Raw genomic sequence first — 57,671 nt, 5'->3', positions numbered from 1 at the left:
GTCATCACCCATAGCGGCTATCCGCCACAAAAGGATTGCTTTGGCGCTCATCGCCGAACGTCGATGTCGGGCCGTGTCCCGGAATAAATGTGACATCATCGCCCAGCGGCCACAGTTTTTCCCGAATGGAGTTCACCAGAGTGTCGTAATCCCCGCGGGGAAAATCGGTGCGGCCAATGGAGCCTTGGAACAGCACATCGCCCACAATGGCCAACTTGCTCGGCGCGTGAAAGAACACGACATGACCCGGCGTATGACCCGGACAGTGGCTGACTGACAGCTGCTGCGCCCCAAACTCGACCATCTCGCCGTCGTTCAGCCAGCGGTCTGGCTGAAAGGCATCGGCGTGGGGAAAACCCGACATTTGACACCACTCCGGCAATTTGTCGATCCAAAAAGCGTCTTCCTTATGCGGACCGATGATTTGCACACCGTATTTCTGCCGCAAGGTGTCGGCCGCCGCGCAGTGATCCATATGACCATGGGTTAAAAAAATCACCTCCAACTTGCCGCCCAGCTGCTCGATCGCTGCTTCTATGCGGTCGATATCGCCACCGGGATCCACCACCGCGGCCTTGCCCGTCTCTTCACACACCAATACCGAACAATTTTGTTGGTAGGCCGTTACCGGCACCATCGCACATTTCATCGCCTTTAAAACCCTTGCGTCACATTGCCCTAATGATAAGCAGTCAGCGGGCAATATCATAGCGCGCCACAGGAATTTACTGGGATGGCACAGGACTTGCTGCATGAGTTTCAAGCAGCGCGGCCTCGCGCCCGCTGACACAGGGAGGTGTGTCGATACGCAAGGTGGACGCAACTTCTATTTGAGGACAACTTATTATGCAGCGTGCTTTCGCATACTCCCTAGCTCCGATCGTGCTCTCCATCGCCGCCTGTGGTGGCTCATCAAACCCAGGCAATACCAACAGCGGTAACACAGAGACTGGCCCACGCGAGACATTCGTTTTAGAGGAAGCGACAACCGCCGCGGTTCACGCCGCCTTTCGGGGTGAACTCGACACCGAAAATGGCGAAAGACTTACCTGCGAAACACTGGCCAATATGTATATCCAGCGAATTTTTGCCTACAACGACAATCCGCAGCTAAATGGCGGGCTGCCGATCCGTGGCGTGCTGGCCATCAACCCCCAGGCCCTCGCCCAAGCCAGAGAGCTCGACGCCGCCTACGCGCGCGACGGCGGCATTGGCGATCGCCCTCTGCACTGTATGCCGGTATTGCTAAAAGACAATTACGACACCTTCGATTACCCCAGCAGCCAGGGCTCCTACAGCATGCTGGGCCACCAAGCGGGTGTCGACGCCCACTCGGTGAATGGGCTACGTCGCGCTGGCGCGCTTATTCTCGGCAAGGCCAATCAAGACGAGTTTGCGTTTTTTACTACCGGCTTTTCCAACCGCGCAATACAGGTGAGCAACCCTTACAACACGTCGGAAAGCCCCGCGGGCTCGTCCTCAGGAACCGGTGCCTCAATTGCCGCCAATTTCGCGCTTGGCGGCACCGGCAGCGACACCTGCCAGTCAATACGCCACCCCTCTTCCGTGAACGGCCTGGTGGGCATACGGCCGAGCCTGGGGGTAATTTCCCAACACGGTATTTTCCCGCTCAGTCACGAGCGCGACACCGGCGGCCCGATGACGCGCACCGTGATGGACGCGACATTAATGCTCGACGCCATGTCTGGCGTAGATCCCCGCGACCCGAAAACACTGAACTATCCCACAGAGTTACGCCCGAGCAGCTATACGCAATTTCTAGATAGGGAAACCCATGGTATTGCCGGACGAAACATTGGCGTGGTGCGGCAATTGGGTACTAATGGCAATGCCGCAGGCAGCGGTGCTCAGGGCGATTTAATTGCCGCCGCGGTGGAAAAAATGCGCGAAATGGGCGCCAATATTTATGACGTTTACCTGCCCGATTTTGAAAACCGTGGCGCCGGCTCGCGCCATTACGATATGAATCAGTATTTCCAGAGTTTTGAGGAAGAAGGCGGTAACAGCCCCCGCGGCTGCGTCAGCAGCCTGGCTATTGACGCCACAGGGCGGGACGAAATCGCGCACCAACGCAGCACTTGCACCGACATCGAGGGCATTCTGGAAACTGGCCGGGTCGGCCCGCGCACTGCGGCGCTCTTTGGTCTCGTCGCCGCCGCAAGTCCCAACCTCGCACCGAGCCAGGCAGAACTTGATGGCATTGTCGAAATGCGCAATTACACAACGGCGGTTATGGACGCGCTGATCGACCAGGACGGCGAGCCAGTCTTTGATGACATCGGCGAGCCCGTGCGCATTGATGCACTAATATTGAGCCCCGGCCCAACCGGAGGGCGCACCTGTGATTTCGGCTCGACTACTCAAATGGGTTCTATTGTCGTACCCGTTGGCTTCGACGACAGTGTTGGTGTGCCGCGCGGTATGGAGATCCTTGTCAGGCAGTTCGATGAGGGGCTAGGTCTGGGTATCGCCTACGACTACGAGCAGGCAACCAAACACCGCAAACCACCCGAAATCACCCCCTCACCCGCGGCGAGCAACGAGACTATTGCCAGTTTCAACAGCCGCCTTCAACAGGCCTTGAGTGAAGCGACTCGAGCGGCCCCAGAAGACCTGCCACTCGAGCACTATATTAAAGTGCTGCAAGATATTGGTGGCTAGGCCCACCCGCTGGGTATGACGAAGCCGGCGAAAACCCGGCTAGTCTACTTGTAAAACACCCGACCGCGATAAACTCTCGGAGTAACCGCCGCCGTGGATGACGCATCGACTACCCCGCCATCCACGGTCATTTTTTGCCCCCGGTAAGTGATTTCCTTAATACTAATTAGACTGCCCGCGCTGGGTGCCCGATCCAGCTTTCGCCCCGCCATGATCAGCACTTCCTCAATTGCGTGGCGCAGCGCCTCGTCGCCACAACGCTCCCCAAGGGCCGACAACATATCGAGCAGTCCCGGGTCGGCAAGCCGAATGCGAATCCCAAACTCAGTGTAGATAGTTGCGCGCAATTGCTGCAGCCGATTAACCATTTCCGGGGTATATAACATGATGCGTCCTTAGATGCAGACTGCTGCGTCAGCAGTGAATGACTAGCGGCAATGCAAAAACTGCTCCATAAGCCCACGCAAATACCACTGCGGCGCAAACGCCATTTGCCAAGGCGACAAAAATCCCTTAGAGTAGCCGCCCTCAAAACATGCCGCTAATAGCTTGGCGAGCAAGAGTTTTGGTGAGGTGTCCGAGTGGCTGAAGGAGCACGCCTGGAAAGTGTGTAATGGGTCAAACTATTCGAGGGTTCGAATCCCTCCCTCACCGCCATTAATAAAAAAACCCGGCCTTGCGCCGGGTTTTTTTATGCCTTTGCTTTGAGCCGCGATGATTACGCCCTACTCGTGCGCGTGGCTAATCGCCTGCTGTCGCGCACAACCGACCAGCCCCGGGTATTCGGCGAGCACGATTGCCAGTGGTATTTGCGAACAAATGGCACTAAAGCGTCCTTTTTCTTGGAAGTTGCGGCGTATTTGCTCGGTATCAATCACATCGAGCATCTGCGGAAGTATTCCACCAGAGAGATAGACCCCCGCATATGCACCCACCGCCAGGGCTGTATCGCCGGCTACCGCACCGAGAATGGCACAGAAGTCGTCTACCGCACGCCGACAATAGACATCGCCAGCACGCGCGCCGGCGGTGACATCCGGCGCGGCCAATTCCTTTTCCAGGCCATCGAGTCGGCAATTAGCCCAGTAGAGATTCGCCAAGCCTGCACCTGACAACACCCGCTCGACGGAAACGCGTTCGTACCGCCGCCACAACTGGGCAAGCACATTGGCCTGGTGTTGATTGGTTGGCGCAAAACCGATATGACCTCCTTCCGAGGGAATAATATCGCCAGACGGCAACATCGCCGACACGCCCAGGCCGGTGCCCGGCCCAAGCACGGCGACAACACCGTTTGGCTCAGCCTCGGGTCGCGGCCCACCAATCCAGTGCAGCTCGTCATCCAGCAACGCACTCACGCTTAATACCTGCGCGCTGAAGTCATTGATAACAATAACCGGGACACCGAGTTCACGCTCTAATTCACAACGACTAAACGCCCAGTGATTGTTGGGCAAGTCGATCCAATCCTGCTCTACCGGGCCGGCAACAGCAAAACAAAGGCTCTCAATATTTGCCACATGACCAAGCGCCGTATAGGCGCGCACCGCGTCAATAAACTGGGGGAATTGACTACAGGGGAAAACCTCTATGCCTTGCAGCGTAGTTTGCCCCGGCTGAATATAGGCAAAGCGAGCATTGGTGCCACCAATATCAGCGACGACTTGCAGCACTTGTTGATTATTCTGACTCACCGATACTCCCCTTTCCCCTACCGTCATAAATGGTCAATTTCTGCGTCATCTATTGTTTGATGAATGCACGGCGACTGCGTGTTATCGCACACTGCCAGCGACAACAGCAGTACCCGCCAAGCGCCGCTATCGCGTAAAGAAATAAGCAGAGGTCACCTTCGCAGAGTTATATCACTGGCATCACATCCATCAATACAATTCCAGCTACCCACGCTGCTGGCCAGCCGGTGCGACACGTATTAGAACTTATCTAGCGACATACAACAATGTGTCCACGCGGCTAGCTACACCGCCAGCAGGCCAGTCGAGCGATGGCAAAAAACACCCCCGATGCTCATCCATTCAGAGCAGAGATTTCGACACTGGGCCACTGCTAGAATTTTTACAGTTTACTTATTGAACAGTGGCGACTATCGCTATCGCGTCAGAACAGATGGACGCCACTGATGCCAACAAGGCGGCTTGCGTCCGCTGGGAGCAAGCTGCTGGCTAGCGCCACCCATACACCCATTAGGTAAATCGCCTATGGCAGCGCTGAGCATTGGCAAAAAAACCACAAGCTCCGCCAAAACAAAAACACCTTCCGGAAATGATTGCAGCTAACAACTCACTCTTGAATGGCAACCGCACCCTCCGCAAGCCACTCTAGGTAAGTATTGCCGGCGATACTCCCGGGCGGTCAGTTAGCACAAATATAACAAAGGCCTCGCATGACACAGACAGCAACAAAACTCGTAACGCAGATTACGCTGGCGGCCAGCTTCGGCGGCCTGCTATTTGGCTACGATACCGCCGTAATCTCCGGCGCCATATCATCCATCGATCAGTATTTCATCGCGCCTCAGGCCCTCGGTGAAACCGCGGGCAACAGCCTGCTTGGCTTTACGGTATCCAGCGCCTTATTTGGCTGCATCATCGGCGCGGTGGTGGCCGGCTGGCTGTCCAACAAACTGGGGCGCAGAAAAACCCTGATTATTGCCGCACTGCTATTCATCATGTCGGCTATCGGCTCGGCGCTGCCGGAGATCGGATTTGGCGCCATTGGGCAGATGGGCCCCGATGCCTTGAAGATATTCACCTTTTACCGGGTCATCGGTGGTATCGGGATTGGTATTGCCTCGATGGTATCACCGCTGTATATCGCTGAAGTCGCCCCCGGGCATTTGCGCGGACGCCTGGTGTCATACAATCAGATGGCGATTGTCACCGGTATTGTGCTTGTCTACTTCGTGAACTGGTTTATCGCCAAGCAAGGAGACTCTTCCTGGCTGAACGACATTGGCTGGCGTCTCATGTTTGCCTCTGAAATGATTCCTGCCACGCTGTTCTTGATCCTGCTGCTACCGCTGCCCGACAGCCCTCGTTGGCTGGTACTGAAAGACCGCAAAGACGAAGCGCTAAGCTTGCTTCACAAGCTTGAAGGTGAGCAACAGGCCCCGCATACCCTGGCTGACATCCAATCCAGCCTGATTGAACACACCCGCCCGCTGTTTAGCTTTGGCATAGCGCTGATCGTTATCGGTGTCGTGCTATCCATTCTTCAACAGGCGGTTGGCATCAATGCGGTGCTCTACTACGCCCCGTCGATTTTCGAGAATATGGGCTTCTCGGAGCAATCCGCGCTGCTGCAAACAGTGCTCGTCGGCGTGGTGAATATGGTGGCAACGGTTATCGCCATTAACACGGTCGACCGCGTCGGCAGGAAGCCGCTACTGATCATCGGCGGTATCACGATGGCCCTAGCCATGGCGGCACTGGCTACCTGCTTCCAAATCAACGCCCTGGGTTTTGCTGCCCTGCTGGCAATGCTGTTGTATATCGCCGGCTTCGCCATGTCCTGGGGCCCGGTCACCTGGGTACTGCTGTCGGAAATTTTCCCGACCTCAATCCGAGGCAAGGCACTTTCCATCGCGGTTGCCGGCCAATGGCTGGCGAATATTGCCGTTTCTTGGTCCTTTAAGGTATTGGACGGCAACAGCTTCCTGATTGCCGAGTTTAACCACGGCTTTGCCTACTGGCTCTACAGCGGCATTGCCATCTTGGCGGCATTCTTTGTCTATCGCTTTATCCCCGAAACAAAAGGCCGCACGCTGGAAGAGATTGAGCAAATCTGGTCAAAAGAGCGGACCGTCGACAATGATGGCCTCGATGTTCGCGAAGCGACCTAGTTAGCACCAGCCCCGGTGGAGGACTCCCGCCGGGGCTTTCAACACCGCCACCTCCCCGCTTTTACACGACCGCCCACCCGCGCTCACGGCTCGAATGCCGAGTCTGCTTATAGCGACAGTCGTCCCGGCATTGTGAAATTTTGCTCTGCCCGATATGATCGCCACCGCCCGCTTGGGCCGCCCAATTGAATAACCATCACACGCTGTAGAGAGCCCCATGGAAAAGCTGATAGAAAAACTGATGTATTCATCGCGCTGGATTATGGCGCCCATTTATCTGGGACTGAGCCTGGTGCTCTTTGCACTGGGCATTAAGTTTTTCCAGGAAATACTCCATGTATTCCCCAGCATTTTGTCGATGAAAGAGGCGGATCTGATCCTTGTCACCCTGTCACTGATCGACATTGCCCTGGTGGGAGGCTTAATCGTGATGGTGATGTTTTCGGGCTATGAGAACTTCGTTTCGCAATTGGATGTCGACGAGGGCAGCGACAAGCTGGGCTGGCTCGGCAAGCTGGATGCCGGCTCACTCAAGAACAAGGTCGCGGCGTCTATCGTGGCAATTTCGTCGATTCACCTGCTCAAGGTGTTCATGAATACCCTGCATACGCCCAACGACAAGATCATGTGGTATTTGCTGATCCACATCACCTTTGTCGTGTCGGCATTTGCCATGGGCTATCTGGACAAACTCACCCGGAACAATGGCTAAACGCAGCTGCGCGCGCCTAACGGCCCGCCTCAGCACAAACCTCAGGCGCTTAACAGCGCCTCAGGCTCAGCCTGGTCTTCGCCGCCAAAGGCTTCGAGTACGGCCGGGATAAATTTGGCGAACTCTCCGGTCATAATACTGAAGTCCGCATCGAACTGCTCGGCCACAGTATCGGCATGGATATCGTCGGCGCGCTCGCGGATCAAATCGCCAAAGGCCAAGCGCTTTAGAACGAGCTGGTCATCGACCAAGAAATCAATACCGCCCGCCCAACTCATCGCCAGCTTGCTAACAAACATTCCCGACTTCAGGTGGCCCTGGATTTGCTCTGAAGACAAGTCCTGGTTCTTCGCGCGAATCACAGCGGTTTCGTCAGCGCTATCGCGCAGTTCGCACTCCCCGCCCACCTCGAAACCCGCTGGGGCGGCACCACTCACCCACTGCGTTAAGGAATGCTGGGCGGTATTTTTGGCCTTGAGCGGAATGACCGGCAAACTGCCCAAGGTCTCGCGCAACAGGGCCAGCAAGTCTTCGGCCTTTTTGTGGGAGGCGCTATCAACACACAGCAGTCCTGCCTCAATGTCAATGTAGGCGAACAGCTTGCGCGAGCGTGAAAACGCCCTCGGCAACAAGTCAAAGGTAATTTCGTCCTTCAAATCACTGCGCTCTTTGCGCCCTGGCTTTCGACCATCGCGGTCCTGAATCTCGCGAACTTTCTCGTCCAGTACTTCGTTAACCACCGCCGCAGGCAACACTTTTTCTTGCTGCCGGGCACAGAGCATGACATAGCCATTGGCCGCATGCAGGTACTCACTGCCTGCGTCCCCAAGCGGTTTGCTCCAACCGTAGCTCGACTGCTCTTGACTGCCGCAGGGCCGAAACGCGGCCGCACTCAATTTCTCATTAAGCTCTTCCAAACTCGTGCTAAATGGACGGGTAAAACGATAGACAAGCAGATTTTTAAACCACATATAAACAGGACTTCCGATAAAAAATGAGCGGCAAAAGCCGCCCATTGTAGAGTGTTTTCAGCGCCACAGCAGCCGCTTATTGCCCCTCGCTGTCACTCAGTCGCGCCTGCATCTGCTCACAGCGGCTAAGCCCGTAAGCGCGCTGACAGATTTCATGCATTGGCCCGTCGGCGCGCAGCTTGCACTGCCAGCGCACGGCGTCAAAACTCTGCCCCTGGCTGGCGCAATAACGCTGCGCCTGCTCGCCAAGCAACTGTTGCTGCTGCTCCGCATAGTGTTGCTGCTTAGCTTTTAGGGCCCGGCGCAATGTATCGATATCTTTGGCGTTGCGACGTTTCTGCCAGGGCCACCGTTGCAACAGGGCAAGCGACTCGTGCTGCCATTGTTGGTACAAGCTCAACAAGCCCGGGTATTCGCCAGTCAGCAGCGGCGGCTGAGCGGCGAACAACTCGCTGAGCGCTTCACGCAAGGCGCGGGCCCGGCGTTCGCTGAGGCTCCCCGACGAGGCCTTGCGCTTGAAAACATCATCCAAGGCCGTCGCCGCAGCGCTGGCTGCGAGCTTCAGTTGAGAGAATTTGCCCTCATCTGGCACCGCTCCCAAAGCCTCATCCAACACGTGCGACACATAGCGCGGCTCGCCCGCAACTTTCTGCTCTATCCCTATGCCTACTGGCCGGCCGTGGTCGGCATGATAAGCCTCACGCAACTGACCATAATGCCAGTCCATATACAGGCCGTGACTGCGCAACTCGCCCTGCAATAGCGCCGCAGTATCCACGTCGAACTCTGCGCTGCTGCCGTGATGGTGGATGCGGATCTTGTGGAAGCGGCCACTGTTATCGAGATGATCGCTGGCAATACTGAGAACCGACGCCGGCATTGCCTCACTCAAGGCGAGAAAGTTACCGCCAGCACAGTCAAAGGCATAAACACTGAGCAATTGCTGGGGCACCGTGAGATTCGGCGCCTCACAACCGCCGACGACCGTGACCCGCTCAAAGCTGCCGGGCTCAAAATAATAGTAGTGGCTGCGACGCTCGGGCAGTTGGTAGTTGAAATACTGACGCTCAACGATATAGCGCTCACCACTGCTTAACTCGCGTTTCACCTGCGCCATCCCCCGCGGCAAGCCATCTTCATAGCGCAGCTTAACAACGAAGGGGCCTGACATCGGCCGGTATACCCGCAAAAAGCGTCGTGGCTCGCTGGCCGGGCTAATATCGTGCCGATACTGGTGATATTCCTGCTCACCGGCCATGACGAACAGTGGCGGAGGCACCCGAAACACCGTCGCCGGATAGGGGCTCAACCAACGACTGTTTTGCGCCCCGGCCAATAGCCGGCCCTGGCTATCACGCAATTCAAACTGACCGCGAAAGCGCAACTGCTTGTGAGCTGACTGCTGGCGGAATTTTCCGCGCAGGCTGAGTTGTAAGCGCTCTCCATTGCTGTCCAGATAGCTCTGCTGCAACACCCCCTCTTTGGGAAAGCCCTGGGGATCAAAACTGCCAACAAACGCCGTTCCGTTACTGTCAAAACGCAGCTCGCCATCACTGGGAACCTCACCCTGCATTCGCCCACTAAATAGCACGGCAGCGGCGCCATCGTCATACAGCACCCGCTCTGTCGGCTGCCCCGCGCAAGCCACCAGTAGCAGCAGGGTGAATATCGCCGCCAGATAGCTGCGTTGTTGCCGTAATAATGTCATCGCATACTCTCTATAAACTCTGCACCATCATAGAGCAAAACCTCGCCCTGGTAGTTGACCTCAGTCTCAGCTTTACTTGCCGGTACGCTTCGTGACAATGTGCGACCTAACAAACATGATTGGATGATTTATGACCCACTCCTTGGTCAGCATTTTAGTGCTCGGTATTTTCTGCCAGTGGCTCGCCTGGCGCTTTCGCCTGCCAGCCATTGTCCTACTGGCCGCTGGGGGCTTGATCTTGGGGCCGCTCAGCGGCTGGATCTCACCGCAACAAGACTTCGGCGACGGCCTACAGGCGGTCACCTCGCTGTTTGTCGCAATAATACTCTTTGAGGGTGGACTCAACCTTCAGTTCCACGAATTGCGCGAAACCGCCAAAGTCACCCGGCGCCTCACCTCACTGGGCGTGGTATTTGCCTGGCTGATAGGCACCGCCGTCGCCCACTGGATAGGGCAACTTAGCTGGGGCGTGTCGGCATTGCTCGGCGCCATTTTAGTCGTCACCGGCCCGACAGTCATTATGCCCCTGCTCAAACACGCCAAACTCAACCGGCGCACCGCCTCTTACTTGAAATGGGAGGGCATCATCAACGACCCCATTGGGGTTTTGCTGGCAGTGCTGGTGTACCAGTACCTGCTGTACTCCGGCGAAGGGCCGGCGCTGGGGCATGTCCTGGCCAGTCTCAGCCTGGCCATCATGGTGTCGTTCGCTCTCGGCGGTGGCGTTGCCTACAGTTTGGGCATTAGCTTCCGCCAGGGCTGGATCCCCGAGTATCTAAAGGCCCCCGTCATTATCGCCTCGGTACTTGCGGTCTACGCACTGGCCGACTTGGTACAGCACGAATCGGGGCTACTGGCGACCACCCTCATGGGCGTCGTCATGGGCAATATGCGCCTGCGCAGCCTGGATGAAATGCGCCGCTTTAAGGAATACCTGACACTGATACTGGTGTCGTTTTTATTTGTGGTGTTAACCGCCTCGCTCACCATGGAGTCTATTCGCACCATTCACCTACCACTGATTTTAATGGTGTTGGCCTTCTTGTTTATCGTGCGGCCACTGGCCGTATACCTCGCCACCATCGGCGCCGATGGTGACTGGCGGGACCGCGCATTGATCAGCTGGATCGCCCCGCGTGGCGTGGTAGCTGCGGCATCAGCTGGCGCCTTTTCGCCGGCGCTGATCGACGCCGGATTTGAGGATGCCAAGTATTTGGTACCCGCGGTATTTATGCTTATTTTTGTCACGATCATTGCCCACGGCTTTTCCCTTGGGCCGCTAACCCGGCTATTAAAACTCGGTTCACCTGGCAAAGGCCGAGTACTCATTGTCGGCGCTTCGCCCTGGGCGATAGAACTGGCCCTAGTGCTTAAAAATCTCAAACAGGATGTGGTTATCGCCGACAGTGAGTGGGGCCGCCTGCAAGGCGCCCGCCAACAGGGCCTGGATACCTGGTTTGGGGAAGTCCTGTCAGACATGGCGGAAGAGGCAATGGCGCTGGACAATATCTACACCGTGCTAGCCGCCACCGGTAACAATCACTACAACTCTATGGTGTGCAACCACTACGCGCCGCATATCGGCCGCCACCGGGTATTTCAGCCCCACGACAGCGGCAGCGACCGGGAAAAGCACCAGGTGCCGGAAACCCGGCGTGGCATTACGGCATTTTCGGATAATGTGTCCTATGCCGAAATGTGGACGCGGCTGATCCGCGGTTGGGGCTTTCGCAAAACCAGCATCACCGACAGCTTCAACGAAGCACAATTTCTGCGGAGCCTGCCAGAAGGCGCGGTTCAGCTGGCATTGATTCCTGAAAACGGCAAGCTGGAGTGGCTGAGCAAGAACAGCCGGCGACTGCAAAGCGGCGACACGATCATCAGCTTTGTGGCGGCTGAAGCCGCGAAAAAAGCCGCTACCAAGACCGAGAATGCCGCCAACCGGGCAGCGGCGGCAAATAACGGTAGTACACCCAATCTACCGGCTTAACGCCGGCCGTCTTACAGCCCCATAAAGTCCGGCACGTTGAACACCCAGCTGCGCTCCTCGCGGCGGCTGGAGATGCGCCAGCCCTGTGCCGTGCGGCGGTATTCGTCGACATACCACAGCCCCAGCATAAACACCTGCTTGTCATCACCGATGGGCATTTCCATCGGGTTGAAGCACATCACCCTGCCCTGCGCGCGATCGCCGTCGACGCGAATTTGAATATTGGCATTGAGGTGCTGGGTATTGCTAAAGGCCGGCAGCGCCTCTTGGAGAAAGGCAATCGTCGTATCCAGGTCACCCACCGCACCGCCGAAGGCGCTGTAGTCAATCGCCGCATCACTGGTAAAGACCTCGCGCAACTCCTCAGCCGCCTGGCGATCGATGATATCGGCATAGTGGAACAGCAAATCTTGTATTTCCAGCCGGTCGGAGATTTCTTGCAAACCTAAAGCCATAAGCTCTCTCGCTATTATTGTTATGTACAAACGAAAAACGGCAGTCTAGTGACTGCCGTTTTATCGTGCATGACCCAAGCGGGTGACATCAGTCTAGCTTGAACACCCGGCGAGCGTTTTCGCTGAGGAACTTTGGCCACACTTCGTCTTTGAACGGCACATTGGGCATATCGCGGAAAATGCGATCCAAGGACAGGCCCATGGGGAAGTAACCCGCATACATCACTTTGTCACTGCCGCGGCTGTTGGCAAAGTTAACGATTTCTTCAGGGTAGTGCTTGGGCGCAAAGGCGCTGGTCATGTAGTACAGATTGGGGTACTTGAGCATGAGCTTCCACGCCAGTTTTTCCCAGGGCTCAGCGCCGTGGCGCATCACCACCTTCAACTCGGGGAAGAACCAGCAAACTTCATCCAACAGCTCAACTTTCTGCGGCGCCATCGGCAAGCGCGGACCGGGCACACCCACACAGGGGCAGAAAGGGATATCCAGCTCTACCAGCTTGGCGTAGATCGGATACCACTTCTTGTCGTTGTAGGGCACTTGCGGGCACAGGCCAGAGGCAAAGCCGGTAACTGCCTTAATGCCGTATTCCTCATGAAAGCGCACGATCTTACGCACTTCATCCATGCCGTTATTGGGATTGACTTCCAGCGAGGTGAAGAAGCGGTCCGGGTGACGCTTGTAGGCTTCTTTGGCCACTTCGTTGTGATCGTCAATACCCAGCATCGCGCGGTCGATATTGTGCTTGTCCATCTGCTCGATGGTGTAGGCGATATAGTCTTCTTTTTTGCCAGTATCAGGGATGTCTTTAAACATATACTGGGCCGGCATTTTAAACATGGTCCGGCTTTCTTCGTCCATCAGCAGCGGCTTCATAAACTCGTACCACTGGCTGTTGTCTTCCCCGGGCACACTCAGCATCAGGTCGACTACCTTGATATCACTGGGTATTGGCATGGGTTGGCTCCTTGATGATTCGGTAAGTCGTTACATTCTCGGCGCACAGCCGCCCGGCCTCAATAGCATTAGACGCCAGCGCATGGACAAAATCGGTCAAATATCCGGAGCCTACGCAGCCTCGCCAGCAAGCACTGCACGCAGCGCTGCTGCGGTTTGCGCCAGTGCCTCGGCATCGCCGGGTTCGCGTCCGTGTAGCCGGCGTGACTGCCCCGGATACGCGGGAATCAGATGCATGTGATAGTGAAATACCGTCTGCCCAGCGGCAGCGCCGTTGAGTTGATGTACGCCAATACCCTCGGCAGCGCAATGCTGTTTAAGCAGTGGCGCCAAGCGCCCAGCAAAACGACTCACCGCCGTCAGCAGCGGATCTGGCAAACTGAAAATATCCGCGTGATGGTCCCGCGGCACGATCAAGCAGTGGCCGTGACTGGCGGGCGCAATATCCAAAAAGCACAGTAGCTGCTCGTCTCGATAAATCTCATAACAGGGCAGCTCACCGGCAATAATGCTACAAAAAATACAGTCGCTCACCTGCACTCAAACCTCCATCGGGCCATCGTCGGGCTGATGTGGACAGCGGGAATACGGGCTGCCATCGGGGTCTAAACTGCTATAGCGATACACGCCCTGCTCATCCAGCTCACGCTGCAGGCGCCCTTGGTAATACAGGTAATGCAGGTGGGCAATCGACTCGCCCAGCGCCAATGTCATCTGGCTCATTTCGATCTTGCGGGCGAACAATACATCGAACAACTCGATGGCGGCCTTGGGCTGCTCACAGGCTTTTTCCACTGCAGCGAGGTGACCCTTATGGTGGTCGATCAAATATTCCAGGCGGTAGTGAACGCCGTAGAACGGCGCATTGTGAGCCGGCATCACCAAGGTGTCGGCAGGTAGCGCCTCGCGAAAACGGGTGAGCGCAGCAAACCAATCTGCCAGCGGATTGGCCTCGGGCTCGCTCGGCATGACACTCACATTAGAAGTGATCCGTGGAATAATTTGGTCGCCCGACAACATCAGCTTGTCGTCAGCGCAAAACAAACTGACATGCTCTGGTGAGTGGCCGCTGCCAGTCATCACCCGCCACTGACGGCCGCCGATTTTAAGAATTTGGCCGTCGCTCAGGCGCTGATAGGCCTTGGGCATGGGCTCAATAATATTGCCAAAGCCGCGAAATTTAGTGCGCATTTTTTCAATCACTTCAGCGGGAATACCGGCGCGCAGAAAATAGCGCTCGGTGGTCCACTCCAAATCGCCCTGGCCCATGGTGCTGAACACCCGCGAACTGATGTATTCGCCAAAACTCATATACAGTGGCACGCGGTATTCGCGGCACAGCCAACCCGCCTGACCGATGTGGTCGGGGTGCATGTGGGTACAAATAACGCCAAGCAGGGGCTTGTCGGCCATCGGGCCGTCAAACAACAACTGCCAGCGCTCTTGGGTGTCGCCCCACTTCATGCCGGTATCGACGATATACCAGCCGGCATCGTCTTCAAGCACATAGAGGTTAATGTGGTCCAGCGCCATCGGCAGGGCCATTTGCAGCCAGTAAACGCCGCGCGCCACCTCTATCCACTGGCCTTTCTGTGGCGGCTCAGCAAAGGGATAGCGAATAGCGTCTTTAGAGGTCGTTGAAGATCTGCTCATAGTCACGGCCCACCGCTGCCGTTTGGGAGTTATTCAAGCTAGAATTTTAAGCAAGCATACAACATAGGCGCTGCTAACACCGAGTTAGCAACGCCCAGCCTCAGGCTAAACGCAAAGGCAATTCGCGCAAACGCCGGCCGGTCGCCGCGAAAATGGCATTGGCCAGCGCCGGTGCCACCGGCGGCGTACCGGGCTCGCCAACCCCGCTGGGAGGGTTACTGCTCGGCAGCAAATGCACAAGGATTTCCGGCGCCTCGTTGATGCGCAACATTTGGTAGTCGTGAAAATTACTCTGCTGCACCGCGCCATCTTCCAGGGTGATCTCACCTTTAAGCGCAGCGGTTAGGCCAAAGTTAATACCACTTTGCATTTGCATCACTACAATATCCGGGTTGATCACCTGGCCACAGTCCACCACGCAGACCACCTTGTGCACTCTCACCTCACCAGCGCTCACCGACGCATTCACCACCTGCGCCACGACGCTGCCAAATGACTCGTGCACCGCTATCCCCTGGTGCTGACCAGCCGGGGCATTACCCCAGTCGGCAAGCTCGGCGACCTTGGTGAGTACCTGGTAATGGCGCGACGCCTTATCCATATTCGCCAAACGAAAATCCAAGGGATTTTGGCCGGTACGCTGTGCTAACTCATCAATAAAACTTTCAATAAAGAAGGCGTTTTGCGAATGCCCAACCGACCGCCAGTATCCCAGTGGCGCCGTCACTTCCTGCATCACATAATTACTGCGCTTATAGGGAAATTGATAGGGCGTGTGGATCAGCCCTTCCACCGCCGATGGGTCACTGTCGGCCATCATATTGCCGATACCATCATGCACGATAGAAGGCAGCCATTTAGGCAATAGGGTGCGAGTCATTACCGGCATGAACTGACCGAAAATACTTGGTGCCACCGCTTTAATTTGCAGGCTGCTTACTCGGTCACCGTCGACAGTCGCCGCCATTAAGGCCGTGGCATTGGGTCGATAGAAATCATGACGGGTATCGTCTTCGCGACTCCATACCAAACGCACCGGCTTACCCGACAACTGCGCTATGCGTGCGGCTTCCACTACGTAATCCGTTTGAATACGACGGCCAAAGCCACCACCCAAAAATTGATTGTGTAGCGTAATCTGCGACTGGCTAAAGCCCGTGGCCCTAGCCACCGCATCTAACACCAATTGCAGCCCCTGCATGCCCGACCAGATCTGCACGCCACGGTCGTCAACCACTGCCAGAGCATTCATCGGCTCCATCGTCGCATGCGCCATATAGGGCACATCGTAAAAGGCCTCGATACGCTCACCAGTCGCCGCACTGGCCTCGCCCAGCTCTTCCACAAGCTTGCCGGCTTCGCTGCGGGCCAACTCGTGCCGCTGGGCGCGTAAACCCTTGCTACTTACCCCCGCAAGCGGGCCTTTATGCCACTCGACCGTCAATTTACCGGCAGCTTGGCGGGCCTGCCAGTAATTGCCCGCCAACACCGCCACCGCGCCGTCGACCTCCAACACCTGAACTACCCCGGCGCTGGCCTCAGCCGCACTGGCATCGAAGGATTTAAGCGTGCCGCCAAAATGTGGGCAGCGCACTAATACGGCACTCAGCGCGCCGGGATACTGCACATCGAGGCCGAACATTGCCTCGCCGGTCACCTTGCCACGCGCATCCAGACGAGCGTTATGACGGCCAACAAAACGGTGGTCTACCGCCGGCTTTAGCGGCACATCCTCTGGCAGCGACAAGCCCCGGGCTGCCTCTATCACACTGCCGGGCTCGATCACCGTTTCGCCGTGATAGAGTTTGCCGTCGCGCAGCGCGACCTCAGCCAGGTCGCGCCCCAACTGCTGCGCTGCTGCACTGCGCAATAAATAGGCGAGACTGGCCGCCGCCTTGCGCAAGGGTTCGTAGCTGGTACGTATCGACGAACTACCGCCGGTCAACATCACGTAAAAATCGGGGTCGATAAACTCCGGGTGGAAATGCGCCTGCTCAATATTCAACATTTCGGGAGGCATATTGAGCTCTTCAGCAACCAGCGTCGCCATGCCGGTATAGGTGCCCTGCCCCATTTCCGCCTTGTGTAACTGCAGGGTAAAAACCCCTTCCGGGCTCAACTGTATAAATGCATTCGGCTGTAAATCGCGTCCTGAAGCATGGGGCAAGGGCACCGGCGCACAACCGGACAACTGCACCCCGACACACAGCGAGCCCGCGACAGCCGCACCACCCTTGATGAATCCTCTGCGGCTCACACTCATGACTGGGACTCCTGCACGGATTGACGTGGATCGAACTGCTGCACAACCTGGGCCGCCGCATGAATCGCCGCGCGAATCTTTGGATAGGTGCCACAGCGGCAGATATTGCCCGCCATCGCCGTGTCAATGTCCTCATCACTGGGCGTGGGATTACTCTCCAACAGCGCCACCGCCGACATAATTTGGCCGGACTGACAGTAGCCGCACTGGGGAACATTCAGGGAAAGCCACGCCTCCTGAACCGGGTGCAAGGCGCCGCTGTCGCCGATCAAACCTTCAATCGTGGTGATTTTCTGACCGGCAGCCGCCTGCACGGGAAAACTGCAGCTGCGAATGGGCGCGCCATTTAAGTGCACGGTACAGGCGCCACACAAACCCATGCCGCAACCAAACTTGGTACCCGTCATCGCCAATTCATCACGTATCACCCACAGCAGCGGTGTGCTTGGGTCGACATCGAGTTGAATCGCCTTACCATTGAGCGTAAATGCTAGGCTTGCCATACTTTCTCCGTTGTCGTGCCGACGATCTGCTACCATCGCAGTCGAGCAATCTTTTATTAATCACCCGATTATGGAGAAAGCTGAGGCACAACCCCATTACAGCTTGTTCATAATTACCCGACTTTGCGGCGAAAAAGCGCCAATCCGCTGATTACAACGGCTATTTATAATTAAAACGCCAGCAGCAAATCCACCGATAAGACATCGGCGGCCGACTCAAAGGCGCGACTGTCGTCCTCCAGCATGTAATAGTCATAAGACAGAGAAACCCCCGCCGACGGCGACAGCGCCATCATGAAGCCCACGCCCATATAGACGTCGCTGCCCTCAAGCAAAAAACGACCACTGCGACTGCTGTCTTCCACCCGCCCTTCCATATTCCAGCCATACAAACCGGCGCGGACAAAGGCCGAGGCCGGCTCAGACATGGGCGTATGCAAGCGCACGCCGAAGAAGCCTCCATCGACATCACCTTCGATATCCACCGGCCCCGCCGCGTAGCCATTATTCAGCACCCGGCTACCGTCGGAACGCGCATCTGCACCCAGCTCACCCAGACTGGCATACCCCAGCTCTATGGACACCGCCTCGTTAAGCATCAGCCCGAAGCCAAACCGTGCCGCCGTCGATTGATTGTCCACAGTAATATCGTGCAGCGAGCCATCGCCGAAGCTGTAGCGAATGTCGCCAGCATCGGTATCAAATTCCGACGCCCCCAAGCCACCAAACACATAAAAATTGGGTGAACTGCCGTAACCGCGATGAGAATGTACAAGATGCTCAGCTGATGCCGCAGCCGAGCCCATGCTGATAGCGATAACCAAACCAATCGATAGCGGCTTCATGGCGCTACTCCAGTAATGAATGATAGCGACAGTATGGTGAGGACTAACTGAATAAACGCTGAATGCGCTGGGAATCAGTGGATTGGTGCCCGAGGCCGGAATCGAACCGGCACGACCGTGAGGTCGAGAGATTTTAAGTCTCTTGTGTCTACCAATTTCACCACTCGGGCAGTGACCGGCAATTGCACTGAGGCGCGCATGCGGTGGTGTGAAGGCGGACGATTCTACTGGCTAGGCCTCACAAAAACAACGCCTTAGACAAGGTTTAGTGCTTTCTGCGGGCGCCGACTACGGCGGTAACGCAGCCCGGCGAGTAGCAGCAACAAGGTCGCCGCGCTGAGCAAGGGGTAACGAATGCCAAGCACCAATGGCAACAAACCGGCGCGCACCGCGCCACGCGCCCAAGCCCGCTCAGCAATGGCGTCGGCCAGGGGCGGTGAATAGTGGTAATACAGCTGTACAAATTGTCGCCCCAGATCAAAGCGCAGTAAAACACGGTCGCGAAAATGGCGTAGCAATTCGACATCTTCCGCCAAGAAACTACCGTAAGCCGCCGTGGCAATGAAGCAGCCGCCGTCATTGGGCGCTTTGGCGTCGGACTCACTGCCTGCGCCGCTGCCACTGTTGCCGCTGCTGCCACCGCCGTCACTCCCCTCGGTGCCGGTGCCGCCGCTGCCAAGCCGTTGCTCCAGTAACAGGCCGGCAGCGCTGGCATCGAGCAGGCCACTGCCAGACACGTCGTCGACACCGACCTCCGCTCGCAGGCCATTGACGTCGATAGCACTATCCCTAACTGCGGCTATAAGTTGCTCGGGGGTCGCCCCCGGAAAGGCCTCTAACAGCAACGCAAAGACTCCCGCCGCGTTCGGGGCCGCCGCAGAGGTGCCAAAAAAATTAGGAAAGTCATCGGGCTCGCCGTCCTCTGGCGCCGAGCTCGTTGACGGCGACCCGAGAAAGGTGGTGTTGTTACCGTCCACAGCGGCAAAGTGTGGCGGCCGCCGTTCGGCGAGTTGGTAGTTGCCATCGTCATCGAACTGCAGGTGCTGTGTGCCGCCACGGGAGGTAAAGGGCTCAGGGTCGATACCCACACTGGTATAAAAGCTGGGCACGTATTCCGGTGACTCCCACCAAGCCACCGCGGCAACGGCGGCTATGCCCTCGGCCAGCGCGTGCCCCCAGCTGCTGGGCGCGTTAAAGTCGTACTCTATATCCAGGGGAACAGCGCCGGTATAGAGCAGGCGAAATTCCAATGGCACCCCCGGCTGCTGAGGGATGTCACCCTGACTCCCCGCAACATGCTCAACCGCTAAATAGTAGGTGACGCTGCGGGCGCCGGTCTCGAGCAATACATATTCCACGGCGTCACCAAAGGGCGCCCCCGTGCTGCCCTGAACGTTGGCACCGCGGCCATAGAAGCCGGGATTATCGATATCCAGCGCCGCCACCTCGTCCGCGGTGGTAGCGTATAAATCTAAGTCGACCTGCGCCCCCCTATTGGCATTGACACTGGCATTGGGCTGATTCCAATTTAGCAAAACATACATTTGCGAGAATGCCGGCAGGGTTACCGCCATAAAACGGTCGTCGCCATTAGCGGACCAATTGTGCAAATCGTTTCCGATCGGCGCGTCGCGGCTGGCGGGATCGGCGATCTGTGCATTGCTGTCGCGATAGACAAATCGCTGCCCCTGATCGCCATCGTTACCCACCGCGCTCAGATAGGGAATGCCGGCCTGCACACAACGCCTAGCGGCAATGGCCGGCAAGTCATCCTGATAGCTGGCCTCGGTCAGAAATAACACATCGTCGACCACGACGGTGGCGCCGCCGCGACACAGCGTGTCGATAGCATCGGCGAACTCACGCCGACTGCCGCCAGCGGTGTGGAACATCAGGCCCGCACCCGGCGCCACGTCGTAGATCAACTCGGCCATCGCCGCGCCTTCGTCGCTACCGCTAAAATTGCCGTTGTTGTCACGACTGCTGTCATTGAGTATCTGCACGACTGCCGGCAGATCACCGCTATTCTGAGGGCGGCTGTCAACCAGACTTCCGGCAACGCCAATCGACGGCGTGGTGTTTTCGCTGCGCACCCCGGCGGTATGCGCGAAACTGTCCGAGATAACGCCAACGGTCTGGCCACTGCCATCGACACTTGCGCTGGCAGCCAACTGCTCGCTGCGCAGCGCCACGCCTGCACGGCTGCGCGCCGCACCACGGCGCAAAATCGGTGGCGGCGCGTAGTCGGCGGTCGCCAACCACGGCTGGGCCGCTAGCGCCGCCAATGCCGCCGCATCGCCCACGGTCGCCCGTGCCCAGCGCAAGTCACTACTTAAATAATGTAATTGCAGTGTATCGATCGCAGCCAACTCACTGCGCAAGTGCTCAGCAGAGAGGCCCGCAGCATCAAGCCTGAGCACCACCGGCATACGGCCAGCCTGCAGCTCGTTGCGCATTTTGCGCAACAGCCCCGAAGGCTCGGCACTGGGAGTCGCCTGGCGTTCACGCAGCATGTCCCGCAAATGACTCCCCAAACGCGATGCCGCTGCCGAGCGGCCATCCACATCGGCCCACAACCAAGCCGGGCCACACAGGGCCAATATTGCCGGCATCACCACGGTAAACCACCGCAGCCTGGTCTGGATTGTCGTCATAAACGTGTCTCGGTTAACGCGAACTACTTGGCTAGAGACACTATGACAATAGCCTCTATCCCTTGTAAATTTTCGAGTTGATTTTTATTGTCCAACCGCAAAATTAATTGCTGAAATGCGGTGTTCACTGTCTCTACAGCGTAGCCTTCGAGCGCCAGCCTCTCAAGCAAGGTCGCCGTGCTCCCCGCTCGATAATGCACGATAAACCGCCGCCCGCCATTAAATAATTCAGCGCCATTGTCCTGCGCCAATTGCTGGCGCAGCCCCGGAGAATAAAACGTCGCTGCGCGCCAAGACGCTTGCTGGGCGCGCAGCTGCGCCGCCGGCTCCTGAGTCGAGCAGGCGAACAGCCAGCCACCGCCAATCATTAGCGAAAAGCCTAAAGACACTAATATTTTCAATATCACAGGCATTCGAATCTACCGCTATTACACAGCGCACAAGAAAAGGATAATGCCCCTGTTGTTGCAGCGCAGTACGGGATTTACGCAGCCGTGAAGCTATACACATATGATATTCCATATATAATGGCCGCCAATGACTAGGAAGCGCCATGATCAGCACCCTGCAACTGTTTAAATGTCTGTCCGAGGAAACCCGACTCAAAAGCCTGCTGCTCATTCGGCGCGCCGGCGAACTATGCGTTTGCGATTTGACTTGCGCGCTGGCCATGAGCCAGCCCAAGGTGTCTCGCCACCTCGCCGAACTCAAGCGTTGCCAACTCGTGGTAGATGATCGCCGCGGCAAATGGGTGTACTACCGGCTACACCCCCAACTGCCCGCTTGGGCAACGCTAATTATCGATGAAGCCCTGGCTGCCGAACCCAGCTACACCCGCACCGAGCTGGCAAGGCTCGCCGATACCAGCGGCTGCTAATCCGCCGACTGCAAAGAGAGCCCGCAATGAATTTATTATATGTCTGCACCCACAACCGCTGCCGCAGCATTCTCTGCGAGGCGCTAACCAACGCCCTCGCCGACCCAGACTACCGGGCCGCCAGCGCCGGTAGCGCCCCCAGTGGTGAAGTCCACGCCAAAAGCCTGGAACACCTGCAGGCGCGAGGCATTGGCGTCAGCACCTTAAACAGCAAATCCTGGCACGACCTCGGCGACTTCACACCCGACGTGGTGATCACCGTTTGCGACAGCGCCAACGGCGAAGCCTGCCCGCTGTGGCTCAGCGATACGCTGCGCATCCACTGGGGGCTTAGCGACCCCTCCAAATGCGACGGCAGTGAGCAGCAAATCGACGCGGCATTTAACCAGTGCATCGCGATTATCCAACACCGCTTAGAGGCCATGCGCAGCGCACAACTGGCCAAGCTGCCGCGACAACAGTGGCCCGCCGCCTTTGCCGCCCTCAGCGCCGATATCAGCAACCAAGGGAGCAACTAACCGTGGGTACATTTGAACGCTATCTCAGCCTGTGGGTCGCCATCGCCATCGCCGTCGGTGTCGTTGCCGGCAACGCATACCCCACCCCCTTCACCGTCATCGCCGACCTGGAATTCGCCCACGTTAACCTGGTGATCGCCGCGCTGATCTGGCTGATGATCTACCCAATGATGCTGCACATTGATTTTGCGTCACTGCGCAACGTGGGCAAACGGCCCCGCGGCCTGGCGCTAACCCTGGTGGTAAATTGGCTAATCAAGCCCTTTAGCATGGCTGCCATCGCGACACTTTTTTTCGATTACCTATTTGCCGACCTCGTCGACCCGCAGACCGCCAGTGAATATATAGCCGGCATGATCCTACTCGGCGTCGCGCCCTGTACCGCGATGGTCTTCGTGTGGAGCCAGCTAACAGACGGCGACCCCGCTTATACGCTGGTACAGGTTTCGCTCAACGACATCGTGATGGTGCTGCTTTTCGCCCCGCTTTGCGCACTGCTGCTGGGCCTGAATGCCATCGTTATTCCCTGGCAAACCCTGCTGTTATCAAGCGCGCTATACGTGCTGCTCCCGCTATTGGCCGGCCTGGCGACGCGCAGAGCCCTCAGCGAAGCATCTCTACAGCGACTCACGCGCCAACTCAAACCCTGGTCCATGGCCGGACTGCTGGCCACCGTCGCCCTGCTCTTCGGTTTTCAGGCCGACGTCATTATCAGCCGACCACTGAATATTGCTTTGATCGCCCTGCCGCTAATCCTACAAACCTACGGCATCTTTGCGCTGGCGTATTTCGCGGCCTGGCGAATGGGCCTGCCACATAACATCGCCGCCCCCGCCAGTATGATCGCCACATCCAACTTTTTTGAACTAGCCGTGGCCGTGGCAATTTCGCTATTTGGCCTGCACTCCGCCGCCGCACTTGCCACGGTTGTCGGCGTGTTAGTCGAGGTGCCGGTGATGCTGTCACTCGTCGCCTTCGCAAATCGCAGCCGAACCGCCTTTCCGCTTTACACTAGTTAACATAAGCGAATTTCATGACATTTAGCGGCAAATTTGGCGCAACTAGCCGAAATCAAAACGAGACACAGCGCACACTTTTTTGTAACAATAGGGAAAAACACGTATCTGCGTTTGTTCTTGCGCCAGGCCAGACACATAATAAAACCGTTAGATCAAAAAGGCGGAATACCCCATGCGTTTCTCAGATATGAACTGCTTTGTCGACCTAGGCTGCTTTGAAAAATCTGGCTTTTACGATGTGCGCCTGGAAGAGATTCCGCTCAATGAGGTCCAGAGCTGTCTCAATCGCATTGAACTGATGGACGGCGCCAGTGCGCGCCACGACGCCTTTCACCGCCTGCAAATCGCCGCAGAGCAAGCTGAGCACAACGGCTGGGTGAAAAGTGGCAGCCAGCTGCTGCCCGACCCGCTGAGCAATATCTCTGAAGCCAGCTTTTTGATCTCGCGCTTTGAACGCGGGGAGCGCGCGGCCATATTGTTTGCGCTGAGTGAAGACTTGTCTCTGCTCGAGACCATCACCATGAAGCGCAGCGACCTGCGCGGCCTGAAATTGAGTACAGCTGCCGCACAAATTGCCGACCGCCTCACCCCTCACCTGCACTGCGACTGGTTGTTTTGGCGCGAGAGCAATGGCCTGGCCATTCCGCTGAGCAATCTGCCCGGGCGCTGGCGCCAGAAGATGCCGATGAGCTGGGAGCAATTTAGGCAGAGCTACCAAAGCCAAACCGCCGACGTACAGCCATTGGACACGGTAAAAGCCCGCGCGAAATAACCCGCGCTTGCGCTAACGAAAAATCAAGGGAAGGAAAATGGAGGCGCGGGTCGGAATCGAACCGGCGTACACGGAGTTGCAGTCCGCTGCATGACCACTCTGCCACCGCGCCTTTGATACCTGCGATCGAAAGACCGCTAAGTACTTGGAGCGGGAAACCGGGTTCGAACCGGCGACCTCAACCTTGGCAAGGTTGCGCTCTACCAACTGAGCTATTCCCGCAACATTCTGAGTTCCCTGCACCCCTGCTGGGGACGGCAACTCAAGAAGGCGCCTATTCTAGCTGCTGGCCGCTAACTGTCAAGGAAAGTTGCTGATTTATCGGATTTTTTTACGCATCCTCAGCCTCACTGCCACGCAGATCCGGCCACGCCGCATGAAGGTAAATCAACATCGACCACAGCGTCAGCAAGGCCGCGACATACAAGCACAGCATATTCGCCTGATACCAGAGACTTGCCGGCACCGGAGGCATCATCAACAGACCGATAATGGCAACAATCTGAGCAGTGGTTTTCACTTTACCCAAGTACGACACGGCAACACTGGTACGCTTACCCAGCTCGGCCATCCACTCGCGAAGCGCTGAAATTACAATTTCTCGGCCGATAATAATGATCGCCGGCAGCGTAAACCACACACTGTCGTAGCGCTCGATTAGCAGCGCCAGGGCTACCGCGACCATCAGTTTGTCAGCCACCGGGTCTAAAAACGCTCCCAGCGGCGTCGACTGGCCAAGCTTGCGCGCCAAATAACCATCCAGCCAATCGGTGACCCCCGCCAATGCAAACACCGCCGCTGTAACGAGGTAACTGCCGGGGAACGGCAGATAAAACAGTACAACAAACACCGGGATCAGTGCGATTCGAAACAGCGTAAGGGCATTGGGTATATTCATAAGCATCTCATTTACATCAAGTCGCGCTATTCTAGGGCTTTTCTACGCCCCGCGCAGTCCTTCATAGATTTCCCGGGCGATTTTTTCACTGATCCCCGGCACGCGACACAAATCGGCCACACTGGCCTTGCGCACGCCTTGCAAACCGCCAAAATGCCGCAGCAGTTCTCGGCGCCGCTTGGCCCCCACGCCGGGAATAGCCTCCAGGCCCGACTGACGGCGAGCCTTATCGCGGCGAGCTTTGTGCCCCCCGATAGCGAAACGGTGAGACTCATCGCGGATATGTTGTATCAAATGCAGCGCCGGGCTGTTGTCAGCCAGTGTCAATTCTCGCCCGGTGTCCCCGCGGATCAACACTTCTAGGCCAGCGCGACGGTCCGCGCCCTTGGCAACCCCGATGGTCAGCAATTCACTGATTTCCAGCTCGGCCAACACCCTTAGCGCCTGATTTAGCTGCCCCTTGCCACCATCAATGAACAAGATATCCGGGCGCGGCACCTCGCCACTGGCAACACGTCTGTAGCGCCGGCTCAGCGCCTGCCGCATCGCCGCATAGTCATCGCCGGCAGCCACGCCATCGATATTCATACGCCGATAATCGGCCTTCAGCGGCCCGTTGTCGTCAAACACCACACAGGACGCCACGGTAGCCTCGCCGCTGCTGTGACTGATGTCAAAGCACTCCAGCCGCGACGGCAAATTATCCAGCTCTAAAAGCTCCTGTAAGGCGCGATAACGCCCCGCCATACTTTCACTGGCCGCCAATCGATTCCGCAAATTTTGCTCGGCGGCAGTGATTGCCAGCTGCTGCCACTTGGCCCGCCGGCTGCGTACCCGGTGGACAATCGCAACCTGCCTGCCCGCTTGTTCACTCAAGCTGCCCGCCAGCAGCGCTGCGTCTGCTAGCTCGACATTAAGCACCAGCTCTTTTGGTAAATCGACCGCACCGCTGCCAGTCAAATAGTGCTGGGCGATAAATGCCTCAACGTGGCTGTCTACAGTCTCTTCCAACAAGCTCTTGGGAAAGTAGCTGCGACTGCCCAACACCCGCCCCGCGCGCACCGACAGCAGCTGTATACAACACAGCCCGGCTTGCAATACGCCGGCGATAATGTCCAGATCGCCGTCCTCGCCCTCGATACACTGACTGGCTTGCACCTGCTGCAAATAGCCAATGCGGTCGCGCAGTTCGGCGGCCTTTTCAAACTCCAGCGCCTCAGCGCAGCGCTCCATGTCATCGGCCAACGCCTGCTGCAAAGCCGCACTCTTGCCACTTAAAAACAATTCTGTGTGCTGCACATCCCGGGCGTATTCCTGATCGCTGATGTTGCCCACGCAGGGCGCACTGCAGCGGCCGATTTGGTATTGCAAACAGGGACGGCTGCGATTGCGGTAGTAGCTGTCTTCACACTGACGCACCTTAAACACCTTCTGCAGCCAGCTTAAACTCTCGCGCACTGCACCGGCGCTGGGATAGGGGCCAAAGTACTGACCTTTTCCCCGCTTTGCGCCCCGCTGCATGCTCAGCCTGGGGTGCTGCTGGTCACTACTTAGGTAAATATAAGGGTAGGATTTGTCGTCGCGCAGCAAAATATTATAGGGCGGCCGATACTGCTTGATGAGATTTTGCTCAAGCAGCAGCGCTTCGCTCTCGGTCGCCGTCACGGTGACCTCGATCTGAAAAATCCTCGACACCAAGGCCATCGTCTTATTGCTCAGGCCCGAGGCGCGAAAATAACTGCCGAGGCGATTGCGCAAATTCTTTGCCTTGCCCACGTACAGTACTTCGCCAGCCTCGTTCAGCATGACGTACACACCGGCTTTCTGAGTGACAGTCTTTAAGAAGCGCTGGTGGTCAAACTTTTGCGAAGACGACATATAGGGGGGTCAGCTAGCGCTGGGCGCCTCGATCAAGCCGTGGCGAATCGCCAGCAGCGTCAATGCCACATCACCATTGACGTCTAGCTTTTCAAAAATGCGGTAGCGGTAGCTGTTAACCGTTTTGGCTTGTATATGTAAGGTGTCGGCAATATCTTGCACACGCAAGCCATTGCCAATCATGATGCTAATCTGTATTTCCCTCTCTGACAGGCTATCAAAGGGCGAAGCCGATTGATCGTCATAACCGCGCAAAGCTAGGGCCTGGGCGATGGCTGGGCTCAAATAGCGCTTGCCGCTGGCAACCTGGCGAACGGCGGTCAACACTTCCTGCCCGCTATCGTCGCCGCCCTTGCTCAAATAGGCCCAAGCCCCCGCTTTGAGCAAACGGCTAGGCATAGGCTCCTGCTCGCACGCACTAACGGCAATAATGCGGGTCTCGGGGACTAACTGCTGTAATTTGCGCGTCGCCTCAAGCCCTCCCATACCCGGCATACGGATATCCATCAACACGATGTCCGGCTTTAGCTCTCGACACCTCTGAATAGCCTCTTCGCCACTGGCGGCCTCGGCAACAACCTGAATATCGTCCGCCTCATCCAGCATCCCTGCTATGCCAGTACGTACCATGGCGTGGTCATCGGCAACCAACACTGTGATCATAGTGCAACTCCCTGTATTAGGAGACAAACGATACCATTTAGCCCCATCTCGAAGCTACCAGGGACTTAGCCAATCAACTGCCGGAAAGTGATATTAATCCGTCCACCACAGCCAACCCGGCGCGGCACACAATGCTGCCAATTCGCCTGGGTCGGCGGCAACATCAGCAGTAAGGAGCCATGTTCCAGAGCAATCGTCTGCGCCGGCTGCCCCGCTGCAGCCCCCCTCGGTTTTGGCCGAAACCGAAAATCACGCCTCTCGCCCAGGCTAATGGAGGCAATAGCCGGCGACGTCCCCAGCTCGGTTTCGTCATCGCTGTGCCAGGCCATACTGTCGCCGCCGTCGCGGTAGTAGTTGAGTAGCGCGCAATTAAACCTCAGCTGGAATTCATTGGCCAAGCGCTCGCGCAGCGCCGCGACGCCGGCGGGCCAGTCAGCCGAGTGGTGGCACTGACCACTGTAGCGATAGCTGAGGCCGGGGTCGCCAACAAAGCTCACTAAACGCGGCGTTGGCCGCTGGCGGCCGTAAATACGCAATACCGGCTGCTGCCAAGCGACACTATCGCGCAGCACGCGATAAAGCGTATCGGCGGCACTGACAAATTCGGGCTGATAGTGCAGTTGCCCGCCAAGCAGATTAATATCGACAGCGCCATGTTGCGCTATACCGGCCATCAGTACACTCGCGGCTCAATTTCCAAACACACACCAAAGCGCTCGTTCACCGAGTCGATAATAGCATCTGCCAGGGCCAACAGCTGTTCACCGCTGCCCCGCTGATAGTTGACCAAGACTATCGCCTGATGCGGGTGCACCCCAACCGGCCCCCTGCGGCGCCCCTTCCACCCGCAGCAATCCACCAGCCATGCCGCCGCAAGTTTGACGCGGCCATCGGCCATCGGCCAGTGCGCCAGCTCTGGCCAGCGGTGGAGCAGATCTGCCGCCTGCTCAGCGCTAACCAGGGGATTTTTAAAAAAACTGCCGGCATTGGGCTCACGCTGGTAATCCGGTAATTTGCTGGCACGTATAGCCGCCACCGCCTCGGCCAGCACGCGAGGATGAACGCTGTCGACCGACTCCCCGGCCGCGAGCAGGTAGTCGCGCAGAACTGGGTAGGCCGCCTGGGTCTGCGCCCGACGATGCAGTTGCAAAGCCACTTCAGTAATCACAAAGCGATCGCGCAACTCGCCTTTAAAAATACTGTCCCGATAAGCCAACTTACAGTCGCTGGCGCTTAACCGGCGCAAACAGCCCCGATCGATATCCCAACCCTCCACCCAATGCAGGCAACGGGATAATTCGACCCCGTAGGCACCAATATTTTGCACCGGAGCAGCCCCCACCGATCCCGGAATTGCGATTAAGTGCTCCAATCCGTAAAGACCATCATCCAGGCACTTACGCACCAGCTCATCCCAGTTTTCACCGGCACCCACCCGCAGCAGTGGCTGACCATTGACTTCGTCGACCACAAGCCCGCGGTTTTGCATATGCACCACCAGCCCAGGGTAATCACCGCTAAACACACAGTTACTGCCACCACCGAGCACCAACACCGGCAACTGCTCGCCGCGGGCATAGTCCAGCGCCTCGCGCAGTTCACCCAGGCTAGTCACCGAACAGTATCTGTGAGCACGGGCATCGATTGCCAGCGTATTGCAGTCAAGCAAGGAATGGTGTTGACGCATCGACAGCATCAGAGTGTCCGCCGGATAGCCGTCAGCAAACCGTCAGCGGCGGCCTCGACGAGGCGCAGCACGGTGACAAACCCGTCATCACCGCCGTAATAGGGATCGGGGACTTCATCACAGGCCCCATCAGCATAGTCGAGAAACAGCGCCAATTCGGCGCGACTATCCACCGGCCTGAGCGCTTGCAAATCGCTGAGGTTAGCCCGGTCCATCGCCAGTATATAATCGAATTGCCGAAAGTCCTCCGCGGCAACCTGCCGCGCGCGCAGCGCTGACAGATCGTAACCGTGCGCGGCGGCAAAAGCCTGACTGCGAGGATCCGGCGCCCGCCCACAGTGCCAGCCAGCGGTACCCGCTGAATCGACCAACACCGCGTCACTTAGCCCCGCGCCGTCCACCCGCTGCTGAAATACGCCATGCGCGGTAGGCGACCGACAGATATTCCCTAAGCAGACAAACAACACCCGTTTAGGCATTGTCTACCGCTCCCAGCAGGCGCCGCACTGCCGTTAAGTCGGCCTGGGTGTCGACACCAGCGGGAATATCCACACAGCTTTCGGCAACATGAATACGCACGCCGTTTTCCATTGCGCGCAGCTGCTCCAGGCGCTCGCAGTTTTCCAATACACCGCTAGGCCAACTCACAAATTGGTGTAAAAACGCCACGCGGTAGGCATAGATACCAATATGGCGCCAATAGCGGGGAGCCACGGGTAGCTCTCCGCGCCCCTCCAACCACTGATCTCGGCAAAAGGGAATCGGCGCGCGACTGAAGTACAGGGCAAAGCCCTCGCGATCGCTGACGACTTTAACCGCATTGGGATTAAATACCGTGTCGACATCATTGATGGCCTCCATCAAGGTCGCAATGCCGGCCGCGGGTGTGGCCGCCAGATTGCCCGCCACCTGCTCTATCGCCGGCGCCGGCAACAGGGGTTCATCCCCCTGGACGTTAACCACAATATCGCTGTCATCTAAACCCAGCGCCGCGACAACCTCCTGCAAGCGGTCAGTACCACTCTCGTGGCTGGCGCTAGTCATGCACACCTCGGCACCAAAATTGCGACAGCAATCGGCAACCCGCTCATCTTCGGTAGCAATCACCACCCGCAGTGCGGCGCTACTCGAAGCCCGCTGCCACACATGCTGAATCATCGGTTTACCGGCGATATCCAACAGCGGCTTTCCCGGCAGACGACTGGAGGCATAGCGGGCGGGAATAATAACGGTGTAAGACATGGGGTCCCCTCTGGCGATCTAAATGGGCTTGCTGAGCAAGCCCTCCAACTGCTGGTAAAAAGCACTACTCAAACGCGCATCGACCGGCAACATCCAGCTATCCGGCGGACAAATGGCCGCGCATTTTACTGCGTCCTTCTCTGTCATCAGTAAGGGCAAGTTGGAGTCATGCTGTAAATCCTCAGCACGATACTGGTAGTGATCTGGGAAAGCCTGGCTTATGCAGTCAAAGCCCTGCGCTGCCAGCGCCGCAAAAAAACGCGGCGGATGGCCTATCCCCGCGATCGCTCGCACTCGGCGCCGCCGCGCCGGCCAATCGCTCACCGCACAGCGCTCACCAGTGCTAATGTTGACCAAGGTATCGCCATCTAAGGTCATCACATGCGCCGATAAATAAGCGGGCAGTGCCACTTTGGGCGAACCATTACAAATGCTCAAATCCACCTCGGCGCTGCGCACGACTGGCTCGCGCAGCGGCCCCAGCGGCAGGCAGTGGCCATTGCCGAATCCGCGAGCACCATCAATTAACAGCACCTCAATATTGCGCGCCAAACGGTAATGTTGCAGACCGTCGTCGCTAATAATCACTGTACACCCGCACTGTTCTACCAACAATTTTGCGGCGGCAACGCGATCTGGCGCCACCGCGACTGGCAGGCCACTGCGGCGGGCCATCAAACAGGGTTCATCACCGGCTTCAGCGGGCGTCACGTCGGCATTGACTAACAGCGGGTAGTGGCTGGCTCGGCCGCCGTAACCGCGACTGACAATACCAGGGCGGTAACCGGCCGCCTGCAGGTGTTTGGCTATCGCCAACACAGCCGGGGTTTTACCACTGCCACCCACCGCAATATTGCCGACGACAATCACCGGAACACCGCAGGCCTGCGCCCGCGTCCAGCGGCGGCGCAGCGCGGCAACCCCGCGAAACAGCATTTCCAGGGGCCACATCAGCCACAGCGCCCCCGGGCGGCCATACCACCGCCGATTCAGCCAGCCCTCAAGACGCACTGTCATCCTCAAAGTTTTTGTTATAAAGCTGCGCATAGCGCTGGCCGAGCGCAAGTAGCTCTTCGTGCGTGCCCTGCTCGTAAATTCGGCCACTCTCCATCACGACAATTTGGTCCGCGTTTTCAATGGTGCTAAGGCGGTGGGCAATCACAATGGTGGTACGCCCCTTCATCACCTCTTCCATGGCTTTTTGGATATGGGATTCGGCGCGGTTATCCAGCGCCGAGGTCGCTTCGTCTAGAATCAGCAACGGCGCATTTTTAAGGAAGGCACGGGCAATCGCTAAACGCTGGCGCTGGCCACCGGATAGCATAACGCCATCTTCGCCAATCACCGTGTCGATTCCCTCAGGTAGAGCGTCGATAAATTCACTGGCGTGAGCCGCCTCGACCGCCGCCAGCACTTCTTCACGGCTCGCCGTCGCCATGCTGCCGTAAGCAATATTGTTGTAGACCGTGTCGTTAAAGAGCGTCACCTGCTGGGTAACCAAGGCGATATTTGCACGCAAATTATCCAAGGTGTAATCGCGAACATCGACGCCGTCGAGTAACAACTCGCCCTCTTCGTGTTGATAAAAGCGCGACAGCAAACTCACCAGAGTCGACTTGCCCGAACCCGATAAACCCACCAGCGCCAAGGAAGTTCCGGGCTCAACTCGGAGGTTGATATCGGTTAACACCCGGGGCAATTCGGGACTGTAAGCGAAGTTCAGGTGACGAATGTCAATCTCACCGCGCAGTCGCCCGCACTCTACACGCCCCTCGTCTTTTTCCTGCTCGGCATCGAGAAACTCGAAGATATTTTCAGCGGCCGCCAAGCCCTTTTGAATCACGCTGCTCACTTCGGCCAGCTGCCGAATGGGCTTAGGAAGGAACAGCGCCGCAGACAGATACGCAACAAACGCGCCCGGCGTCATTTCACCCGTTAACCCCAGGGCTATCCAGATGAGCAGCCCGGTAGCTAACACCACCGGAAACTGGATAACCGAGGGGCTGATGGCATTGTAAAACGCCATTTTAATGTTTTGATTGCGGTTTCGTTGGCTCGCAGCTTCAAAGCGGGCCCGCTCCTGCTCACTGCCCCCATATAAGCGAATTTCACGATAGGCGCTGATACTATCGTTAGTGACTTGGTTCACCTCGCCCATGGCATTTTGGATCTTGCGGCTGATCTTGCGAAAGCGCTTACTCACCCACCACACCGTGACGCCGATCATCGGCAAGGCCAACAAAAAGACCGTGGTCAACTGCCAATTCATGTACAACAGGTAGCTGAGCAGACCGATAGCAAACGTGCCCTCGCGTAGCACCACTTTCAAGGCATTAACCGCCGCGCCGGTGACTTGTTCAACATTAAAAGTAATTTTGGAAATCAGTACGCCGGTAGAGTTGCGGTCAAAGTAACTGCTGGGGATAAACTGCATTTTTCTATACAGCTCAACGCGCAGCACATGAACTAGGCGGTGGGATATGCCGGCAATAAAGTAGTTGCCAACAAAAAAACCCAAGCCCCGACCCACGCCCAGTACCACCAGCGCGACGACTATCCAGGTACGCGCCGACGCGACATTAAAGTCGTCGCCGCCCAGCATCCACATAAGCTTGGCCGTTACCCCGCCCTCACCATGTTTAACGTTGCCGCCAATATAATCGACGATCAACTGCATCATGTCGGCGAGCATTACCTGCACGCCCGAGTAGAAGGAAAAGCCCAACACACTGAGCAAAAACAGCGGCCAAAATGGTATAACGTACTTTAATAATCGGCCGTAAATAGCTAAATCAGAAGGGTTTTTTTTCATAATTCATATCGCCTTCGCCACTACGGCTGGACGACATCAGATTCCTGTGTGGTGATACTCAGCTGCACAAAGCCCAGTCGGCCAGCGGCATCCATCGCCGTTACCACAGATTGGTGAGGGCTGTTGGCATCGGCGGTGATAATAACCGGGCGCATCGTATCACCCCCAGCCGCAGTCTGCATTGCCCGCAACAGCGCCTCAAGTCCCCCGTCGCCCAGCGCCCGCTCATTAACCTGAAAGCGCCCGCGGGCATCGATCACGATCTCGATGGCCTCGGCATCCTCCACCACCGGTTCGCCATCAGCGGTGGGCAATTGCAATTGCAAACGGCTCTCTTTAGTGAAGGTGGTCGATACCATAAAAAAGATCAGCAACAAAAACACCACATCAATCAGTGGCGTCAGATTCACCCCGCCGTCGTCAATGCGTTGACGCCGAAACTTCACGCTGCGCGCCCCCCATTGACGCTGTCTTTAAGCTGCACATCGCCGTGAACGGCATTGATCAACTTAATCGTATCCTGCTCCATAGTGACCACAATGGCGTCAATCCGGCGCAAAAAGTAGCGGTGCATAACCAGTGCCGGAATGGCCACACACAAGCCTGAGGCGGTGGTAATCAGCGCTTCGGATATCCCCCCGGCCAGCACCCCGGCGTTGCCGGTACCCTGCACCATAATTTCACTGAACACCCGAATCATACCGACAACCGTGCCCAGCAGCCCTAACAAGGGTGTCACCGCAGCGATGGTCCCCAGGGCATTGAGATAGCGCTCTAAATCGTGAATCACATGAGAAGCCGCGTCCTCGATACTTTCCTTCATAATATCGCGGCCGTATTTGGCATTACCCAGGCCAGCCGCGATGATTTCGCCCAGTGGCGAAGCACCGCGCAGTTGGCGTAATTTTTCATTATCCAACTGCTTATTCTGCATCCAGCTCCATACTTGATTCAGTAAATTACGCGGCGCCACTTTTGTGGGATTTAACGCCAGAAAGCGCTCCACACAGATGGCGAGCGCAAGAATGGACGATAGAATAATCGGCAGCATCAACCAACCACCAGCTTTAACGAGTTCCAGCACAACACAGCCCCTTTATTTTTGTCGCTGCATTATACAGCGATGTCCGCTGCGAAAAAGTCATCGAAGAGCTGAATCCGCCACAGCGCACATTTCCTGCGGCCGAGCTTGCCAAAAAAACTGGCCACGCTGCGCCTGCCAGCGGCGCCTGATACCGCGGCCATCAATTTCAAAGCGCAAGCTGCCGTGGCGGCCGGTTTGCCAACACTGCGCGCCAAGATTGCCATAGCGCTGTACCACGACTTCACTGGGGTGGCGATAACGGTTAAAGCGCGACGCCGAAAACACCACATCGCCGGGCATCGCCGCCGCCAACATAGCCGCCGAAGAGGAACTCCGACTGCCATGATGCGCGGCAAGCAACAGGGTTAACGACTGTGGCACGGGCCAATTCGCTAACAGACGGCGCTCGCCATCGGCCTCGATATCCCCGGGCAACAGTACCGCACTGTCGCCAAGACGCAACAACAGCACACAGCTGCGATTGTTACTGCGACGGGCATTAGCACCGCCGTGTGCTAAAAACTGCAGGCTCAGCGCCCCCCAGCGCCAGGGCAGAGCCCGATGACAGTCTCGAGCACCATAGCGCTGGTGCCGGCCGACATCCCCCGACAACACCTCGCCAACAGGCAGCGCCGCCAATAGCGCCGCCGCCGAACCCGCGTGATCGCGATCGCCATGACTCAACACCAGCCGATCCAAAAAGTGAACACCCCGGCGCCGTAACAACGGCAACACAACCCCATCAGCGCTGTTATAGCCGCCATCAAAATCCGGGCCGACATCGTACAGCAAGGCGCGATCTCGGTGCTGCACCAATACCGACAAGCCCTGACCGACATCGATCACCGTCAGCCACATGCTATCGGCTGGCGGCCCACTTGGGGCCTGCAACACGGCCACCAACAACAGCAGCGCTACCAATGGTCGCCCTGGCAAACCGCGCGGCAGCAGTACTAGCAAGGTCACAAGCAGTAACGCCCATAGCGCCTCCGGCGTCAGCACCGGCTGCCACTGCGGCAGTCCCTCGAGCCAGTGCAGGTAGTGAAGCAAGCCGGTCAATATTGCGTCGACCCAGCCAAACAAGGCCGCAGACAACGCCTCCAAGGACACAAACGAACAGAGCAATCCGACAAACAACAGCGGCATAATCAATAATGCCAGCAAGGGAATCGCCAACACATTGGCCGGCAGCGCCGCAGGACTCTGAGAAAAGCCCCACAGCGCCATCACCGGTAGTAGCACTAAAAGCAACCGCGCCTGCACATCCACGGCCTGCAGCCAGCGCCAACGCCGCCGCGGTTTATCCATAGCGATCAACAACAGCGCCGCGACCGCGGCAAAAGACAGATAAAACCCCGCGCTGTGCACCACCATGGGGTCGCGCAGCAACACCAACAGCAGCGCAGCCTGCCAGCCCTGCCATGAGCCAATGCGCCGGTGGCTGAGCAGCGCCACACACAGCACCAGCGCCATAATCAATGCCCGCTGAGTAGGCAGGCTAAACCCGGCCATGGCGCCGTAAACTATGGCCGCTAACAGCGCCAGTAGCGGCCCCATCAATAAGCTATAGCGGCCACCGCGACCAAGTCCCACCCACAGCCGAGCCAGCGCAAACCCCCACGCAAGCACGATACCAATATGCATGCCCGAGATTGCCATCAGGTGGCTGGTACCGGTGGCGGCAAAGCGCTGCCATTGCGACGAAGTGATATCACGGCGATCGGCAAACAACAGCGCGCGCATCAATCCCTGCTGCGCATAACCGTCCAGGGCAACGCGCCCGCGCTCCAGAAGTGCGCTGCGCCATTGCTGGAAGCTTGCCCGTCGACCCGGCGCTATCGGCAGCGGCGCCAGGATTTCGCGCACATAGCCGCGACCGGCGTAACCGTTGGCCATCAGCCAGCGCCCATAATCAAAAGCACCGGCTGAAACACTGCCTTGAGGGGGTTTCACGCGCATACGCATGCGCAGCCACTGCCCGGCCTGCGGCGCCGACTCGCCGTAATAATTGAGACGAAAGCGCGGCGCTCCCGGCGGACAATAATCCCCTGCGCACTGCCCCGGTAGCAACTGCACCGCAAAGCGGTAGTAGCTCGCCGCCGCAGTGCCGCGCCGCTCAACGGGCCCCAGCACCAACGCGTCGAATTCCATATCGGCAAAGGCCTGGGAAGCGGGAGGCAATTGTTCCAGACGGTGCTGACAGTAGTCCGCGCTGTAGGCAAACGCCAATAGCAGCACCGGCAAATGGCGCAGCCTATGGCTGCGCCACGGCACCAAGCACAATACCGCCGCCACGGCCGGCCAACGCCAATCGACAATACCCGGTAGCATTGGCGGCACGGCTAAGCCCACGGCGGCGGTCGTCATCCATGACAACATGCTGGTTAAGCTCCCGACTTACATGCATAATATCGCCGCTTAAGCTGCGGCCATACGGCTGTTATTTGCGTTTACATCAATTACAGTGGGGCCAATGGCTCGTAAATTCTTCAAGCGCTGGCTGCCTGCCCCAGAACGCATGCGCGAACATCCCTCGGTGCGTGTATTTGGGAGTCTGTTGCACGACCCCAACCTCTGGCACCTTAACCGGCGCTCGGTCACCTTCGCGTTCTTTATCGGCCTTTTTACTGCATTTGTCCCGGTGCCCACACAGATGCTGCTGGCGGCGCTGATCGCCATCTTGCTGCGCGCCAACCTGCCCCTTTCCGTAATGCTAGTATGGATCACCAACCCGGTAACAATGCCGGCGTTTTTTTATTTTAGCTACAAAGTCGGTGCGGCAGTGCTGGATGTTCCGGCCAAGACCTTTGTATTCGAGCTGTCCTGGCAGTGGATTCAAAATGAATTGGTATTGCTGTGGCGACCGTTTTTGCTTGGCTGCTTATTGACCGGGCTGTTTAGCGGGCTTTTGGGCGCAGTGAGTATGCATATTATGTGGCGTGTACACGTGGTTCGCCGCTGGCGCAAGCGCCAACAACTACGGGCTGCCCGCAGGGTTAACGGCAACGGCGACTAGTGTTGGCGCAGCGTTTCTGCCGGTGGAATGCGCGACGCGCGCCAAGCCGGGTATAAACTGGCGGCAATACTCATCGCATAAGCAGCGGCGCTTACCCACAGCACGTCAACGGCGCGCACATCCGTCGGCAAATAACTGATCGGGTAAACGTCCGAGCGCAGTAACTGCAAGTCAAACAGCCGCTCTACACCAGCCACCAGTTCACCAATACCCAGCGATAAGACCACGCCAAGTCCGGCGCCCAGCGCCGCCCCCACCCCACCAATGACTGCGCCATAAATCATAAACACGCCCAACACATCGCCGCGCGTCGCCCCCTGACTGCGCAAAATGGCAATATCGGCGCGCTTGTCGTTCACGACTAACACCAGCGTGGAAACAATATTAAATACCGCCACCGCCACCACCGCTAGCAGCATAATCACCACCAGCTTTCTCGACATTTGAATAGCGTGATACATATTGCCAAATTGCTGGCTCCAGTCGCGCAGGCGGTAATCCCGGCCGTGGACCATCGACAATTCCCAGGCGACACGGGGCGCACTAAACACATCGTTTACCGCCAGGCGCAGTGACATCGCCTGGCCGGGTAGCAATTGTTCTGCCTCAGTCAGCGGCATTAACACCAGCTGTTGATCGAGCTCGGTACCACTGCTGAGCAACGCCGCAACAGCGAAGCGATAAAAACTCACTCCGCTGCCGCCTGGGCGCGGCACGGCGACACTGAGACTCTCGCCCCGGGCCACACCAAGGCGCTCGGCCAGCGCGGCACCCAGTACCAACTGCCGTCCTTGAAACGCGGAAAAATCCGCGTATTCCGCCAAACGCGACACCTCCCGTTCGCGGACCACGTCTATACCGAAAAACTGCACTGGCTCAGCCGCCGCCCCTTTGACCAACAGCGCATTGCCCTGCAAATAGGGCGCCGCCGCCCTCACCTCAGCATGACTGAGCACACTGTCGCGCAACTGCTGCCAGTCGTGCTGATTCACCCAGGGCTGCATGCTGATATGCGGCACCAACGCCAGAATTCGCTGGCGCATTTCCCGGTCAAAGCCATTCATCACTGACAACACCGTGACCAGCATGGCAATGCCCAGCACCAGCCCCGCCATAGACAGACGCGACAAAAAAGACATCAACTGACTACCGCTACCACCCAAGCTGTAGCGCAGGCCAATAAAAACCGGCACGCCCGCCATCAGCGCGGCAACTCCTGCAGTTGACCCGCGCGCAGCGCCAGCGTGCGATCCATACGCTGTGCTAATTGCATGTCGTGGGTAACCACTAACAAGCTGGTGGCGTATTCGCGATTTAACTCGGCCAATAAACCGTGTACCGACTCAGCGGTATCGGCGTCGAGATTGCCCGTGGGTTCGTCAAGCAACACACAGGCAGGTTTATTAACCAGCGCCCGCGCAATAGCCACCCGCTGACGCTCGCCGCCTGACAGCTGCGCCGGGCGGTGATCAAGTCGCGGCGCCAAACCCACTCTGGAGAGGAGTTGCTCGGCTTCTGCCAGCGCCTCAGCGCGCTTGCGCCCGGCAATCAGCAGTGGCATAGCGGCATTTTCCAATGCACTAAACTCCGCCAGCAAATGATGAAACTGATAAACAAAGCCCAATTCCGCATTGCGCAAACGACTGCGGGCAGCATCATCCAAGGCAGCGATATCACGGCCATTAATTAATACCTTGCCGCTACTGGGCAAATCCAGTCCACCCAACATATGCAGCAACGTGGTTTTACCCGCGCCGGAGGGGCCGACAATCGCCAGCATCTCTCCACGCCCGACGCTGAGCTCGACATTGTTGAGAATATGCAGCTGGCTGTCGCCCTGGGGATAGTGCTTACACAGCGCCTGGCACTGCATGACCCATTCAGGCTGGGTGTGGGGTGCTTCGATTTGGCTCATCATTCCTGCCTATTCATAACGCAAGGCTTCGGCGGGCTGGATTTTGGCCGCCTGCCGTGCGGGGTAAAGCGTTGCCAGCAAACTCAGGGAAATCCCGAAACTGCAGACCAGAGCGATATCCCCCAGCCGCAGGACCGAGGGAATACGACTGATAAAGTACACTTGGGGATCAAATACATAGAGTCCGGTCAGCGCTTCGAACCAGGCCACAACATCACCGATATACAGCGCCAAGGGCACACCGACCAGCAAGCCAGCGACCACACCGCAGAGGCCCGTCGCCATGCCATAAACCACAAATACCGCCATCACCCCGGCCGGTGTAGCGCCCATGGTGCGCAGCACCGCAATCGCGCCGCGCCTCGCCGACACCGCCATGCTCAAAATGGAAATAATATTGAAAGCAGCGATCACCACAATGAACATCAGTAACAGCCTCACCATCAACTTTTCCATTTTAACGGCTTGAAACAGGCTGCCCTGACTGACGCTCCAATCCACGGCGACACTACCTTGTGGCAGCTGCGGCAGCAGCGCCGCCGCGCCCCGCGCCGAGGCCATGATATCGTCGAACTGCAAGCGCAGGCCCTGCACCGCATCGCCCAACTGATAAAGCTTTTGCGCATCGCCCAGATGAATAAACGCGGTGCTGGCATCGAGCTGCACACCGGCCGAAAACATGCCGACCACGGTAAACTCGCGCTCCCGGGGAAACAGCCCAAACGGTGTTACCGTCACCTTGGGTAAAATAAGTCGCAGGCTATCGCCAGGCATAAGACCCAGCTGGCGCGCGAGAATATCGCCAACCACGATTTCGTAGTGCCCCGCAGCGGCCTGCAAGTAGCGACCGGCAACCATCTTGTCGGCCACCGAAGACACCGCCCGTTCAAGCTCGGGATCGATGCCATAGAGCGCCGCCCCCTGCACACTGGACGAGGTCGCCAGCATCGCCTTGCCACCAACGTAGGGCGCGGCTGCCAATAGCCCCGGGCTACCGGCAAGCGCATCCCGGTAACTGGACCAGTCCTCAAGCCGCTGGCCGGGCCCCTCTACGTAGGCATGAGGCAACACCGACAACACGCGTTTCTGCAGCTCTGACTCAAAGCCATTCATCACCGCCGTCACCACGATGAGTGATACCACACCAAGCAGCATACCCAGTAGGGAGAACCACGACATGAGTGACAAGAATCGGTCGTCACCGGCGCCCTTGCGGAAGTAACGCAGACCGATAAACACTGGCAGAGAAGCTGGCATGACTGATGAGAGAACCCCTAACAACAAGGGCTCTATACTAGCACCGCCGGCGGGAGAAAAAGCAGGGGCAGTAGCGTATTAATTGCACGCTAGGCAAAGTGAACTTTTCAGTCACCACTGGCATCGTAAAATTGCCCGCTGTCACGGTGGCTTGCTGCCTTTTCAGACTCTTCCCGGCATTTGTTGGGGTCATTGCCGCAGAGATCGCAGACATAATCAGGGTCAGCCAAAGCCGCGCCAACGCCACCGCAGGAGCCGGCAATGGGCTTGCGTCCAAAGATCACCCCCACCGACATGGCAGTGACAACTAGCAGCATAAAAATAATCGTGGCCAAAATGGTCGCCATAACTTACTCCTGTGGGTGAATGTAGGGGGCAAATGCAGAACTGTAGCGACTGACAAAACCCTCATCCGTCTTTTCAATAAGATACACTGCCAGCCCTTGGGACTCGGCCAGTGCCAGTGTACGCTCTACCCCCATCACCGAAAAGGCCGTGGCCATGGCGTCGGCAAAGGCACAGGATGCATCAAGCACGGTGACCGAGGCCAGTGAATGGCGAATCGGCCGCCCGGTGCGCGGGTCTAGAGTATGTGAGTAGCGCACACCATCTTCTTCAAAATAATTGCGGTAATCCCCTGAGGTCGCCACCGCGATATCCTCCAGTGCGATAGCCAGCTGAGGCTCCCCACCATTGGGGCTCTCCACGCCAATGCGCCAGGCATCGCCACGGGGACTTTTGCCCGCTACGCGCATCTCACCGCCAATCTCGACCAGATAATCCTGCACACCCAGCGAGTGCAGCCACACCGCCGCCGCATCGACACCGTAACCTTTGGCAATTGCCGACAGGTCTATTTTTAACGCCGCGGCTTTCATCACCCGAGGCGCCAGCATATCGAGCTGAAGCTGAGCAAAGCCGACATTGGCCAGCGCCGCGTCAATCTCGTCCTCAGAGGGCCTGCCCTCACGCTGCAGAGGGCCAAAGCCCCAGATATCGACCAAGGGCGCCACAGTAATATCAAACGCCCCGGCAGTCAGCCAACTGACCTCCATCGCCAGGCTGAGAATATTGTAAAGCGGCTCACTCAGTTGCTGCCACTCTGCCAGCGGCGCCCGATTCAGCTGGTTAAGCTCTGAATCGTCGATATAGGTCGAGGCAATTCGATTGAAATGCGCCAACTGGTAGTCGAGCTGTTGCTTCAGCACAGCGCTTTCAAGATTACCCGGATTGCGCAGCGTGACGTGGTAAGTCGTCCCCATCGTCTTACCGCTGAATTGAATAATCTCTTCAGGGGCGGGACTACAGGCACTTAAAAACAGAAAAAGCAGCGCGAAGGCTGCTTTTTCCATGGACTGAACGCGATTAACCACCGAAATCATCAAGCAGAATATTCTCCGGTTCTACACCCAAGTCTTCCAGCATTTTGATCACCGCGGCATTCATCATCGGCGGCCCACACATATAGTACTCACAATCCTCGGGCGCCTCGTGGTCCTTCAGATAATTCTCGTACAGTACGGTGTGAATAAAGCCAGTCAAGCCTTCCCAATTGTCTTCGGGCTGCGGGTCTGACAGGGCGAGATGCCACTCAAAATTGTCATTTTCCTCAGCCAGCTTGTCGTACTCTTCCATGTAGAAGGCTTCACGCAGCGAGCGCGCACCATACCAGAACGAAATTTTACGCTTGGAGTTCAGGCGCTTGAGCTGGTCGAAGATGTGCGAGCGCATCGGCGCCATACCGGCACCACCGCCGATGAACACCATCTCGGCATCGGTTTCCTTGGCAAAGAACTCACCGAAAGGACCGTAGACCTTCACCTTGTCGCCAGGCTTGAGGCTAAACACCCAGGAAGACATCTGGCCGGCGGGCAGTGACAGGTTGTTCGGCGGCGGCGTCGCCGCGCGAATATTGAACTTCACCAGCCCTTTTTCTTCGGGATAGTTGGCCATCGAGTAAGCGCGAATCACTGTCTCATCGACCTTCGACTCTACGTTAAAGAAGCCAAAACGCTCCCAGTCGCCGCGGTACTCCTCGGGAATATCAAAGTCGGAGTACTTCACGTGGTGCGGCGGGCATTCCAGCTGCACATAACCCCCGGCGCGAAAATCGACATTTTCGCCCTCTGGCAATTGAAGTGTCAGCTCTTTGATAAAGGTCGCCACATTCGGGTTGGAGGCAACGGTACACTCCCACTGCTTAACGCCGAACACATCTTCTGGCACTTCGATCACCATGTCTTGCTTGACCGGAGTCTGGCAAGACAGGCGCCAACCTTCGCGGGCCTCGCGGGGGCTGAAATGCGCCTCTTCGGTAGCCAGCATCGAACCACCGCCATCTTTCACAATACATTTGCACTGCGCGCAGCTACCACCGCCGCCACAGGCCGATGCCAGAAAGATCCCCTGATTGGACAAAGTGCCCAGCAGCTTGTCACCCGCCGGCACATTGATAGTTTTTTCGCCATTTATCTCGATGGTGACGTTACCACTACTCACCAGACGCGAGCGCGCGATCAAAATGACTGCGACTAGCGACAGCACGATCGCGGTAAACATCGTCACACCGAGAACAACCACTGTATTCATTAAAACGTCTCCAGTTATTCGTCTCGGTTACAGATCGATGCCGCCGAAGGACATAAAGCCCAACGACATCAAACCAACGGTGATAAAGGTAATACCCAGGCCGCGCAGGCCCTCGGGCACATCGCTGTACTTGAGCTTTTCGCGGATACCCGCCAGGGCGGTGATTGCCAGCGCCCAGCCGGTACCAGCGCCGGCGCCGTAGACAACCGACTCGGTAAAGTTGTAGTCGCGCTCTACCATAAACAGCGAGCCACCCATGATGGCGCAGTTCACAGTGATCAGCGGCAGGAACACACCCAGCGCGCTGTACAGTGCAGGGACAAATTTATCGAGGAACATCTCCATAATCTGGACGATGGCCGCGATAACACCGATATAGCTCAGCAGACCGAGGAAACTCAGATCCACATCGGGGTATCCAGCCCAAGCCAGGGCCCCCTCGCGCAGCAAATAGGTGTAAATCAGGTTGTTGACAGGTACCGTCAGCGTCAGCACCACGATGACCGCGATACCGAGACCAATAGCGGCCTGAATTTTTTTAGAAATCGCCAAGAAGGTACACATACCGAGGAAGAAGGCCAGGGCCATATTCTCGATAAACACCGACCTGACGAACAGGCTGAGATAGTGCTCCATCAGAAGGCCTCCTTCACGCTACGGCTGTTCTTAGTGATTTTGAATTCTTCTTTCTCTACCTGCTCTTTGTCGGCGCTGCGCAGGATCCAGATAAAGAAACCAATCAAGAAGAAGGCGCTAGGCGGCAACAACAGCAGGCCATTGGGCAAATACCAGCCGCCATTGTTAACGGTGGCAAGAATCTCAACACCAAACAAGCTGCCTGAGCCCAGTAGTTCACGTACAAAGGCAACACTGAACAGCACTACGCTATAACCCAAACCGTTACCGATACCATCGATAAAACTTGCTAATGGTGGGTTCTTCATCGCGAAGCCTTCGGCGCGCCCCATGACGATACAGTTGGTAATAATCAAACCAACAAATACCGACAGCTGCTTGCTGATAGCATATGCGTAAGCCTTGAGCACCTGGTCTACCACAATAACCAGGGAGGCGATAATCACCATTTGCACGATGATACGAATCGCCCCGGGGATGTGATTGCGAATCATCGATACCGCAAGGTTAGAAAACGCGGTTACGAAGATCACCGAAATACACATTACCAGGGTAACCTTCATGCTTGAGGTTACCGCCAGCGCACTACAAATACCGAGAATCTGCAGCGCAATTGGGTTGTTCTTAAATATGGGTGAGGTCAATGCCTCTTTCATCGTTGCCATTACTTAGGCCTCCCCTGACTGCAGCTTGCTCAAGAACGGCTTATACCCATTCTCGCCCATCCAGAATTGCAGTAGATTGGTTACACCGCGACTGGTCAAAGTTGCTCCGCTTAAACCGTCAACCTTGTGCTCTGCTTCCGCCGTATTGGCATCAACACTGCCCTTGATCAACTGAATTTTCGCGTCACCCTCGTCGTAAACCTTCTTGCCAGGCCACAGTGCTTTCCAGTTAGGGTTGTCAACTTCCCCCCCTAGACCGGGTGTTTCGCCGTGTTCGAAGAAGCCCAAGCCCGCAACCGTATTAAAGTCGCTTTCCAGCGCCAGGAAGCCATGCAGTGTCGACCACAGGCCCGCACCGCGCACTGGAAGGATGATTTTGTCCAGCTCACCATTGCTTTCCACCAGGTAAACCGTCGCGTAATTTTCGCGCCGCTTTATCTTGGCAATATCGCCGGCGCCTAAATCCACCGAGGTCTCAGGGTTCTTGGCAATACTGCTCTGCTCAAAGCTGGCAAGATCAAACTTATCGGTGAACTTGCCGGTGTTGAGGTCAACAATACGGGTGGTGACCCGTTCAAATTGCTCGTCAATGCTCTTCTCAGGGTCGAGCATACCTGCGGCGGCCAGGATGTTGGCCTTACGGTCTTCTGCCTTGTTCGCAACTTGAGCCGGCTTGAGCATTACCGCTGCCGAGGAGACAAACAGTGCGCAGACGATACAGAGTGTTACCGCGACCAGCAGTGTTTTTTGGATACTGTCGTTATTAGCCACGTGCCAACCTCCGTTTGATGTTTGCTTGAACCACGAAATGATCAATCAATGGTGCGAACAGGTTAGCGAACAGGATCGCCAACATCATGCCTTCTGGGAAGGCGGGGTTAACCACGCGAATCAGCACGACCATACAACCGATCAATAGGCCGAAGATAAATTTGCCGGTATTGGTCATTGCCGCCGACACCGGATCTGTCGCCATAAAGATCATGCCAAAGGCAAAACCACCCAATACAAAGTGCCAGTACCAGGGCATGGCCATCATTGGGTTGTCGCTGCTAATGCCGTTAAACAGCAGTGACAGTGCGACCATCCCGCTGAATACACCCAGCACAATGCGCCAGGAGGCAATACCGGTCCACAGCAGAACGGCGCCGCCAAGCAGAATCGCGATGGTGGACACTTCACCCATAGAGCCGTGCATATTGCCGCTAAAGGCGTCGAACCACGTCAACTTGTCTTGCAGTGCCGCCATGCCATCGCTGGCCACAATAGACAGAGCAGTAGCGCCGGTATAACCGTCTACTGCGGTCCATACCGCGTCGCCAGAAAGCTGAGCGGGATAGGCAAAGAATAAGAAGGCACGACCTGTCAGCGCAGGGTTGAGGAAGTTTTTGCCGGTACCGCCAAATACTTCTTTACCCACGACGACACCAAAGCTGATGCCCAGGGCAACTTGCCACAGCGGGATCGACGGCGGGCAGATCAGGGCAAACAGGATAGAGGTTACAAAGAAGCCTTCGTTGACCTCGTGGCCGCGCTTCATGGCAAACAGCACTTCCCAGAAACCGCCCACCACAAAAGTGACCGCGTAAACGGGGATGAAGTACCAAAAGCCGTGCCAGAAGTTATCCCAGAGGCTCGCCGGATTGTAACCGGCAAACATACCGATCAAGGCGTGACGCCAGCCTTCACCGGCAGCGATACCCATCTCGGCCATAATGGTATTGGCCTGAAAACCGATGTTCCACATGCCGTAGAACATGGCTGGAAAGGCGCAGAACCACACGGTGATCATAATGCGCTTAAGATCCACACCGTCGCGAACGTGGGCAGTGGTTTTGGTCACCGAGCCCGGCGAGTAGAAAATAGTGTCGGCCGCTTCATAGAGGGCATACCACTTTTCATAGCGGCCACCTTTTTCAAAATGCGGTTCCAGCTTGTCGAGAATACTTCGCAAACCCATGGCTTAACCCTCCTTCTCAATACGGCTGAGATTGTCGCGGAGAATCGGGCCGTATTCATATTTGCCGGGGCAAACATAGGTACACAGCGCCAAATCTTCTTCATCCAATTCCAGGCAACCCAAGTCCTGCGCCATTTGCGTATCGCCAACAATCAGCGAGCGCAGTAATTGCGTCGGCAAAATATCCAGCGGCATAATGCGCTCGTAGGCGCCCACCGGCACCATGGCGCGCTCACTACCATTGGTATTGGTGGTATACGGCAAACGCTTGTTAAGAAACTGGCTCAAGTAAATACGCAGCGTCGAGTGTTTGTTAACACCCGGCGACAACCACCCCATGAAGTCCCGCTGCGCACCTTCCAGTAACACGCTGACTTGGTTGTGATAGCGCCCCAAATAAGCCATGGCGCCCCGCGATGTTCTGCCGCCCAGTACAGACCCGGAAATAACCCGGTTATCACCGGCCTTCAATTGGCCTGCGCACAACTCGTCCAAACTCGCACCGACCCGGGTGCGCAGCAGGCGCGGTTGCTCAACCTGGGGACCCGCCAAGGCCACAACGCGATCGGTCTGCAGCGTGCCCGTGGTAAACAGGCGGCCAATGGCAATCACATCCTGATAACCGACATGCCACAACTGCTTGCTCAGGCTCGCGCCCTCGAGGAAATGCATATGAGTACCGACCAAACCCGCAGGGTGCGGGCCGGAAAACTCGCTCACATGCAGCTGGCTGTTATCCAGGCTGGGCACCGTGCTGCCCGGCGCAACACATAGGTGCACCTTGCCACTGGTCAGCTTGCACAATAGCTCAAGCCCATTGCTGAAATCCTGCTGGGCTTCAGCAATCACCAACTGCGGATCAGCCGCCAGTGGATGCGTGTCGATTGCGGTAACGAAGATCGCCGCCGGTTCGGCGTCGAGCGCCGGCACCTTGCTAAACGGCCGCGTGCGCAGCGCCGTCCACAGCCCCGACTGCTGGAGATTGTCCGCAACCTGCTCGCGACTCAGCTGAGCGAGCTGCTCGGCCGGGTAGCTGGCAAATTGTTCATAATCGTCGTCTTCAACGTCGATCACCACAGACTGAAGCACGCGCTTCTCGCCGCGGTTAATGGCTGAAATAACTCCGGTGGCCGGAGCGGTGTAACGCACGCCTTCGGTTTTCTTGTCGGCAAACAGCAGTTGCCCGGTTTTCACCCGGTCCCCTACTTTCACTGACATTGTCGGCTTCATACCGACATAATCGAATCCGAGCACTGCCACCGAGCGGACCTTGGGTCCAGACTCAATGCGTTGCTCGGGCGCGCCGGATATGGGCAAATCCAGGCCCCTGGAGATTTTGATCATAAGGTTCTCTGACACTCTTATGGTTAAACGCGAAAAATGTAATTCTGCGAGTCTGGACCGACACAGGCCCAGAACGACGAGGTGAACACAGTCACCCTGCCTAAAAACTGCCGCAAGTATATAGACTCGCAGCGCGGAATGTCACGGCGAAACTGGCCACAGGGGCCAGCCCGACTATACAAAGCGGCCAGCTCCGCTCCCCACGTCACTGGCCGTTAGCGCCGATTATTCGGCCGGGTATACCGCGTAAGAGACTCCAGCCATCTGCTCCAGCACACGATGCACTTGGCAGCTGTAGCCAAACTCGTTGTCGTACCAGCAGTAGAGGATCGCACTCTTGCCATTAACAATGGTGGCCTCGCTGTCGAACACACAGGCGTGACGCGAGCCGACAAAGTCACTGGATACGACTTCTGGGGAATTGGAGTAATCAATCTGCTTGCGCAGCGGCGAATGCAGCGCCACCTTGCGCATATATTCGTTAAGCTCTTCCGCTGTCGTCTCTGCTTTCAGGTTCAGCTTAAGAATGGCCAGCGACACATTGGGGGTCGGTACGCGAATCGCGTTGCCGCTCAACTTACCCAACATCTGCGGAAGCACCTTGCCCACCGCTTTCGCAGCGCCGGTTTCAGAGATAACCATGTTCAGCGGCGCACTGCGCCCACGGCGATCGCCCTTGTGGTAGTTGTCGATGAGATTTTGGTCGTTGGTGTAAGAGTGAACCGTTTCCACATGACCATTTTCAATACCAAAGCGGTCATCCAACACTTTCAGCGGCGGCGCGATAGCATTGGTGGTGCAGCTGGCCGCAGAAATAATCGTGTCACTGTCGAGAATTTCATCGTTGTTGACGCCGGCAACGATATTTTTCATATCGCCTTTGCCCGGTGCGGTCAGAATCACCTTGGCAATACCGGGGCGCGAAAGATGAATGGACAAGCCTTCAGCGTCGCGCCATTTGCCGGTGTTATCAACCAGAATCGCGTCTTTAATGCCGTACTGGGTGTAGTCCACTTCCTCGGGGGAATTGGCGTAAATCACCTTCACTTCAACACCGTTAGCCACAAAGGACTGGCGCTCTTCGTCAACGCGAATCGTGCCATTAAAGGGGCCGTGTACTGAATCGCGACGCAACAGTGATGCGCGCTTGACCAAGTCATTTTCCGCACCGCCCTGACGAACCACCACCGCACGCAGACGCAGGTTGTCACCGCCACCGGCCTTCTCTACCAACAGGCGCGCCATCAGGCGACCGATGCGACCAAAGCCATAGAGCACAACATCACGTGGCGGACGTGTCGGCTCCTTCGTGCCGCCGATCAAACCCGCTACCTGGCTGCGCACAAATTCATCGACGCTCTGCCCTGCGGGCTTGCCCTGCTCTTCATAGGCAACGGCAATACGACCAGCATCGATATGTGCAGTACCCAAGTCCAGGGTTGCCAGTGCTTGAATTACCGGGAAAGTTTCGTACTCAGACAGCTCGTTTTGCTCAACCTGGCGCACAAAGCGATGCGCCTGCATGATATCCAGCACAGAAAGATTGACCAGATTCTTTCCATAGATGTAGGTTTTGACGTTGTTGCTGCGGTAGAGCTTACCAATCAGGGGAATCATCCCCTCGGCTAATGCTTCGCGCTCTTTCCAGTCGGCGAAGTAATCATCAGGACGCTCTCGTCTTCTCTCAGTCACGGCAGATACCCTTTGCTGTCGGGGGGAAAATTCAGGAGCGCGTATTATCTTTATTCACGCCACCCAGATCAACCTCCACAACTGTCAACTGCTACCAATGTCGGTGTTTTAGCCCCGCATTTGTGCTGATCGTCGGGGTTATTCCCGCGGCGCCGACACGTTACAATGCCCTCCCTTGCCAGCCAATGACACCGCAACCGTGATACAGCTACCCGACAACCTAACCCTAAACGCCACGCAGAGCCTCGATCTCGGCAATATAAGCAGTGCCAGCCAGGCGCTGGTCAGCGCCGAGCTGGCCGCCCAATTACAGCGACCGCTGCTAGTCATCACAGCCGATACAGCCAGCGCCTATCGCCTGGAACAAGACCTACATTTTTTTGCCGCCACACTGCCCATTAAGCTGCTGCCGGACTGGGAAACCCTGCCCTACGACAATTTTTCCCCCCACGAGGACATTATTTCTGAACGACTGCGCTGCCTGACGGAAATAAACCAGCTACAACAAGGCATTATCGTTGCTCCGATAAGCTCGCTAATGCAGCGCATTGCCCCACCTGACTACCTCAGCGCGCACAGCCTACAGCTGCGACGTGGACAAACTCTGGACCTAGCCGCCTTTCGCCGCAATCTAGAAAACGGTGGCTACCACCACGTCAACACGGTGTATCAACACGGTGAATACGCCCTGCGCGGCGCCGTGCTCGACATCTACCCCATGGGCAGCGAGTTACCCTACCGCATTGACTTACTCGACGATGAAATCGACAGCCTGCGCAGCTTTGACCCGGAGAACCAGCGCAGCCTAGAGCAAGTGACCGCTATCGACCTGCTACCCGGGCGCGAATTTCCTCTCGACGACGACGGCATCGCCAGTTTCCGCCGCCGCTGGCACGAGCGCTTCAACGTCGACCACCGCAAATGCCCGGTTTATCAAGACGTCAGCAGCGGCATCGCCCCCGCTGGCGTGGAATATTATCTGCCACTGTTTTTTGATCGCTGCGGCAGCCTGTTCGATTACCTGCCCGAGCGCACGGCCCTGTTGCGCTGCGCCGGCATCGAGGCCGCCGCCGAACACTACTGGCAGGACATCCACCAGCGCTACGAACAGCGCTGCGGGGACACCCAAAGGCCGGTACTCAGCCCCGCCGAGTTGTTTATTCCTGTTCCCGAGCTATTTGCCGACATCAAACGCTACCCGCGATTGCGACTGGACAGCGCCACCGTCAGCCGCCCTGAACTCAATCTCAGCAGTGAACCGCTGCCTAATTTAGACATCGATAGTCGCGCCAGTGACCCGCTAGCCCAGCTGCGCAGCTTTCTCGCCGGCCGGCGAGTACTTCTGTGTGCGGAATCCGCCGGCCGCCGCGAAGCCCTGCTAGAGCTGCTCAATGCCCAGCAACTGCACCCCCAACTCTGCAATAGCTGGGCGGACTTTATCGCCAGCGACAGCCCACTGGCCATTACCACAGCCAACCTGGAACAAAGCCTGGCCTTTAGCGAACCCACCCCCTTTGCCGTGGTCGCCGAGGCACAGCTGTTCGGCCGTCGTGTTGCACAGAGTCGCCGGCGCCGCAAAGCCAGCAGCAACGCCGAAGCGGTGGTCCGCAACCTAGCCGAACTGCGCATCGGCGCACCAGTGGTACACGCAGACCACGGCGTCGGTCGCTATCTCGGACTACACCGCCTCGACATCGACCAGCAGAGCAATGAATTTCTCGCCCTGGAGTACGCCGACGGCGCCAAACTCTATGTACCCGTATCCTCACTACAACTCATTAGTCGCTACAGCGGCGCCGACGACGAGCTCGCCCCGCTGCACAAACTGGGCAGCGACCAGTGGAGTCGCAGCAAGCGCAAGGCCGCCGAGAAAATTCGCGACGTGGCCGCCGAACTGCTGGACATCTACGCCCGCCGCGAAGCCCGCCAAGGGCGTTCATTTGCACTGAGCGGCGACTATCAAACGTTCGCCGACGACTTCCCCTTTGAGGAAACCCCCGACCAACAACTGGCCATCGACGCCGTGGTTAAAGACCTGCGCTCGAAGCAACCCATGGACCGATTGGTGTGCGGGGATGTCGGTTTTGGAAAAACCGAGGTTGCCGTGCGCGCCGCCTTTGTGGCGGTGGAGAACAACACTCAAGTCGCCATCTTGGTACCCACCACACTACTCGCCCAACAGCACTACGAGTCCTTCCGCGACCGCTTTGCCGACTGGCCGGTAAAAATTGAAGTGTTATCACGGTTTCGCACGGCCGCCGAGCAAAAAGCGGTGATCGCTGAGCTGCAAGCCGGCAAGATCGACATTTTAATCGGCACTCACAAACTGCTCAGCGGCGACATCCAATACGCCAACCTCGGACTGGTGATCATCGATGAAGAGCACCGCTTTGGGGTGCGACAGAAAGAAGCTCTAAAGAACCTGCGCGCAGAAGTCGACGTATTGACGCTCACCGCTACACCGATCCCGCGCACACTCAACATGTCTATGTCGGGCATTCGCGACCTGTCAATAATCGCCACCCCACCAGCGCGACGACTATCGGTAAAAACCTTTGTGCGCGAACGCGACGATGCCTTGATTAAAGAAGCCATATTGCGCGAGATCCTTCGTGGCGGCCAAGTCTACTACCTGCACAACGAGGTCAAAACCATCGACAAGGCCGCCCGAGACCTGCAAGAAATGCTGCCTGAGCTGCGCATTGGTATCGGCCACGGACAAATGCGCGAGCGCGAACTGGAACAAGTGATGAGCGATTTCTATCACAAGCGCCACAACGTGCTGCTGTGCTCCACCATCATCGAAACCGGCATCGACGTCCCCAATGCCAATACTATTATCATTGAGCGCGCCGACAAGTTCGGCCTGGCCCAATTGCATCAACTGCGTGGCCGCGTAGGCCGCTCCCATCACCAAGCCTACGCCTACCTGCTGACGCCGCCGGCCAAACAGCTGAGCCGCGACGCCGAAAAACGCCTTACCGCGATTAGCGAAGCCGACGATCTGGGCGCGGGCTTTACCCTGGCCACCCACGACATGGAAATCCGCGGCGCCGGCGAGTTGTTAGGTGAAGGTCAGAGTGGCCAAATTCACTCCATTGGCTTCAGCCTGTATATGGAAATGCTGGATCGCGCGGTGAAGGCCATCCAAAACGGCAAAACAATCAACCTCGAAGACAGCCAAGCCGACCACAGCGAAGTCAATCTGCGCATTCCAGCATTGATCCCCGACGACTACCTGCCAGATGTGCAGCAGCGCCTGATGCTCTATAAACGCATTGCCAGCGCCGCTGGCGACGAAGAGCTACGCGACTTACAAGTCGAAATGATCGACCGTTTTGGACTGCTGCCTGAACCCTGCAAAAATCTGTTTCGCTGTGCGGCACTTCGCCAGCGCGCCGCTACGCTGGGCTTGAGAAAAATTGAAGCCTCGGCCAGTGGCGGCCGTGTTGAATTTGCCGAAGACACCCAGGTTGAACCCATGGCTATTGTCCAATTAGTGCAAAAAAACGCCCTGCGCTACCAATTAGACGGCGCCAATGCACTGCGTTTCAAAGCTGCGATGGACAGCCCAGATCAGCGCATTAATGAAGTAGGCGACTTGCTAGATCAGCTGACACCCAGTACAAAGTAAACGCCATACACGCTGGCTTCAAAAAGGAAGAGTTTTTAGATATGCCGCGCATTTATCAGCTATGCATCGCCCTGCTACTCACAGGCCTGTCTGTCGCCGCCCACGCACAAGCAGATGAGCGCTACCAGATTGACTTGGTCATCTATGCCAATAACGACCCCTCGGCCAATAGCGCCGAATCTTGGCCCGATAACCTTCACTTGCGCTACCCGCGCGACTGGGCCGTACTGGACAGCAACGGCGACGGCAATCTAAGCCGAGTCAGCGACTTACACCCCAATTTCGCCAAGGCGCTGCGCTCGCTAAAACTGTCATCGCGCTATCGAATATTACTGCAAGAAAGTTGGGTTCAAGACCTGCAGCCCCGCCGCAAGGCGCCCGCCATCCTGCTTCGCGGCGGCGCCAAGGTGGGGGAACACCACGAGCTGGAGGGCTATGTCCGTATCGCGCTTGAGCGCTATCTCTATGCTGAAACCGATCTCTGGCTATCGCGTTTTGGCAGCCAGGGTGGCAATTATTACCTGCCGCGCCAGCCCTATCGCCCAGCGCTGGACACCGGCGACGATTTTATTGATGAGAGCTTTGAAAACAGCCCGGAATACGCCGAGTTTCAGCGCCAAAACAACCTCGCAAATCCGCCGCTTAGCGCACCACCTGCCGGCGCCGAACCGGTGGAACGCATCGTTGCAATGCAGCAGCAGCGGCGCATGCGCAGCGACGAATTACACTACATTGACCACCCGCTATTTGGCTTGCTGATCATCATCAGCAAGCCACAAGCTTCAGTGGGGACTGGCGATAGCGTGGGACAGCAGTGATTTAACTTGCAACATCCCGGTATCGATTACCGACTGTATGTCATCCATGGTAATCAAAGCATCGCTAAGACCAGCACCGGGGTTCACCACCAGGCAGACCGAGGCGTAGTCTAAACCGGCTTCGCGCGCCAGCGCCGCCTCCGGCATTGCCGTCATACCCACCATATCGTTGCCGTCGCGGGCCAGACGCTGGATTTCGGCGGCAGTTTCCAAGCGCGGCCCCTGAGTGACCGCATAGGTTCCAAACGGCTCAATATCGATCCCCGCCGCCTCTGCCGCCGCGCACAGGCGCAGTCTCAACTCCTCGCAATAGGGGTAACTAAAATCGATGTGCTGCACCTTGCCATCGCGGCCATCGTAAAAGGTGTGCTCGCGACCCCAAGTGTAATCATTAATCTGCTCGGGCAAACCGATTACACCGGCAACAAAGCGCTCACTAATCCCCCCCACCGCGTTCACTGCAATTAGCTCATTGGCACCAGCCACCTTTAGCGCGTGAATATTTGCCCGGTAGTTGATGGCATGCGGCGGCAACGAGTGACCGACACCGTGACGCGGCAAAAACAGGAACTCCGCCCCCTGGTATTCCATATGCTGTATGGGCGCACTTGGCGCCCCATAGGGCGTGGCGATTTCTTCACTGCTCTGCAGATGAGCGCCGGGCCAATCACACAGCCCGGTACCACCGATCACCGCAATGATTTTTGACATTTTATTCTCCTAGCGCGGCGCCATTATGCGCCGCATTTTCAATGTGTAATGGGTCCATTTTTACCGTGGTCGTCGGGTAGGCCACATCGGCGCCACAGTCGTGCACGATCGCCAGCACCTTAAGCAACACGTCCTGTTTAATTTCGTGATACTTCACCCACTGAGTCGTCTTGGTAAAGGTGTAAATGAAAAAATCCAGCGACGATGCATTGAATTTATTGAAATTAACGATCAGCGTTTTGCCGAGATCAATTTCCTGGTGATTCTCTAACATCTCGCGCACCCGCGCGATGATCTCAGGCAATTTCTCTGCATCTTCATAGCGAACCCCAACGGTTTCATAAATGCGCCGATTTAACATGCGCGAAGGGTTTTCTACCGCTATTTGAGTAAAAGTGGCATTGGGCACATACAGGGGACGCTGATCAAAGGTACGGATACGCGTTTGCCGCCATCCAATATTCTCCACCGTACCCTCTATTTCCTTATCCGGCGAGCGTACCCAGTCACCCACCGAAAATGGCCTGTCCAAATAGACCATCAGGCCGCCAAAAAAATTGGCCAATAGATCCTTGGCAGCAAAGCCCACCGCGATGCCACCAATACCGCCAAACGCCAACACACCCGACACGCTGTAGCCCAGATTCTGCAAGATCATCAGCACCACCACGATAATCACCGCGCTGCGCACTAACTTGCCCAGCGCCATCACCGTGGTCTGGTCGATCGGTTCGTCATTATCGCTGTAGTCACGCGACAACAAACCGGCTTCCACCTCTCGCACCAACCTGACGAGAAACCAACCCAGTATCGCCATGACCGCTACTGCACGAAACGGCTGTAACGCCGAAAAAATCTCCGCATCCGTACTGCCGGCAATAACCTCAAGCACATGGCTGGCGCCTACCACCCATATCATTAAAATCAGCGGCCGCCGCGCCGCCAGCAGCACCGCATCGTCCCACAAGTTGTGAGTCTGCTTAAAACGCTCGGCGAGCCGATTCAAAAGACGGCCAGCAAGCAAGTTGGCAATGAGCGCAATCAGCACCACAATGAATACTTCTGAAAGCCAGGGGTAGTTGGAAAACTCAATACCCTTAAACCAGTCTCTGGATAGCAATGCCGCTCCTCCGTTCTATACAGATTATTTGTTATAGCCCGCGCTGTTATGACAATGCGCGCTAAAAACAGTCGGTGAAAATACCAAAAGGAGTTTAACTTAGTGCCCCATCTATCTGAAAGCATTTAGATTTGAGGGGAAACTCTAACGTTATTTCACAGCCGCCAACAACCAACACCCCACAAATCCCTACTGGACACCCCAATGAGAAGTGATAGCTTGGAGAGTAGAGCACGAGGAGGTGGTCGCAATGGCATTTTTAATTCCCCAGGTAGGCAGCTGGTATAAAGACCTAGAAACCAGCCAGCAATTTGAAGTGGTTGCTGCCGAAGACGGACTCGACACCATTGAAGTACAGCTCATCGATGGTGAAATTTGCGAATATGATCTGGACAGCTGGCAACAGTTAAAATTAATCGGCATCGAGGAGCCCGAAGATTGGCGAAACGCCTTTGAGTTAAGCGATGACGATTACCGCCACTGGGACGACACCTCGATACCCGAGCAGCTGGGCAACCCTCTGCACGAAATTGAAACCGACGTGATCAACGGCATTCTCGACGACTTCTGAAGCTGAGGCGCTGGGCCAAGACCCGCGCTTTTGCCGCGCTCCCCTCCTGCCTGCCTTCGGGCGGGCTTCTTTTTGCCCACCTACCGCACCACCGAGCGCGACGCCCAACAATTTTCCCCGAGTACCTTGCGCAACAATAAATACTGTATATACTCACAGTAACTGTATAGATGAACAGATAATAAACATGGAAAAACTCACCGCCAGACAAGCGCAGGTTCTCGACCTCATCAAACGTCACATCGAGGACACCGGCTATCCTCCCACCCGGGCCGACATCGCCCGAGAGCTGGGCTTCCGATCCCCCAACGCCGCCGAGGAACACCTCAAAGCGCTCGCCCGCAAAGGCGCTATTGAAATCATTCCAGGCGCCTCCCGGGGAATTCGCCTCCCTGAAGATTTAGGCATCCCCATTGTTGGCCAAGTGGCTGCCGGCAGCCCAATTCTGGCCGAAGAACACATTGAAGATTACTGCGCCATGGCCCCCAACCTCTTCACCCCGGCTGCGGATTATTTTTTACGGGTGCGCGGTGACAGCATGATCAACGCGGGCATCTTCGAGAACGACCTACTGGCGGTACACCGCACCCCGGTGGCACAGAACGGCCAAATTATCGTTGCTCGTATCGGCGACGAAGTCACCGTTAAGCGCCTACAGCAACAGAAAAACCGGCACCAGTTACTGCTGATTGCCGAGAACCCTGATTACCCCCCTATTGAGGTAGATCTACGCGAACAAGATTTCGCCATCGAAGGCCTCAGTGTTGGCGTATTACGGCGCGGGAGTTAAAGAAATGGCACTTATTGAGCAAAGCTCTCTGTTCGACGGCCCTGACGAATCGTTGACCAAACCCACGGCGTCGGGCTGCATCACCGAAATCTGCCTCAGCAGCCAAGCGCATCTGTCACGCACCTTGTTGGCAGCAATGCTCATGCAACTCAGCAACCACTCGGATCAGCGCTGGCTATGCTGGGTAGCTGACCGACCACTGAAACCCCTGCTCGATGCCAACAGCCAATATCGCGGTCAACGCATT

At 56.9% G+C, this 57,671-nt stretch carries 55 protein-coding genes and 4 tRNA genes (1 of these 59 running past the window's edge); 15 read left to right on the top strand and 44 right to left on the bottom strand.

What is annotated here, in order from left to right:
• Both moaC and ABYM29_RS03400 read right to left on the bottom strand, forming a co-directional pair.
• Window positions 1-12 carry the 5' end (the start) of a cyclic pyranopterin monophosphate synthase MoaC gene (moaC, locus tag ABYM29_RS03405; protein ID WP_372862116.1) on the bottom strand. The gene continues 486 nt to the left of window position 1, outside the view, so the window shows 12 of its 498 coding nt (coding positions 1-12); it begins with the start codon at window positions 10-12; its stop codon lies off the left edge, out of view.
• Window positions 5-649: an MBL fold metallo-hydrolase gene (locus ABYM29_RS03400; RefSeq protein WP_372862113.1), complete on the bottom strand. Its 645-nt coding sequence runs from the start codon at window positions 647-649 to the stop codon at window positions 5-7. The genes moaC and ABYM29_RS03400 overlap by 8 nt, the downstream gene beginning before the upstream one ends.
• Before the next feature lie 419 nt (window positions 650-1,068).
• On the opposite strand from ABYM29_RS03400, the gene ABYM29_RS03395 reads away from it, so the two are divergent.
• Complete coding sequence (locus ABYM29_RS03395) at window positions 1,069-2,682, top strand: amidase family protein (RefSeq protein WP_372862110.1); 1,614 nt, start codon at window positions 1,069-1,071, stop codon at window positions 2,680-2,682.
• Window positions 2,683-2,726: 44 nt separating this feature from the next.
• On the opposite strand, the gene ABYM29_RS03390 is transcribed toward ABYM29_RS03395, so the two are convergent.
• Entirely contained in the window at window positions 2,727-3,068 is a 342-nt protein-coding gene (locus ABYM29_RS03390; protein ID WP_372862109.1) for a hypothetical protein, read from the bottom strand.
• Between the two features lie 181 nt (window positions 3,069-3,249).
• On the opposite strand from ABYM29_RS03390, the gene ABYM29_RS03385 reads away from it, so the two are divergent.
• Window positions 3,250-3,339, top strand: a tRNA-Ser gene (locus ABYM29_RS03385).
• Between the two features lie 68 nt (window positions 3,340-3,407).
• On the opposite strand, the gene glk is transcribed toward ABYM29_RS03385, so the two are convergent.
• On the bottom strand, window positions 3,408-4,376 hold the full coding sequence (gene glk / locus ABYM29_RS03380; RefSeq protein ID WP_372862106.1) for a glucokinase: 969 nt from the start codon (window positions 4,374-4,376) through the stop codon (window positions 3,408-3,410).
• A 710-nt stretch (window positions 4,377-5,086) separates the two neighbouring features.
• Here glk and xylE point away from each other — a divergent pair.
• Both xylE and ABYM29_RS03370 read left to right on the top strand, forming a co-directional pair.
• Window positions 5,087-6,544 (top strand): D-xylose transporter XylE, encoded by a 1,458-nt coding sequence (gene xylE, locus ABYM29_RS03375; protein ID WP_372862104.1) that lies wholly within the window; start codon window positions 5,087-5,089, stop codon window positions 6,542-6,544.
• 217 nt (window positions 6,545-6,761) lie between these two features.
• On the top strand, window positions 6,762-7,256 hold the full coding sequence (locus tag ABYM29_RS03370) for a TIGR00645 family protein (RefSeq protein WP_372862101.1): 495 nt from the start codon (window positions 6,762-6,764) through the stop codon (window positions 7,254-7,256).
• Between the two features lie 41 nt (window positions 7,257-7,297).
• Here ABYM29_RS03370 and rdgC read toward each other — a convergent pair whose 3' ends face one another.
• Window positions 7,298-8,227, bottom strand: a complete 930-nt coding sequence (gene rdgC / locus ABYM29_RS03365) for a recombination-associated protein RdgC (protein WP_372862098.1) — start codon at window positions 8,225-8,227, stop codon at window positions 7,298-7,300.
• A 76-nt stretch (window positions 8,228-8,303) separates the two neighbouring features.
• Window positions 8,304-9,935: a hypothetical protein gene (locus ABYM29_RS03360; RefSeq protein WP_372862096.1), complete on the bottom strand. Its 1,632-nt coding sequence runs from the start codon at window positions 9,933-9,935 to the stop codon at window positions 8,304-8,306.
• Window positions 9,936-10,065: 130 nt separating this feature from the next.
• Here ABYM29_RS03360 and ABYM29_RS03355 point away from each other — a divergent pair, with 130 nt between their 5' ends.
• The gene (locus ABYM29_RS03355; protein WP_372862094.1) at window positions 10,066-11,925 is read left to right on the top strand and encodes a cation:proton antiporter; all 1,860 of its coding nucleotides are present in this window, start codon (window positions 10,066-10,068) and stop codon (window positions 11,923-11,925) included.
• A gap of 11 nt (window positions 11,926-11,936) precedes the next feature.
• On the opposite strand, the gene ABYM29_RS03350 is transcribed toward ABYM29_RS03355, so the two are convergent.
• From ABYM29_RS03350 to ABYM29_RS03305, 10 genes are all read right to left on the bottom strand, one after another.
• Window positions 11,937-12,380, bottom strand: a complete 444-nt coding sequence (locus tag ABYM29_RS03350) for a nuclear transport factor 2 family protein (protein ID WP_372862092.1) — start codon at window positions 12,378-12,380, stop codon at window positions 11,937-11,939.
• Between the two features lie 88 nt (window positions 12,381-12,468).
• Window positions 12,469-13,338, bottom strand: coding sequence for an amidohydrolase family protein (locus ABYM29_RS03345; RefSeq protein ID WP_372862090.1), 870 nt, complete (start codon window positions 13,336-13,338; stop codon window positions 12,469-12,471).
• 111 nt (window positions 13,339-13,449) lie between these two features.
• Window positions 13,450-13,878 carry an HIT family protein gene (locus ABYM29_RS03340; RefSeq protein ID WP_372862087.1) on the bottom strand — a complete coding sequence of 143 codons (429 nt, stop codon included), beginning with the start codon at window positions 13,876-13,878 and terminating at the stop codon, window positions 13,450-13,452.
• A complete protein-coding gene (locus ABYM29_RS03335; protein ID WP_372862085.1) occupies window positions 13,879-14,991 on the bottom strand; it encodes an MBL fold metallo-hydrolase in 1,113 nt (370 codons plus the stop codon). It lies immediately after the preceding gene.
• A 100-nt stretch (window positions 14,992-15,091) separates the two neighbouring features.
• Window positions 15,092-17,254 carry a molybdopterin cofactor-binding domain-containing protein gene (locus ABYM29_RS03330; protein WP_372862082.1) on the bottom strand — a complete coding sequence of 721 codons (2,163 nt, stop codon included), beginning with the start codon at window positions 17,252-17,254 and terminating at the stop codon, window positions 15,092-15,094.
• Window positions 17,251-17,757 (bottom strand): (2Fe-2S)-binding protein, encoded by a 507-nt coding sequence (locus ABYM29_RS03325; protein ID WP_372862080.1) that lies wholly within the window; start codon window positions 17,755-17,757, stop codon window positions 17,251-17,253. Before ABYM29_RS03325 ends, ABYM29_RS03330 begins: the two co-directional genes overlap by 4 nt.
• A gap of 170 nt (window positions 17,758-17,927) precedes the next feature.
• Entirely contained in the window at window positions 17,928-18,602 is a 675-nt protein-coding gene (locus ABYM29_RS03320; RefSeq protein ID WP_372862078.1) for an outer membrane beta-barrel protein, read from the bottom strand.
• Window positions 18,603-18,685: 83 nt separating this feature from the next.
• Window positions 18,686-18,772, bottom strand: a tRNA-Leu gene (locus ABYM29_RS03315).
• An 84-nt stretch (window positions 18,773-18,856) separates the two neighbouring features.
• Complete coding sequence (locus ABYM29_RS03310) at window positions 18,857-21,256, bottom strand: CFI-box-CTERM domain-containing protein (RefSeq protein WP_372862076.1); 2,400 nt, start codon at window positions 21,254-21,256, stop codon at window positions 18,857-18,859.
• Window positions 21,257-21,279: 23 nt separating this feature from the next.
• Window positions 21,280-21,645 carry a hypothetical protein gene (locus ABYM29_RS03305; protein ID WP_372862074.1) on the bottom strand — a complete coding sequence of 122 codons (366 nt, stop codon included), beginning with the start codon at window positions 21,643-21,645 and terminating at the stop codon, window positions 21,280-21,282.
• Window positions 21,646-21,809: 164 nt separating this feature from the next.
• Between ABYM29_RS03305 and ABYM29_RS03300 the strand changes: the two genes are divergently transcribed.
• The 4 genes from ABYM29_RS03300 (at window position 21,810) to ABYM29_RS03285 (ending at window position 24,442) form a co-directional block, all read left to right on the top strand.
• Entirely contained in the window at window positions 21,810-22,133 is a 324-nt protein-coding gene (locus ABYM29_RS03300; protein WP_372862072.1) for a metalloregulator ArsR/SmtB family transcription factor, read from the top strand.
• Window positions 22,134-22,159: 26 nt separating this feature from the next.
• Window positions 22,160-22,651 (top strand): arsenate reductase ArsC, encoded by a 492-nt coding sequence (locus ABYM29_RS03295; protein ID WP_372862069.1) that lies wholly within the window; start codon window positions 22,160-22,162, stop codon window positions 22,649-22,651.
• Between the two features lie 2 nt (window positions 22,652-22,653).
• Entirely contained in the window at window positions 22,654-23,670 is a 1,017-nt protein-coding gene (arsB, locus tag ABYM29_RS03290; protein WP_372862067.1) for an ACR3 family arsenite efflux transporter, read from the top strand.
• Between the two features lie 172 nt (window positions 23,671-23,842).
• Window positions 23,843-24,442, top strand: coding sequence for a hypothetical protein (locus ABYM29_RS03285; RefSeq protein WP_372862065.1), 600 nt, complete (start codon window positions 23,843-23,845; stop codon window positions 24,440-24,442).
• 38 nt (window positions 24,443-24,480) lie between these two features.
• Here ABYM29_RS03285 and ABYM29_RS03280 read toward each other — a convergent pair.
• The 14 genes from ABYM29_RS03280 to ABYM29_RS03215 all read right to left on the bottom strand — a co-directional run bounded on the left by ABYM29_RS03280 (window position 24,481) and on the right by ABYM29_RS03215 (window position 37,085).
• A tRNA-Cys gene (locus tag ABYM29_RS03280) sits at window positions 24,481-24,554 on the bottom strand.
• A gap of 34 nt (window positions 24,555-24,588) precedes the next feature.
• A tRNA-Gly gene (locus ABYM29_RS03275) sits at window positions 24,589-24,664 on the bottom strand.
• Between the two features lie 109 nt (window positions 24,665-24,773).
• The gene (gene pgsA / locus ABYM29_RS03270; protein ID WP_372862062.1) at window positions 24,774-25,340 is read right to left on the bottom strand and encodes a CDP-diacylglycerol--glycerol-3-phosphate 3-phosphatidyltransferase; all 567 of its coding nucleotides are present in this window, start codon (window positions 25,338-25,340) and stop codon (window positions 24,774-24,776) included.
• 42 nt (window positions 25,341-25,382) lie between these two features.
• Entirely contained in the window at window positions 25,383-27,218 is a 1,836-nt protein-coding gene (uvrC, locus tag ABYM29_RS03265; protein ID WP_372862059.1) for an excinuclease ABC subunit UvrC, read from the bottom strand.
• Window positions 27,219-27,227: 9 nt separating this feature from the next.
• On the bottom strand, window positions 27,228-27,881 hold the full coding sequence (locus tag ABYM29_RS03260) for a response regulator (protein ID WP_372862056.1): 654 nt from the start codon (window positions 27,879-27,881) through the stop codon (window positions 27,228-27,230).
• A gap of 65 nt (window positions 27,882-27,946) precedes the next feature.
• On the bottom strand, window positions 27,947-28,555 hold the full coding sequence (locus ABYM29_RS03255) for an alpha-ketoglutarate-dependent dioxygenase AlkB (protein WP_372862054.1): 609 nt from the start codon (window positions 28,553-28,555) through the stop codon (window positions 27,947-27,949).
• Window positions 28,555-29,577, bottom strand: a complete 1,023-nt coding sequence (gene murB, locus ABYM29_RS03250) for a UDP-N-acetylmuramate dehydrogenase (protein WP_372862052.1) — start codon at window positions 29,575-29,577, stop codon at window positions 28,555-28,557. Before murB ends, ABYM29_RS03255 begins: the two co-directional genes overlap by 1 nt.
• Complete coding sequence (locus ABYM29_RS03245) at window positions 29,577-30,047, bottom strand: low molecular weight protein-tyrosine-phosphatase (RefSeq protein WP_372862050.1); 471 nt, start codon at window positions 30,045-30,047, stop codon at window positions 29,577-29,579. The genes murB and ABYM29_RS03245 overlap by 1 nt, the downstream gene beginning before the upstream one ends.
• Window positions 30,040-30,810, bottom strand: coding sequence for a 3-deoxy-manno-octulosonate cytidylyltransferase (gene kdsB / locus ABYM29_RS03240; protein ID WP_372862048.1), 771 nt, complete (start codon window positions 30,808-30,810; stop codon window positions 30,040-30,042). Before kdsB ends, ABYM29_RS03245 begins: the two co-directional genes overlap by 8 nt.
• Window positions 30,811-30,828: 18 nt before the next feature.
• A complete protein-coding gene (lpxK, locus tag ABYM29_RS03235) occupies window positions 30,829-31,827 on the bottom strand; it encodes a tetraacyldisaccharide 4'-kinase (RefSeq protein ID WP_372862046.1) in 999 nt (332 codons plus the stop codon).
• Complete coding sequence (gene msbA, locus ABYM29_RS03230) at window positions 31,811-33,622, bottom strand: lipid A export permease/ATP-binding protein MsbA (protein ID WP_372862043.1); 1,812 nt, start codon at window positions 33,620-33,622, stop codon at window positions 31,811-31,813. Before msbA ends, lpxK begins: the two co-directional genes overlap by 17 nt.
• A gap of 20 nt (window positions 33,623-33,642) precedes the next feature.
• Entirely contained in the window at window positions 33,643-34,068 is a 426-nt protein-coding gene (locus ABYM29_RS03225; RefSeq protein WP_372862040.1) for an ExbD/TolR family protein, read from the bottom strand.
• Window positions 34,065-34,706 carry a MotA/TolQ/ExbB proton channel family protein gene (locus tag ABYM29_RS03220; RefSeq protein WP_372862037.1) on the bottom strand — a complete coding sequence of 214 codons (642 nt, stop codon included), beginning with the start codon at window positions 34,704-34,706 and terminating at the stop codon, window positions 34,065-34,067. Before ABYM29_RS03220 ends, ABYM29_RS03225 begins: the two co-directional genes overlap by 4 nt.
• 57 nt (window positions 34,707-34,763) lie before the next feature.
• Window positions 34,764-37,085: a DNA internalization-related competence protein ComEC/Rec2 gene (locus tag ABYM29_RS03215; RefSeq protein WP_372862035.1), complete on the bottom strand. Its 2,322-nt coding sequence runs from the start codon at window positions 37,083-37,085 to the stop codon at window positions 34,764-34,766.
• Between the two features lie 94 nt (window positions 37,086-37,179).
• Here ABYM29_RS03215 and ABYM29_RS03210 point away from each other — a divergent pair, with 94 nt between their 5' ends.
• On the top strand, window positions 37,180-37,722 hold the full coding sequence (locus ABYM29_RS03210; protein WP_372862032.1) for a DUF2062 domain-containing protein: 543 nt from the start codon (window positions 37,180-37,182) through the stop codon (window positions 37,720-37,722).
• Here the strand turns inward: ABYM29_RS03210 and ABYM29_RS03205 are convergent.
• The 12 genes from ABYM29_RS03205 to ABYM29_RS03150 form a co-directional block, all read right to left on the bottom strand.
• Complete coding sequence (locus ABYM29_RS03205; RefSeq protein WP_372862029.1) at window positions 37,719-38,924, bottom strand: lipoprotein-releasing ABC transporter permease subunit; 1,206 nt, start codon at window positions 38,922-38,924, stop codon at window positions 37,719-37,721. The genes ABYM29_RS03210 and ABYM29_RS03205 overlap by 4 nt on opposite strands.
• Window positions 38,924-39,637, bottom strand: a complete 714-nt coding sequence (gene lolD / locus ABYM29_RS03200) for a lipoprotein-releasing ABC transporter ATP-binding protein LolD (protein WP_372862153.1) — start codon at window positions 39,635-39,637, stop codon at window positions 38,924-38,926. The genes ABYM29_RS03205 and lolD overlap by 1 nt, the downstream gene beginning before the upstream one ends.
• 9 nt (window positions 39,638-39,646) lie before the next feature.
• On the bottom strand, window positions 39,647-40,894 hold the full coding sequence (locus ABYM29_RS03195; protein WP_372862027.1) for a lipoprotein-releasing ABC transporter permease subunit: 1,248 nt from the start codon (window positions 40,892-40,894) through the stop codon (window positions 39,647-39,649).
• A gap of 107 nt (window positions 40,895-41,001) precedes the next feature.
• A complete protein-coding gene (gene nqrM / locus ABYM29_RS03190; RefSeq protein ID WP_372862025.1) occupies window positions 41,002-41,241 on the bottom strand; it encodes a (Na+)-NQR maturation NqrM in 240 nt (79 codons plus the stop codon).
• Between the two features lie 3 nt (window positions 41,242-41,244).
• Window positions 41,245-42,276: an FAD:protein FMN transferase gene (locus tag ABYM29_RS03185; protein WP_372862022.1), complete on the bottom strand. Its 1,032-nt coding sequence runs from the start codon at window positions 42,274-42,276 to the stop codon at window positions 41,245-41,247.
• Window positions 42,260-43,483 (bottom strand): NADH:ubiquinone reductase (Na(+)-transporting) subunit F, encoded by a 1,224-nt coding sequence (nqrF, locus tag ABYM29_RS03180; RefSeq protein WP_372862019.1) that lies wholly within the window; start codon window positions 43,481-43,483, stop codon window positions 42,260-42,262. Before nqrF ends, ABYM29_RS03185 begins: the two co-directional genes overlap by 17 nt.
• A gap of 27 nt (window positions 43,484-43,510) precedes the next feature.
• Window positions 43,511-44,119, bottom strand: coding sequence for an NADH:ubiquinone reductase (Na(+)-transporting) subunit E (nqrE, locus tag ABYM29_RS03175; RefSeq protein WP_372862016.1), 609 nt, complete (start codon window positions 44,117-44,119; stop codon window positions 43,511-43,513).
• Window positions 44,119-44,784, bottom strand: coding sequence for an NADH:ubiquinone reductase (Na(+)-transporting) subunit D (locus ABYM29_RS03170; protein WP_372862013.1), 666 nt, complete (start codon window positions 44,782-44,784; stop codon window positions 44,119-44,121). Before ABYM29_RS03170 ends, nqrE begins: the two co-directional genes overlap by 1 nt.
• Before the next feature lie 3 nt (window positions 44,785-44,787).
• Window positions 44,788-45,555: a Na(+)-translocating NADH-quinone reductase subunit C gene (locus tag ABYM29_RS03165; protein ID WP_372862011.1), complete on the bottom strand. Its 768-nt coding sequence runs from the start codon at window positions 45,553-45,555 to the stop codon at window positions 44,788-44,790.
• Window positions 45,548-46,744, bottom strand: coding sequence for an NADH:ubiquinone reductase (Na(+)-transporting) subunit B (locus ABYM29_RS03160; RefSeq protein ID WP_372862009.1), 1,197 nt, complete (start codon window positions 46,742-46,744; stop codon window positions 45,548-45,550). Before ABYM29_RS03160 ends, ABYM29_RS03165 begins: the two co-directional genes overlap by 8 nt.
• A 3-nt stretch (window positions 46,745-46,747) precedes the next feature.
• On the bottom strand, window positions 46,748-48,088 hold the full coding sequence (locus tag ABYM29_RS03155; protein ID WP_372862006.1) for a Na(+)-translocating NADH-quinone reductase subunit A: 1,341 nt from the start codon (window positions 48,086-48,088) through the stop codon (window positions 46,748-46,750).
• A 225-nt stretch (window positions 48,089-48,313) separates the two neighbouring features.
• Window positions 48,314-49,780 carry a glyceraldehyde-3-phosphate dehydrogenase gene (locus tag ABYM29_RS03150; RefSeq protein ID WP_372862003.1) on the bottom strand — a complete coding sequence of 489 codons (1,467 nt, stop codon included), beginning with the start codon at window positions 49,778-49,780 and terminating at the stop codon, window positions 48,314-48,316.
• Window positions 49,781-49,979: 199 nt separating this feature from the next.
• On the opposite strand from ABYM29_RS03150, the gene mfd reads away from it, so the two are divergent.
• Window positions 49,980-53,414, top strand: a complete 3,435-nt coding sequence (gene mfd / locus ABYM29_RS03145; protein ID WP_372862000.1) for a transcription-repair coupling factor — start codon at window positions 49,980-49,982, stop codon at window positions 53,412-53,414.
• Window positions 53,415-53,455: 41 nt separating this feature from the next.
• Window positions 53,456-54,232: a CsiV family protein gene (locus tag ABYM29_RS03140; RefSeq protein WP_372861998.1), complete on the top strand. Its 777-nt coding sequence runs from the start codon at window positions 53,456-53,458 to the stop codon at window positions 54,230-54,232.
• On the opposite strand, the gene ABYM29_RS03135 is transcribed toward ABYM29_RS03140, so the two are convergent.
• Window positions 54,197-54,943, bottom strand: coding sequence for an S-methyl-5'-thioinosine phosphorylase (locus ABYM29_RS03135; RefSeq protein ID WP_372861996.1), 747 nt, complete (start codon window positions 54,941-54,943; stop codon window positions 54,197-54,199). The two genes, ABYM29_RS03140 and ABYM29_RS03135, sit on opposite strands and share 36 nt — an antisense overlap.
• Window position 54,944: 1 nt before the next feature.
• Entirely contained in the window at window positions 54,945-56,063 is a 1,119-nt protein-coding gene (locus tag ABYM29_RS03130) for a mechanosensitive ion channel family protein (RefSeq protein WP_372861994.1), read from the bottom strand.
• A 250-nt stretch (window positions 56,064-56,313) separates the two neighbouring features.
• Between ABYM29_RS03130 and ABYM29_RS03125 the strand changes: the two genes are divergently transcribed.
• The 3 genes from ABYM29_RS03125 to ABYM29_RS03115 form a co-directional block, all read left to right on the top strand.
• Window positions 56,314-56,634, top strand: a complete 321-nt coding sequence (locus ABYM29_RS03125; RefSeq protein ID WP_372861992.1) for a DUF6763 family protein — start codon at window positions 56,314-56,316, stop codon at window positions 56,632-56,634.
• A 187-nt stretch (window positions 56,635-56,821) separates the two neighbouring features.
• Window positions 56,822-57,424 (top strand): transcriptional repressor LexA, encoded by a 603-nt coding sequence (gene lexA / locus ABYM29_RS03120; RefSeq protein ID WP_372861989.1) that lies wholly within the window; start codon window positions 56,822-56,824, stop codon window positions 57,422-57,424.
• A 4-nt stretch (window positions 57,425-57,428) separates the two neighbouring features.
• Window positions 57,429-57,671: hypothetical protein (locus ABYM29_RS03115; RefSeq protein WP_372861987.1), on the top strand; the 243-nt coding region annotated here is incomplete at its 3' end.

The sequence above is a fragment of the Spongiibacter sp. genome, assembly GCF_041602295.1.
In the GTDB taxonomy this organism is placed as follows: domain Bacteria; phylum Pseudomonadota; class Gammaproteobacteria; order Pseudomonadales; family Spongiibacteraceae; genus Spongiibacter.
Note: the sequence above shows the minus strand (reverse complement) of the source record. Positions and strands in the feature narration are given on the sequence as shown.

Excerpts from the sequence above, each read along its gene's own strand:
- kdsB (WP_372862048.1), bottom strand. The coding sequence starts at position 30,810 with ATGTCTTACACCGTTATTATTCCCGCCCGCTATGCCTCCAGTCGTCTG.
- ABYM29_RS03170 (WP_372862013.1), bottom strand. The coding sequence starts at position 44,784 with ATGGCAACGATGAAAGAGGCATTGACCTCACCCATATTTAAGAACAAC.
- nqrE (WP_372862016.1), bottom strand. The coding sequence starts at position 44,119 with ATGGAGCACTATCTCAGCCTGTTCGTCAGGTCGGTGTTTATCGAGAAT.
- ABYM29_RS03160 (WP_372862009.1), bottom strand. The coding sequence starts at position 46,744 with ATGGGTTTGCGAAGTATTCTCGACAAGCTGGAACCGCATTTTGAAAAA.
- ABYM29_RS03330 (WP_372862082.1), bottom strand. The coding sequence starts at position 17,254 with ATGAGTGTGAGCCGCAGAGGATTCATCAAGGGTGGTGCGGCTGTCGCG.
- nqrM (WP_372862025.1), bottom strand. The coding sequence starts at position 41,241 with ATGGCGACCATTTTGGCCACGATTATTTTTATGCTGCTAGTTGTCACT.
- uvrC (WP_372862059.1), bottom strand. The coding sequence starts at position 27,218 with ATGTCGTCTTCGCAAAAGTTTGACCACCAGCGCTTCTTAAAGACTGTC.
- ABYM29_RS03245 (WP_372862050.1), bottom strand. The coding sequence starts at position 30,047 with ATGCCTAAACGGGTGTTGTTTGTCTGCTTAGGGAATATCTGTCGGTCG.
- ABYM29_RS03125 (WP_372861992.1), top strand. The coding sequence starts at position 56,314 with ATGGCATTTTTAATTCCCCAGGTAGGCAGCTGGTATAAAGACCTAGAA.
- ABYM29_RS03285 (WP_372862065.1), top strand. The coding sequence starts at position 23,843 with ATGCGTTTCTCAGATATGAACTGCTTTGTCGACCTAGGCTGCTTTGAA.
- murB (WP_372862052.1), bottom strand. The coding sequence starts at position 29,577 with ATGCTGTCGATGCGTCAACACCATTCCTTGCTTGACTGCAATACGCTG.
- ABYM29_RS03355 (WP_372862094.1), top strand. The coding sequence starts at position 10,066 with ATGACCCACTCCTTGGTCAGCATTTTAGTGCTCGGTATTTTCTGCCAG.
- ABYM29_RS03395 (WP_372862110.1), top strand. The coding sequence starts at position 1,069 with ATGTATATCCAGCGAATTTTTGCCTACAACGACAATCCGCAGCTAAAT.
- lpxK (WP_372862046.1), bottom strand. The coding sequence starts at position 31,827 with ATGACAGTGCGTCTTGAGGGCTGGCTGAATCGGCGGTGGTATGGCCGC.
- ABYM29_RS03205 (WP_372862029.1), bottom strand. The coding sequence starts at position 38,924 with ATGGCGGGCGTGCCGGTTTTTATTGGCCTGCGCTACAGCTTGGGTGGT.
- ABYM29_RS03295 (WP_372862069.1), top strand. The coding sequence starts at position 22,160 with ATGAATTTATTATATGTCTGCACCCACAACCGCTGCCGCAGCATTCTC.
- ABYM29_RS03345 (WP_372862090.1), bottom strand. The coding sequence starts at position 13,338 with ATGCCAATACCCAGTGATATCAAGGTAGTCGACCTGATGCTGAGTGTG.
- ABYM29_RS03185 (WP_372862022.1), bottom strand. The coding sequence starts at position 42,276 with ATGATTTCGGTGGTTAATCGCGTTCAGTCCATGGAAAAAGCAGCCTTC.
- ABYM29_RS03255 (WP_372862054.1), bottom strand. The coding sequence starts at position 28,555 with ATGGCCGGTATAGCGCAACATGGCGCTGTCGATATTAATCTGCTTGGC.
- lolD (WP_372862153.1), bottom strand. The coding sequence starts at position 39,637 with ATGAGCCAAATCGAAGCACCCCACACCCAGCCTGAATGGGTCATGCAG.
- ABYM29_RS03210 (WP_372862032.1), top strand. The coding sequence starts at position 37,180 with ATGGCTCGTAAATTCTTCAAGCGCTGGCTGCCTGCCCCAGAACGCATG.
- msbA (WP_372862043.1), bottom strand. The coding sequence starts at position 33,622 with ATGAAAAAAAACCCTTCTGATTTAGCTATTTACGGCCGATTATTAAAG.
- ABYM29_RS03135 (WP_372861996.1), bottom strand. The coding sequence starts at position 54,943 with ATGTCAAAAATCATTGCGGTGATCGGTGGTACCGGGCTGTGTGATTGG.
- ABYM29_RS03390 (WP_372862109.1), bottom strand. The coding sequence starts at position 3,068 with ATGTTATATACCCCGGAAATGGTTAATCGGCTGCAGCAATTGCGCGCA.
- nqrF (WP_372862019.1), bottom strand. The coding sequence starts at position 43,483 with ATGAATACAGTGGTTGTTCTCGGTGTGACGATGTTTACCGCGATCGTG.
- xylE (WP_372862104.1), top strand. The coding sequence starts at position 5,087 with ATGACACAGACAGCAACAAAACTCGTAACGCAGATTACGCTGGCGGCC.
- rdgC (WP_372862098.1), bottom strand. The coding sequence starts at position 8,227 with ATGTGGTTTAAAAATCTGCTTGTCTATCGTTTTACCCGTCCATTTAGC.
- ABYM29_RS03300 (WP_372862072.1), top strand. The coding sequence starts at position 21,810 with ATGATCAGCACCCTGCAACTGTTTAAATGTCTGTCCGAGGAAACCCGA.
- ABYM29_RS03195 (WP_372862027.1), bottom strand. The coding sequence starts at position 40,894 with ATGCCAGCTTCTCTGCCAGTGTTTATCGGTCTGCGTTACTTCCGCAAG.
- ABYM29_RS03140 (WP_372861998.1), top strand. The coding sequence starts at position 53,456 with ATGCCGCGCATTTATCAGCTATGCATCGCCCTGCTACTCACAGGCCTG.
- ABYM29_RS03155 (WP_372862006.1), bottom strand. The coding sequence starts at position 48,088 with ATGATCAAAATCTCCAGGGGCCTGGATTTGCCCATATCCGGCGCGCCC.
- ABYM29_RS03335 (WP_372862085.1), bottom strand. The coding sequence starts at position 14,991 with ATGAGCAGATCTTCAACGACCTCTAAAGACGCTATTCGCTATCCCTTT.
- pgsA (WP_372862062.1), bottom strand. The coding sequence starts at position 25,340 with ATGAATATACCCAATGCCCTTACGCTGTTTCGAATCGCACTGATCCCG.
- ABYM29_RS03260 (WP_372862056.1), bottom strand. The coding sequence starts at position 27,881 with ATGATCACAGTGTTGGTTGCCGATGACCACGCCATGGTACGTACTGGC.
- ABYM29_RS03310 (WP_372862076.1), bottom strand. The coding sequence starts at position 21,256 with ATGACGACAATCCAGACCAGGCTGCGGTGGTTTACCGTGGTGATGCCG.
- ABYM29_RS03400 (WP_372862113.1), bottom strand. The coding sequence starts at position 649 with ATGAAATGTGCGATGGTGCCGGTAACGGCCTACCAACAAAATTGTTCG.
- ABYM29_RS03350 (WP_372862092.1), bottom strand. The coding sequence starts at position 12,380 with ATGGCTTTAGGTTTGCAAGAAATCTCCGACCGGCTGGAAATACAAGAT.
- ABYM29_RS03215 (WP_372862035.1), bottom strand. The coding sequence starts at position 37,085 with ATGTTGTCATGGATGACGACCGCCGCCGTGGGCTTAGCCGTGCCGCCA.
- ABYM29_RS03370 (WP_372862101.1), top strand. The coding sequence starts at position 6,762 with ATGGAAAAGCTGATAGAAAAACTGATGTATTCATCGCGCTGGATTATG.
- lexA (WP_372861989.1), top strand. The coding sequence starts at position 56,822 with ATGGAAAAACTCACCGCCAGACAAGCGCAGGTTCTCGACCTCATCAAA.
- ABYM29_RS03320 (WP_372862078.1), bottom strand. The coding sequence starts at position 18,602 with ATGAAGCCGCTATCGATTGGTTTGGTTATCGCTATCAGCATGGGCTCG.
- ABYM29_RS03325 (WP_372862080.1), bottom strand. The coding sequence starts at position 17,757 with ATGGCAAGCCTAGCATTTACGCTCAATGGTAAGGCGATTCAACTCGAT.
- ABYM29_RS03360 (WP_372862096.1), bottom strand. The coding sequence starts at position 9,935 with ATGACATTATTACGGCAACAACGCAGCTATCTGGCGGCGATATTCACC.